The sequence below is a fragment of the Aequorivita marisscotiae genome, assembly GCF_029814825.1.
Taxonomy (GTDB): domain Bacteria; phylum Bacteroidota; class Bacteroidia; order Flavobacteriales; family Flavobacteriaceae; genus Aequorivita; species Aequorivita marisscotiae.
Map to the genome: position 1 here is coordinate 2595218 of NZ_CP122379.1, position 57671 is coordinate 2652888.

The 57671-nt window shown below is 36.8% G+C and carries 54 protein-coding genes, 1 other RNA gene and 1 pseudogene (2 of these 56 running past the window's edge); 29 read left to right on the plus strand and 27 right to left on the minus strand.

The annotated features are described in order from the left end of the window. From pyrR to QCQ61_RS11740, 10 genes are all read left to right on the plus strand, one after another. Positions 1–406: the 3' portion of a bifunctional pyr operon transcriptional regulator/uracil phosphoribosyltransferase PyrR gene (pyrR, locus tag QCQ61_RS11695; RefSeq protein ID WP_279450262.1), read on the plus strand. Its footprint begins 134 nt before the window's first position; the window shows 406 of its 540 coding nt (coding positions 135–540); its start codon lies off the left edge, out of view; the stop codon is at positions 404–406. Positions 407–449: 43 nt separating this feature from the next. Beyond that, positions 450–1379, plus strand: a complete 930-nt coding sequence (locus QCQ61_RS11700; protein WP_279447831.1) for an aspartate carbamoyltransferase catalytic subunit — start codon at positions 450–452, stop codon at positions 1377–1379. After that, positions 1379–1714, plus strand: a complete 336-nt coding sequence (locus tag QCQ61_RS11705) for a ribonuclease Z (protein ID WP_279447832.1) — start codon at positions 1379–1381, stop codon at positions 1712–1714. The genes QCQ61_RS11700 and QCQ61_RS11705 overlap by 1 nt, the downstream gene beginning before the upstream one ends. A 49-nt stretch (positions 1715–1763) precedes the next feature. Continuing rightward, positions 1764–2669, plus strand: a complete 906-nt coding sequence (locus tag QCQ61_RS11710; protein ID WP_279447833.1) for a ribonuclease Z — start codon at positions 1764–1766, stop codon at positions 2667–2669. Positions 2670–2720: 51 nt separating this feature from the next. Further along, positions 2721–3848 (plus strand): T9SS type A sorting domain-containing protein, encoded by a 1128-nt coding sequence (locus QCQ61_RS11715; RefSeq protein WP_279447834.1) that lies wholly within the window; start codon positions 2721–2723, stop codon positions 3846–3848. Positions 3849–3953: 105 nt separating this feature from the next. Continuing rightward, positions 3954–4598, plus strand: coding sequence for a pyridoxamine 5'-phosphate oxidase (gene pdxH, locus QCQ61_RS11720; protein ID WP_279447835.1), 645 nt, complete (start codon positions 3954–3956; stop codon positions 4596–4598). A 66-nt stretch (positions 4599–4664) separates the two neighbouring features. Continuing rightward, a complete protein-coding gene (locus tag QCQ61_RS11725; protein WP_279447836.1) occupies positions 4665–5150 on the plus strand; it encodes a SixA phosphatase family protein in 486 nt (161 codons plus the stop codon). Then, the gene (ppk1, locus tag QCQ61_RS11730; RefSeq protein WP_279447837.1) at positions 5150–7246 is read left to right on the plus strand and encodes a polyphosphate kinase 1; all 2097 of its coding nucleotides are present in this window, start codon (positions 5150–5152) and stop codon (positions 7244–7246) included. The genes QCQ61_RS11725 and ppk1 overlap by 1 nt, the downstream gene beginning before the upstream one ends. A gap of 1 nt (position 7247) precedes the next feature. Then, the gene (locus QCQ61_RS11735; protein ID WP_279447838.1) at positions 7248–8162 is read left to right on the plus strand and encodes a Ppx/GppA phosphatase family protein; all 915 of its coding nucleotides are present in this window, start codon (positions 7248–7250) and stop codon (positions 8160–8162) included. A gap of 345 nt (positions 8163–8507) precedes the next feature. Beyond that, a complete protein-coding gene (locus tag QCQ61_RS11740) occupies positions 8508–10115 on the plus strand; it encodes an FMN-binding glutamate synthase family protein (RefSeq protein ID WP_279447839.1) in 1608 nt (535 codons plus the stop codon). Between the two features lie 30 nt (positions 10116–10145). Here the strand turns inward: QCQ61_RS11740 and QCQ61_RS11745 are convergent, their stop codons facing one another. The 7 genes from QCQ61_RS11745 to QCQ61_RS11775 form a co-directional block, all read right to left on the minus strand. Further along, on the minus strand, positions 10146–10616 hold the full coding sequence (locus QCQ61_RS11745) for a tRNA (cytidine(34)-2'-O)-methyltransferase (protein ID WP_279447840.1): 471 nt from the start codon (positions 10614–10616) through the stop codon (positions 10146–10148). 471 nt (positions 10617–11087) lie between these two features. Further along, positions 11088–11363 (minus strand): hypothetical protein, encoded by a 276-nt coding sequence (locus QCQ61_RS11750; RefSeq protein ID WP_279447841.1) that lies wholly within the window; start codon positions 11361–11363, stop codon positions 11088–11090. Positions 11364–11491: 128 nt separating this feature from the next. Continuing rightward, positions 11492–12097 carry a class I SAM-dependent methyltransferase gene (locus QCQ61_RS11755; protein ID WP_279447842.1) on the minus strand — a complete coding sequence of 202 codons (606 nt, stop codon included), beginning with the start codon at positions 12095–12097 and terminating at the stop codon, positions 11492–11494. An 88-nt stretch (positions 12098–12185) separates the two neighbouring features. Next, on the minus strand, positions 12186–13481 hold the full coding sequence (locus QCQ61_RS11760) for a chloride channel protein (RefSeq protein ID WP_279447843.1): 1296 nt from the start codon (positions 13479–13481) through the stop codon (positions 12186–12188). Between the two features lie 85 nt (positions 13482–13566). Beyond that, on the minus strand, positions 13567–15324 hold the full coding sequence (locus QCQ61_RS11765; RefSeq protein ID WP_279447844.1) for an SLC13 family permease: 1758 nt from the start codon (positions 15322–15324) through the stop codon (positions 13567–13569). 81 nt (positions 15325–15405) lie between these two features. Continuing rightward, complete coding sequence (locus QCQ61_RS11770) at positions 15406–15987, minus strand: MiaE family protein (protein ID WP_279447845.1); 582 nt, start codon at positions 15985–15987, stop codon at positions 15406–15408. Positions 15988–16078: 91 nt separating this feature from the next. Beyond that, a complete protein-coding gene (locus QCQ61_RS11775; protein WP_279447846.1) occupies positions 16079–17932 on the minus strand; it encodes a DNA polymerase III subunit gamma/tau in 1854 nt (617 codons plus the stop codon). Positions 17933–18070: 138 nt separating this feature from the next. Between QCQ61_RS11775 and rnpB the strand changes: the two genes are divergently transcribed. Further along, an RNA gene (gene rnpB, locus QCQ61_RS11780) (RNase P RNA component class A) lies at positions 18071–18420 on the plus strand. A 394-nt stretch (positions 18421–18814) separates the two neighbouring features. On the opposite strand, the gene QCQ61_RS11785 is transcribed toward rnpB, so the two are convergent. The 3 genes from QCQ61_RS11785 to QCQ61_RS11795 are packed head-to-tail and all read right to left on the minus strand — an operon-like array spanning position 18815 to position 20809. Continuing rightward, on the minus strand, positions 18815–19348 hold the full coding sequence (locus tag QCQ61_RS11785) for an RsmD family RNA methyltransferase (protein ID WP_279447847.1): 534 nt from the start codon (positions 19346–19348) through the stop codon (positions 18815–18817). Positions 19349–19350: 2 nt separating this feature from the next. Then, positions 19351–20166 (minus strand): DUF3822 family protein, encoded by an 816-nt coding sequence (locus tag QCQ61_RS11790; RefSeq protein WP_279447848.1) that lies wholly within the window; start codon positions 20164–20166, stop codon positions 19351–19353. Beyond that, on the minus strand, positions 20147–20809 hold the full coding sequence (locus QCQ61_RS11795) for a hypothetical protein (protein WP_279447849.1): 663 nt from the start codon (positions 20807–20809) through the stop codon (positions 20147–20149). Before QCQ61_RS11795 ends, QCQ61_RS11790 begins: the two co-directional genes overlap by 20 nt. Positions 20810–20937: 128 nt before the next feature. Here QCQ61_RS11795 and QCQ61_RS11800 point away from each other — a divergent pair, with 128 nt between their 5' ends. The 6 genes and pseudogenes from QCQ61_RS11800 to QCQ61_RS11825 all read left to right on the plus strand — a co-directional run bounded on the left by QCQ61_RS11800 (position 20938) and on the right by QCQ61_RS11825 (position 26600). Beyond that, positions 20938–22359 carry an ATP-dependent DNA helicase gene (locus tag QCQ61_RS11800; RefSeq protein WP_279447850.1) on the plus strand — a complete coding sequence of 474 codons (1422 nt, stop codon included), beginning with the start codon at positions 20938–20940 and terminating at the stop codon, positions 22357–22359. A gap of 67 nt (positions 22360–22426) precedes the next feature. Beyond that, positions 22427–23005, plus strand: coding sequence for a DUF4126 domain-containing protein (locus QCQ61_RS11805; protein WP_279447851.1), 579 nt, complete (start codon positions 22427–22429; stop codon positions 23003–23005). Between the two features lie 51 nt (positions 23006–23056). Continuing rightward, positions 23057–23767 (plus strand): annotated as a pseudogene (gene kdsB / locus QCQ61_RS11810) (3-deoxy-manno-octulosonate cytidylyltransferase); the annotation flags it as partial. A 45-nt stretch (positions 23768–23812) separates the two neighbouring features. Next, on the plus strand, positions 23813–24871 hold the full coding sequence (locus tag QCQ61_RS11815; RefSeq protein ID WP_279450263.1) for an iron-containing alcohol dehydrogenase family protein: 1059 nt from the start codon (positions 23813–23815) through the stop codon (positions 24869–24871). A 13-nt stretch (positions 24872–24884) separates the two neighbouring features. Continuing rightward, on the plus strand, positions 24885–25445 hold the full coding sequence (locus QCQ61_RS11820) for a 1-acyl-sn-glycerol-3-phosphate acyltransferase (RefSeq protein ID WP_279447852.1): 561 nt from the start codon (positions 24885–24887) through the stop codon (positions 25443–25445). A 123-nt stretch (positions 25446–25568) separates the two neighbouring features. Next, the gene (locus tag QCQ61_RS11825; RefSeq protein ID WP_279447853.1) at positions 25569–26600 is read left to right on the plus strand and encodes a hypothetical protein; all 1032 of its coding nucleotides are present in this window, start codon (positions 25569–25571) and stop codon (positions 26598–26600) included. 174 nt (positions 26601–26774) lie between these two features. On the opposite strand, the gene QCQ61_RS11830 is transcribed toward QCQ61_RS11825, so the two are convergent. The 5 genes from QCQ61_RS11830 to gcvT all read right to left on the minus strand — a co-directional run bounded on the left by QCQ61_RS11830 (position 26775) and on the right by gcvT (position 30848). Continuing rightward, positions 26775–27500 (minus strand): YebC/PmpR family DNA-binding transcriptional regulator, encoded by a 726-nt coding sequence (locus QCQ61_RS11830; protein ID WP_279447854.1) that lies wholly within the window; start codon positions 27498–27500, stop codon positions 26775–26777. 149 nt (positions 27501–27649) lie between these two features. Next, positions 27650–27931, minus strand: coding sequence for a 4a-hydroxytetrahydrobiopterin dehydratase (locus tag QCQ61_RS11835; protein ID WP_279447855.1), 282 nt, complete (start codon positions 27929–27931; stop codon positions 27650–27652). Positions 27932–27972: 41 nt separating this feature from the next. Continuing rightward, positions 27973–28830 (minus strand): sugar nucleotide-binding protein, encoded by an 858-nt coding sequence (locus tag QCQ61_RS11840; protein WP_279447856.1) that lies wholly within the window; start codon positions 28828–28830, stop codon positions 27973–27975. A gap of 21 nt (positions 28831–28851) precedes the next feature. Next, positions 28852–29766: a glutaminase gene (locus QCQ61_RS11845; RefSeq protein ID WP_279447857.1), complete on the minus strand. Its 915-nt coding sequence runs from the start codon at positions 29764–29766 to the stop codon at positions 28852–28854. After that, positions 29766–30848: a glycine cleavage system aminomethyltransferase GcvT gene (gcvT, locus tag QCQ61_RS11850; RefSeq protein ID WP_279447858.1), complete on the minus strand. Its 1083-nt coding sequence runs from the start codon at positions 30846–30848 to the stop codon at positions 29766–29768. Before gcvT ends, QCQ61_RS11845 begins: the two co-directional genes overlap by 1 nt. 221 nt (positions 30849–31069) lie before the next feature. Here gcvT and QCQ61_RS11855 point away from each other — a divergent pair, with 221 nt between their 5' ends. Then, a complete protein-coding gene (locus QCQ61_RS11855) occupies positions 31070–32431 on the plus strand; it encodes an NAD-dependent succinate-semialdehyde dehydrogenase (RefSeq protein WP_279447859.1) in 1362 nt (453 codons plus the stop codon). A gap of 48 nt (positions 32432–32479) precedes the next feature. Here QCQ61_RS11855 and QCQ61_RS11860 read toward each other — a convergent pair whose 3' ends face one another. Continuing rightward, positions 32480–35572 (minus strand): WD40/YVTN/BNR-like repeat-containing protein, encoded by a 3093-nt coding sequence (locus QCQ61_RS11860; protein WP_279447860.1) that lies wholly within the window; start codon positions 35570–35572, stop codon positions 32480–32482. Positions 35573–35665: 93 nt separating this feature from the next. Next, a complete protein-coding gene (locus QCQ61_RS11865) occupies positions 35666–36424 on the minus strand; it encodes an outer membrane lipoprotein-sorting protein (protein ID WP_279447861.1) in 759 nt (252 codons plus the stop codon). 198 nt (positions 36425–36622) lie between these two features. On the opposite strand from QCQ61_RS11865, the gene QCQ61_RS11870 reads away from it, so the two are divergent. Next, the gene (locus QCQ61_RS11870) at positions 36623–37012 is read left to right on the plus strand and encodes an acyl-CoA thioesterase (RefSeq protein WP_279447862.1); all 390 of its coding nucleotides are present in this window, start codon (positions 36623–36625) and stop codon (positions 37010–37012) included. Positions 37013–37015: 3 nt separating this feature from the next. On the opposite strand, the gene QCQ61_RS11875 is transcribed toward QCQ61_RS11870, so the two are convergent. Both QCQ61_RS11875 and QCQ61_RS11880 read right to left on the minus strand, forming a co-directional pair. Beyond that, positions 37016–38278 carry a mechanosensitive ion channel family protein gene (locus tag QCQ61_RS11875; RefSeq protein ID WP_279447863.1) on the minus strand — a complete coding sequence of 421 codons (1263 nt, stop codon included), beginning with the start codon at positions 38276–38278 and terminating at the stop codon, positions 37016–37018. Then, positions 38278–38556 (minus strand): DUF3817 domain-containing protein, encoded by a 279-nt coding sequence (locus QCQ61_RS11880; RefSeq protein WP_279447864.1) that lies wholly within the window; start codon positions 38554–38556, stop codon positions 38278–38280. The genes QCQ61_RS11875 and QCQ61_RS11880 overlap by 1 nt, the downstream gene beginning before the upstream one ends. 338 nt (positions 38557–38894) lie before the next feature. On the opposite strand from QCQ61_RS11880, the gene QCQ61_RS11885 reads away from it, so the two are divergent. Further along, positions 38895–39818 carry a mechanosensitive ion channel family protein gene (locus tag QCQ61_RS11885; RefSeq protein ID WP_279447865.1) on the plus strand — a complete coding sequence of 308 codons (924 nt, stop codon included), beginning with the start codon at positions 38895–38897 and terminating at the stop codon, positions 39816–39818. 48 nt (positions 39819–39866) lie between these two features. Here QCQ61_RS11885 and QCQ61_RS11890 read toward each other — a convergent pair whose 3' ends face one another. Continuing rightward, positions 39867–40484: a M15 family metallopeptidase gene (locus QCQ61_RS11890; protein ID WP_279447866.1), complete on the minus strand. Its 618-nt coding sequence runs from the start codon at positions 40482–40484 to the stop codon at positions 39867–39869. Between the two features lie 70 nt (positions 40485–40554). Between QCQ61_RS11890 and QCQ61_RS11895 the strand changes: the two genes are divergently transcribed. After that, a complete protein-coding gene (locus QCQ61_RS11895) occupies positions 40555–41280 on the plus strand; it encodes an SDR family oxidoreductase (RefSeq protein WP_279447867.1) in 726 nt (241 codons plus the stop codon). An 81-nt stretch (positions 41281–41361) separates the two neighbouring features. On the opposite strand, the gene QCQ61_RS11900 is transcribed toward QCQ61_RS11895, so the two are convergent. From QCQ61_RS11900 to QCQ61_RS11920, 5 genes are all read right to left on the minus strand, one after another. Next, positions 41362–42204: an OmpA/MotB family protein gene (locus QCQ61_RS11900; protein ID WP_279447868.1), complete on the minus strand. Its 843-nt coding sequence runs from the start codon at positions 42202–42204 to the stop codon at positions 41362–41364. 90 nt (positions 42205–42294) lie between these two features. Beyond that, on the minus strand, positions 42295–42435 hold the full coding sequence (locus QCQ61_RS11905; RefSeq protein WP_279447869.1) for a hypothetical protein: 141 nt from the start codon (positions 42433–42435) through the stop codon (positions 42295–42297). Positions 42436–42461: 26 nt separating this feature from the next. Beyond that, entirely contained in the window at positions 42462–43388 is a 927-nt protein-coding gene (locus tag QCQ61_RS11910) for a mechanosensitive ion channel family protein (RefSeq protein WP_279447870.1), read from the minus strand. A gap of 9 nt (positions 43389–43397) precedes the next feature. After that, positions 43398–45218 (minus strand): sodium:proton antiporter, encoded by a 1821-nt coding sequence (locus tag QCQ61_RS11915; protein WP_279447871.1) that lies wholly within the window; start codon positions 45216–45218, stop codon positions 43398–43400. A 95-nt stretch (positions 45219–45313) separates the two neighbouring features. Next, positions 45314–46180 (minus strand): sigma-70 family RNA polymerase sigma factor, encoded by an 867-nt coding sequence (locus tag QCQ61_RS11920; RefSeq protein ID WP_279447872.1) that lies wholly within the window; start codon positions 46178–46180, stop codon positions 45314–45316. A 124-nt stretch (positions 46181–46304) separates the two neighbouring features. Here QCQ61_RS11920 and QCQ61_RS11925 point away from each other — a divergent pair, with 124 nt between their 5' ends. The 6 genes from QCQ61_RS11925 (at position 46305) to QCQ61_RS11950 (ending at position 50911) form a co-directional block, all read left to right on the plus strand. Next, positions 46305–46514 (plus strand): hypothetical protein, encoded by a 210-nt coding sequence (locus tag QCQ61_RS11925; protein ID WP_279447873.1) that lies wholly within the window; start codon positions 46305–46307, stop codon positions 46512–46514. A gap of 84 nt (positions 46515–46598) precedes the next feature. Further along, the gene (locus QCQ61_RS11930) at positions 46599–47249 is read left to right on the plus strand and encodes a hypothetical protein (protein WP_279447874.1); all 651 of its coding nucleotides are present in this window, start codon (positions 46599–46601) and stop codon (positions 47247–47249) included. Between the two features lie 194 nt (positions 47250–47443). Beyond that, positions 47444–47902, plus strand: a complete 459-nt coding sequence (locus QCQ61_RS11935; protein WP_279447875.1) for a universal stress protein — start codon at positions 47444–47446, stop codon at positions 47900–47902. Positions 47903–47964: 62 nt separating this feature from the next. Next, complete coding sequence (locus QCQ61_RS11940) at positions 47965–48270, plus strand: DUF1456 family protein (RefSeq protein ID WP_279447876.1); 306 nt, start codon at positions 47965–47967, stop codon at positions 48268–48270. 689 nt (positions 48271–48959) lie between these two features. Next, positions 48960–49574, plus strand: a complete 615-nt coding sequence (locus QCQ61_RS11945; protein ID WP_279447877.1) for a YqaA family protein — start codon at positions 48960–48962, stop codon at positions 49572–49574. A 71-nt stretch (positions 49575–49645) separates the two neighbouring features. Next, the gene (locus QCQ61_RS11950; RefSeq protein ID WP_279447878.1) at positions 49646–50911 is read left to right on the plus strand and encodes an MFS transporter; all 1266 of its coding nucleotides are present in this window, start codon (positions 49646–49648) and stop codon (positions 50909–50911) included. A gap of 97 nt (positions 50912–51008) precedes the next feature. Here the strand turns inward: QCQ61_RS11950 and QCQ61_RS11955 are convergent, their stop codons facing one another. Then, positions 51009–51743 carry a YoaK family protein gene (locus QCQ61_RS11955; RefSeq protein ID WP_279447879.1) on the minus strand — a complete coding sequence of 245 codons (735 nt, stop codon included), beginning with the start codon at positions 51741–51743 and terminating at the stop codon, positions 51009–51011. Between the two features lie 252 nt (positions 51744–51995). Between QCQ61_RS11955 and QCQ61_RS11960 the strand changes: the two genes are divergently transcribed. Continuing rightward, a complete protein-coding gene (locus QCQ61_RS11960; protein WP_279447880.1) occupies positions 51996–52610 on the plus strand; it encodes a Crp/Fnr family transcriptional regulator in 615 nt (204 codons plus the stop codon). An 87-nt stretch (positions 52611–52697) separates the two neighbouring features. On the opposite strand, the gene QCQ61_RS11965 is transcribed toward QCQ61_RS11960, so the two are convergent. Further along, the gene (locus tag QCQ61_RS11965; protein ID WP_279447881.1) at positions 52698–53573 is read right to left on the minus strand and encodes a pirin family protein; all 876 of its coding nucleotides are present in this window, start codon (positions 53571–53573) and stop codon (positions 52698–52700) included. Between the two features lie 244 nt (positions 53574–53817). On the opposite strand from QCQ61_RS11965, the gene QCQ61_RS11970 reads away from it, so the two are divergent. Then, positions 53818–57671: the 5' portion of a translocation/assembly module TamB domain-containing protein gene (locus QCQ61_RS11970; RefSeq protein ID WP_279447882.1), read on the plus strand. It continues 1237 nt past the right edge of the window; only the first 3854 of its 5091 coding nucleotides appear in the window; it begins with the start codon at positions 53818–53820; its stop codon lies off the right edge, out of view.

Sequence of the window (57671 nt, forward strand, 5' to 3'; positions counted from 1 at the left end):
AGCTGAAAGATTAAAAACCTTGCTCGAATCTGAATACAAAATCAAGGATATAAAACTCGGGTATTTAGATATTACTTTTTTTCGAGACGATTTCCGAAGAGGCCAAAAGCCCTTGGAAGCAAACAAAACCAAAATAAATTTTATTGTTGAAGATAAAAATGTTGTTTTTATAGACGATGTTTTATTTACAGGAAGAAGCATACGCTCTGCGTTGACCGCAGTACAATCCTTTGGAAGACCGTTGGAAATTGAGCTGCTAACATTGATAGACCGTCGCTTTAGCCGGCACTTACCCATACAGCCCGATTACCGCGGCAGACAGGTAGATGCAATTAATGGAGAAAAGGTAAAAGTATGCTGGAAAGAAAATGACGGAGAAGATGCTGTTTACCTCGTAAAAAATTAAAATAGAAATTGAGAACAGACAACCGATAACTGATAATAGAAAAATGAGCGAACTAAGTGTAAACCACTTACTGGGAATTAAATACATCACCGAAGCCGATATCCAACTTATCTTTGAAACGGCAGACCATTTTAAGGAAGTTATAAATAGGCCCATCAAAAAAGTACCCTCACTTCGCGATATTACTATTGCCAACCTTTTTTTCGAAAACAGTACCCGTACCAAACTTTCTTTTGAACTTGCAGAAAAAAGACTTTCCGCAGATGTTATAAACTTTGCCTCATCGAGCTCTTCGGTTACCAAAGGCGAAACATTGATAGACACTGTAAACAACATACTTTCTATGAAAGTAGATATGGTAGTTATGCGCCACCCAAACCCGGGCGCGGGCGTATTTCTTTCTAAACACGTAAATGCAAGTATAATTAATGCAGGCGATGGAGCCCACGAGCATCCCACCCAGGCTTTGTTAGATACGTATTCCATTCGTGAAAAACTTGGTGATGTTTCGGGTAAAAAAGTTGTAATTGTTGGTGACATTCTTCATTCACGGGTTGCACTTTCAAATATATTCGCACTTCAAAAACTTGGAGCGACAGTTAAGGTATGTGGTCCTAAAACTTTAATTCCTAAATACATAGAAAAACTTAATGTGGGGGTTGAAACAAATCTTCGTAAAGCGTTGGAATGGTGCGATGTGGCCAATATGCTTCGTGTGCAAAACGAACGGATGGACATTAGTTATTTTCCTACTACGCGAGAATATACCCAGCAATTTGGTCTTTCTAAAGCAATCTTAGATTCTTTAAATAAAGAAATAGTGGTTATGCATCCAGGTCCCATAAATCGCGGAGTTGAAATAACCAGCGACGTGGCAGATAGCAAGCAATCAATTATTTTGGAACAAGTTCAAAATGGCGTTGCCGTGCGTATGGCTGTTATATATTTATTGGCTTCAAAAATAAAATCGTAATGAAAATTGACAATCATCCTAATTATGTGGTCCTTGAAGATGAAAAGGACGATATTGTAGATTTTGCATCGTTTATTGAATCGCAAATTCCTACAAAATACAAAGGTCAAAACGTAGTGTTAAATCTTTTAAAATACAATTCGTTAGAGTTGGTGCAATTATTAAGGTTTCTTAAAACCTCCAATCTACACCGAAAAACAAAACACTCTTTTGTTATCGTAAACGATGCTATTGATATTGACGATGTACCTTTTGAAATGGTAGTTGTTCCAACGCTGCAAGAAGCACGTGATATTATTGAAATGGAGGAAATTGAAAGAGACTTAGGGTTTTAATGCTGCAATAATTTTGTTGTAACCCTAGCTCAAAAACGGCCATTTAATTATGAAGCTTACTATCTTAGGATGTCATTCTGCAACACCAACAGCCAAAGCGCACCCAACGGCGCAGGTTTTGGAAATGAAGGGACACTTATTTTTAATTGATTGCGGCGAAGGTACGCAAATGCAGCTTCGAAAATATAGAGTAAAGTTTTCGCGAATTCGACATATCTTTATTTCCCATTTGCACGGCGACCATTTTTTTGGATTGCCGGGGCTTATTTCCACTTTTCTACTATTGGGAAGAGAGGCAGAGTTGCACATATACGGCCCAAAGGGAATAAAGCAAGCTATATTATTATTGCTAAAACTGGGTAAAGCATATACTAATTATCCGCTCTATTTTCACGAATTGGAGGAAACCACACCACAACTCATTTTTGAGGATGACAAAGTATCCGTTGAGACCATTCCGTTAGATCATCGCGTTTATACCAATGGATTTCTTTTTAAAGAAAAACCAGATGACAGAAAATTAGATGTTGAAAAGGCTCGAAAACTCAATATCGATTTAAGTTATTACAATAAAATTAAACAAGGTTTTGATGTTGAGAATAGGGAGGGCAAACTAATTTCTAATAAAGAAATTACTTTTGACCCGCCACCTTCAAAAAGCTATGCTTATTGCAGCGACACAGCTTATTATCCACAGATAGTGCCGCAAATTGAAGGCGCCACTGTTTTATACCACGAATCTACTTTTCTGGAAGAACACCACCATCTTTGCGATAAAACCAAACACAGTACTGCAAAAGAAGCTGGAGTGATTGCCAGAAAGGCAAAGGTTGAAACTTTAATACTCGGTCACTATTCTGGGCGTTATGGCGATTTGGAGCTTTTCCGAAAAGAAGCGCAGGAAGTTTTTGAAAATGTGGAATTGGCGGAGGATGGGAGAGTATTTGAGTTCTGAATAATTTATTTGTATTTTTATTGAAACCATCGCCCTGTTATTTAGAGAAACATGAAAAAATCAATACTCTTTTTCTTATTCCTGGCCACAACAATGGTTTGTTATCCTCAATATACAGCGGTGCCCGACCCCAACTTTGAAGATTTTTTAGAAGCCAACGGCATGGGTGATGGTGTACCGGGAAATGGGCAGGTGCTTACTGCAAATATTGAAAACGTAATTACCTTAGATCTTGATTCTCAAATTGGGGTTACAGATTTAACTGGAATAGAGGATTTTATAGCACTCGAATGGTTGGATATTAGTTATAATTTGGTGGAACAGGTAGATCTTTCACAAAATTCAATGCTTAAAACGCTGGGCTGCACATTTAATCCATTGACCAGTTTGGATTTGTCGAGCAATACACATTTGGAGTGGCTTAGCTGTCAAGGCAGTCAATTAACTAGTTTACTGTTAAATAGTCAAATGTTAGTGGTAGTGGAGTGTTTTGAAAATTATTTAACATCACTGGATTTATCCAATGTGCCATCTTTGATTGAAATCGATTGTAGCCAAAATCAAATTTCAGCATTGGATCTTTCTCAGAATCTTTTTTTAGAAGTACTTTCTTGTTCTTCAAACAATATTGCCTCTTTAGACACCTCTAATAATCCGGAGCTTTTTTATTTGGTTTGCGGTAGAAACGATATAGAGAGTTTGGATCTAACTCAAAATCCTGCCCTAACACTCTTATTGGCTCCATTTATGCCCCCATTAAATCATCTAGACCTACGCAACGGCAATAATGAAAATATAGGCTCCTTCAATGTATATGGCACAGACAACTTACAATGTATCTTTGTGGACGACGCCAGTGCTACCTATCTTGACGATTGGTACAAAGATCCGTTTACCACTTTTGTGAACAACGAGGCGGAGTGTGATGCGTTGGGAAATCAAGAATTTGTTATGGCACCATTCAAGATTTTTCCCAATCCGGCAAAAACTTATTTTAATATTTCATCGAAAGTGGAAGGTGAGTACTCATTGATTTCCGTGCAGGGTAAAATAGTGCGTTCGGGCACTCTGAATGTCGGGCTATCCAGAATTCCGGTTGAAGGATTTTTAAGTGGGCTTTATTTTTTAAGAGTTTCAACCGTCAATGGCACGACAACCGAAAAAATAGTTGTGCAATAGTCTTTCAATTTCGATTTCTTTTTCATCGGTAATTTTAATACAGATTTAATAAGCCACTGTTTTATAGCTTCGTTAAAACTCTTAACTTGCGTTAAAACTCAAACAATGGCCGAAAAACTTCACGATTACCGAAAATCTTACGAAAAAGGCGAACTTTCTGAAACGTCCGTTGACGTAAACCCGATGCAGCAATTCCGTACTTGGTTTTTTGAGGTGAAGGATAGTGGCGGTGTAGATGAAGTAAATGCGATGACAATTTCCACAATCGGTACTGATGGTTTTCCAAAGGGGCGCGTAGTGCTGTTGAAAAAATACGACGAATACGGTTTCTATTTTTACACCAATTACAACAGCGAAAAAGGCAAATCAATTACAAATAATCACAAAGTTTCGCTTTCTTTCTTTTGGCCAAATATGGAACGGCAAATAATTATAAAAGGAATTGCTGAAAAAACTTCGGAAGCAGATTCAACCAACTATTTTCATTCCCGGCCAAAGGGAAGTCAGTTGGGAGCTGCTGTTTCACACCAAAGCGAAGTTGTAGCTTCTCGAGAAGTTATAGAAAAAAACTTAGCCGAACTCGAAAAAAAATACGAAAATAAAGAAGTGCCAAAACCCGACGATTGGGGTGGGTTTTTAGTAAAACCTTTTTCAATTGAATTCTGGCAAGGCAGACCAAACAGGTTACACGATAGAATTCGATATACTTTAAAAAATAATGACTGGCTAATTGAAAGACTGGCTCCTTAACAATTTACAGTTTTAAATTGCTGATTTTCAACTTAACACATTTACGAATCCCCAATTAACAAAACAATGAAAACACTATACTTAGTCCGCCACGCAAAATCTTCCTGGAAACACGATGTAGACGATCATAAGCGTCCGTTAAAAGGAAGGGGAGAACGCGATGGTAAACTGGTTTCGGCCAAGGTTGCCAAAACCATTGATCCGCCTCAAAAAATTATTAGCAGTGATGCCACACGTGCCTTAGCTACCGCACATTTTTTTAAAACTGCCCTCAAAATAGACGATGCAGATTTCGAGACAAACCACGATCTTTATGACTTTAGTGGCCAGAATGTGATGCGCATTATAAAATCGTTGCCGGACGGTTTGGATAAAGTTATGATTGTGGGCCATAATCATGCTTTTACTTCGGTAGTAAATATGTTGGGTAATCGCTATATTGATAATGTTCCAACCTGCGGCTTTATTATTTTGGCCTTCGATGAAAAAAGTTGGAGCGATATAACTACAGGTAAAACTGTTAAAACCATCTTCCCACGGGATCTTAAATAATGATCGAAAAAATAGACCCACATACTCAAGTTCGCAATATTTACACCAACCGAGAGTTAAGCTGGTTGCAGTTTAACGCCCGTGTGCTGCAGGAAGCGAATGATAAAAAACTGCCCTTAATTGAAAGACTTCGATTTTTGGGTATTTTCTCAAATAATTTAGATGAATTTTTTAAAGTGCGTTACGCTACCATAAAACGGATTGTTGAAGCCGGAAAGTTAGGTCGTAGTTTTCTGGGCGGTATTTCGGCTAAGGATTTATTGGAAGAAATTACACAGACCGTAATTGCGCAACAAGCACACAGTTTAAATATTTTGAGCGATATCCAAAAAGAATTGCGCAAGGAAAACATTTTTATAATTAACGAAACTGAAATAACGCCCGATCAAAGCAAGTTTATTTCAGAATATTTTATCAGAAATGTTAGTCCCGCCATGATGACTATTATGATTGGCGAATTGGAAGAATTTCCCAGTTTAAGAGATAGTGCCGCATACCTTGCAGTAACCATGGTGATGAGCAAAGACGACGATACGTTTGAAGCAAAACACAATTATGCACTTATAGAAATACCGCGAACTATAGATAGATTTGTGGTGCTTCCGCCGCAAGGGAACAAACAATACGTAATTATTCTGGACGATTTAATTCGCCATTGTTTGCACAATATATTTAGCATTTTTAAATATGAAACCATTTCGGCACATATGATTAAAATTACACGCGATGCCGAATTGGATATAGATAGCGACTTAAGTCGAAGCTTTATAGATAAAATTTCAAAAAGCGTTAAAAACCGAAGTACGGGTGATCCGGTGCGTTTTGTTTACGATAAAAGCATAGATAAAAAAACCCTGCAATTTTTGTTAGACAAAATGGGGATTGATAAAACCGACAGTATTATACCGGGCGGGCGTTACCATAACAGACGCGATTATATGGATTTCCCTAGACTGGGACGGCCCGATTTACAATATGAAAAAATAGAACCCTTGCCTATTCCAGGCTTGAGCTTACAAGGCAATCTATTCGATAAAATAGTAGAAAAAGATTATCTGCTGCATGCACCCTACCAAACATTTATGTATGTGGTTAAGTTTTTACGCGAAGCAGCATTAGACCCCAAGGTAAAATCTATTAAAATAACTATTTATCGCCTGGCCGAAGTTTCGCATATTGCCAGTTCGCTTATCAATGCGAAAAAAAACGGAAAAGACGTAACAGTGCAAATAGAACTGCAAGCCCGTTTTGACGAGGAGGCAAATATTAAATACGCCGAAATATTACAAAGTGAAGACATACGCTTAATTTTTGGCGTAAAAGGTTTAAAAGTGCACTGTAAAGCGTGCCTTATTGAACGAGTAGAAAGCAAAAAAACCGTTAGATACGGAATTTTAAGTACCGGAAATTTTAATGAATCTACAGCGCGACTTTACACAGATTACACCCTATTTACCGCCAACCAAAAAATCTGTAAGGAAATTAAAAAGGTTTTTGAATTTTTTGAAGTGAATTATTTAGTGCGAAAATATCGCCATTTAATTGTTTCGCCACATTATACCCGCAAAGCAATTTACCATTTAATAGATACCGAAATAAAAAATAAAAAAGCCGGTCTGCCAAGCGGCATTAAACTTAAGCTCAACAGTCTTTCAGATTATAAAATGATCGATAAACTTTATGAAGCCAGTCGTGCCGGGGTAAAGATAAAAATGATTGTTAGAGGTATTTGCTGTTTAATTCCGGGAGTAAAGGGTATGAGCGAAAATATTGAAGCCATAAGTATTGTCGGAAAATTTTTGGAACATCCGCGGTTGTTTATCTTTGAAAATGGAGGCGACCCAAAAGTATATATTTCATCTGCAGATTTTATGGGACGAAACTTGGACAATAGAGTTGAAATATCGTGCCCCATCTACGATGAAGATATAAAGAAGGAAATATTGGAAAACTTTGAAATAGGCTGGAGCGATAATGTAAAGGCACGTGTAATAAGCATTAAAAATGATAATGCGTATCTAAAAAATCACAAGCCACCGGTGCGTTCCCAGTTTAAAATGTATGATTATTATTTAAATAAACTTGAAGTAAACTGATTTGTTAAATATTGAAAAATACGGCGCCATAGATATTGGCAGTAATGCTATTAGACTATTAATTGTATCTGTAATAGAGCGGAAGGAGCAACCTACTTTGTTTAAAAAAACTTCCTTGGTACGAGTACCAATTAGGTTAGGAGCCGAAGTTTTTCTCGATGGAAAAATTTCGGAGGCTAGTGCCCATAGAATGGTAGATGCTATTCAAGCTTTTAAGCTTTTAATGAAAACCCACAATATAAAACGTTTTAAAGCTTGTGCTACATCAGCTATGCGCGAAGCCTCCAATGGCCCACAAATTGCTAAATCAATTAAAGAACAAAGTGGCATAGCCATTAATATAATTGATGGTAAAGACGAAGCAAAAATCATAGCTTCTACAGATTTAAAAAACTTAATTCAGGCCGATAAAGTGTTTCTGTATGTAGATGTTGGTGGCGGAAGTACAGAACTTACAGTTTTTGCCAATGGCGAAAATATTAGCTCGCAGAGTTTTAAACTTGGCACCGTTAGACTTTTGGAAGGACTGGTTGATGAAAATGTGTGGACAGACATGGAAACTTGGATTAAAAGGGAAACGAAAGATTTCAGAAAAATCTCACTAATAGGTAGTGGCGGTAATATTAACACCATCTTTAAAAAGAGTGGAAAAAAACTGGGAAAACCACTTAGCTATTTTTATCTCTCTTCGTATTACGAGTTAATAAAATCGCTTTCATATGAAGAGCGCATTACAGAACTGGATATGAATCCAGACCGGGCAGATGTTGTTATACCCGCTACGCGCATTTATCTCTCTGCCATGAAATGGAGCAAAGCAAAGAATGTGTTTGTGCCAAAAATCGGGCTGAGCGACGGTATTGTTCGTAGTCTTTATAATGAAAAAGTTGCAGCCCATACGCAAATTAAAGATTAATAAGCATCCCCACATTATAAAGATAATTCTTCGTCTTTAAATTTTTAGTAGCCTTAAAAACACTCTTGATAAGACAAAATTCAACGCGGTAATATTGGCCACTTGCTGTAAAATATATATAAATTTTATATTTTCAACATAAGTAAAAACGCTTGCATAAAGTTGTGTTGATAGTACCGAATGACTTAAATATTCTTTAATTTTGTTGGGAATATGTTTCGGAAAGAAGCTGAATTTTCAACTTCACTTTTAATAGTGCCGACTAGTCACTTTCAGTATAAAATTTTAAAATAGGCGATTTCATTCTTTTTGAAATTTCGCCTAAAACTTTAATATTTTTCAATTATGAGAATGCAGTTTTTTGTTATCTCGGCCGCATCGTTAATTATAACATTTGCATTGGCCTATTTTTTAAGTTCCAATTGGTATGTGCTGTTTGGCATCGTTTTAATACTAACCATTGTTGGTTATTACGATGTTTTTCAGACCCGGCATACCATCATGCGAAATTATCCGTTGCTCGGCAGGCTGCGCTTTGTACTTGAAGAATTACGCCCTAAAATGTATCAATATTTTATTGAATCGGATATTGATGGACGCCCCTATAACAGAGTAGATAGATCTACCGTATATCAACGAGCTAAAGGCGTTCGCGATACCATTCCCTTTGGTACCCAATTAGATCTTTACTCCGAAGGCTACGAATGGATCTGTCATTCAATTGCACCTAAACCGTTTAATACATTAAATCATGATCCTCGTATATTAATTGGCAATAAGGATTGTAAACTGCCATATTCTGCCAGTATTCTGAATATTTCGGCCATGAGCTTTGGAGCCATTAGTGCCAATGCCGTAAAAGCCTTAAATGCAGGTGCCAAAATTGGCAATTTTGCCCATAATACGGGAGAAGGGGGATTAAGCGATCATCATTTATCGGAAGGTGGCGATTTAATTTGGCAAATTGGAACTGCATATTTTGGATGTCGTACTGAAGATGGAAAATTTAATCCTGAACTGTATGCTGAAAAATCCAAGCACCCGAACGTAAAAATGATTGAGCTTAAAATTTCCCAAGGCGCTAAACCCGGTCACGGAGGTATTTTGCCCGCAGAGAAAAACTCTGAAGAAATTGCGAAAATCAGACATATTAAACCGTTTACTAAAGTAGAATCGCCACCGTATCACTCAGCATTCGATACGCCATTGGAGATGGTAAAATTCATTAAAAAATTAAGAGACCTTTCCGGAGGTAAACCTATTGGTTTTAAATTATGTATAGGATATAAAAGTGAATTTATATCAATTTGCCAAGCAATGGTAGAATTAGATATCTATCCCGATTACATTGCTGTTGACGGAGGTGAAGGAGGTACGGGAGCGGCGCCGCCTGAGTTTAGTAATTACGTTGGCGCACCGCTTATTGACGGTCTTGACTTTGTACATAACATTCTTAGAGGAATGGGCATTCGCCAACATATTAAAATAATTGCTTCAGGAAAAATTAGTTCTGCCTTTCATATAGCGCGTGCCGTGGCATTGGGAGCTGATGGATGCTACCAAGCCCGTGCCATGATGTTGTCCTTAGGATGTATTCAAGCCCTGCTGTGTAACACCAATAAATGTCCGGTGGGTATTACAACTCAAGATCCTAAATTAACGGTAGGTTTGGTTCCGGAAGATAAAAAAGTTCGAGTGGCTAATTATCACGAAAAAACAATTAAAAATTTTGTTGAACTTTTGGGCGCAACAGGTCTAGACGAAACAAAAAATTTAACCCGTTCGCATATTTATCGCCGTATTTCGCTTAACGATATGATTACTTATGAAGAACTTTTCCCTTCTATTAAACCTGGGTCTATGCGCAATGGGGAAATTCCAAAGAAATATGAATTAGATTTTGCATTTGCCGATAAAACACGTTGGGGAATTAATCCGGAAGTTGAATTTTAAAGTGAAGTCCTAAACGTAATAAGGTGAAGGTTATAGAGTTTGGTTTTTAAAACTTAGATTTCTAATTCCTTCATAAACTACGATACTTACTGCATTTGCTAAATTTAGGCTACGAATGTGCGAACTAAAGATAGGAATGGTATAAACTGAATTTAAATTTGCCGAAACGATATTTTTAGGCAAACCAACCGATTCTTTTCCGAAGATTAAAAACATATCGTCTGTATAATCAATAGCAGTGTATAGCTGATTTCCGTGACTGGAAAGATAGACGAATTGCTTTCCTTTATTTTTTGAATAAAAATCGTCCAGGTTTTCATAAATAAAAAGAGAAACATGTTTCCAATAATCTAAACCAGCTCTTTTTACGCGTTTGTCATTTAATTCAAAACCGAAGGGTTTTACTAGGTGTAAATTAGACCCTGACGCCAAACTTAACCTGCCAATGTTTCCAGTGTTGGTGGGTATTTCCGGCTCGATTAATACAATGTTGAATGCCATATTTTAAATTGATTTATGAATATATAAAATGTTTTAAAAAAGTACTGAAATCCTTTTACTAAAAGTATTAATTGTGCAGAGCTAAATTAGCAATGACAGCAAAAATAAACTATGTTTCTTTTTGTAGAAAATAGAAAACTACACCGCCGATAAAATAACAAAAAACATCCCAAATATCTGCAGTATAACGATAGGATTGCTTCGGAAGATAATATTCAAAAAAAACGGCAAACACAATCACTAAACTTAAAATGGTAAACTTATTTAGGCGAATTGTCTTATCTTTTTTTATAAACCATACCCCGTGTAAACCTATTATAGCCACCAACGGAATAGTTAAAAAATCGTTTAAATAATGGTAAATCCAATTAGCCTGAATGCCTGAAGTTACTTTCGAACATTGCACACATAAAAATGTTATAAAAGACAAAAGTGCATACAGATGCAATACTTTTAATGGAAGATGGCGCATCAAATAAATAGAAGTGAAATTAACCAAGCAATAAAACCGCCAATGAGCATTACAATCATCCAAACAGAGCGCAACACGTTAAAAATTCCTCTAAGTAGCCAAAACCTACTATTTTCCCATCGATAAAAAAATGAGCTATTTTCTACTACTTCAGATTTAACGGTTAATTTTTGTTCGGACTTTTTTTCGATGAACTTTCTTTTCGATGACGATTTTTGAGCCTCAATATAGGAACGTTTGTATTTAAGGCTTTCATCGTCTTTTCGCTGGGTCATAATTATAAAATTCAACTGGCAAAAATACAATATATTAGGGTTATAAAGAACTATACCCTCGCTTTACCACGCCATTTACAATTTCTAAATAGTAGCGAAATTGTAGGCAGGAAATGGCCTGCGCAGTATTATTTTCTTTTAAAACTGCAAAACAAAAAATTCTGAAATGTATTAAATGGGGTTTTGTGATCTTCGGTTAAACAGCTAATTTTTTTAAACGTGTCCTTAAATTCAGCTACTAAATTCTCATGGCTGTACCTTGTTATTTCGAGCCCACTGCATTTTAACGGACCTTTTTCAGAAAATGTTCCAATAACCAAATAATTTTTTACTGCTGTGTTTATTGTTTTCTTGTATTTTTCAATCTGCTGTGGATTGGTTAAAAAATGAAAGGCAGCGCGGTCGTGCCAAAGATCGTAAACCGTTTCCGGTTCAAAAGCGGTAATATCGCTTACAATCCAACATACTTTTTTTGCCTTTTCACCCAATCTATCTTGGGCTTTTTTCAATGCTTTAGCAGAAATATCAAGAACGGTAATATTTTCAAAACCTTCATCTAGCAAATAATCTACAAGTTTACTATCGCCGCCACCTACATCTATAATTTTTGCAGTTTTATCTAATTTAAACGATTTAATAAAATTCAATGAAGTTTCCGGAATAGCTTGTGTCCAACTTACTTGATCCGGACTTTTTGTTTCATAGACGGTATCCCAATGTGTTTTTTTATTCATTTGTATTTTTTATTTGTGGCATAAAAATAAATGTCAAGTATAAGCAATACCCCGAAGTATTTTCTTAAAAGTTCTATTTTTAAATATTCTACTTATTTTTCTGAACTTGTTTTAGTTCTTCCTCTTTCATTTGTGCGCCAATAAACGGAATTTTGGGTGCTAAAAAATAGCCTGTTAAACTTGCGAAGAGTATGGGTATAAAATAAGTGAAACCCGTAAGTGTTGCCAAAAGAATAGTGGTGCTCATTGGTGTGCGCGTTACGCAGGCATTAATTGCCGCCATACAACTTACAATTGTTAGGGATAAACTGATGGAAGGAAATACAGTGTGAAGAAGCAAACCCAGCGCCGTACCGCAGAAAAATAACGGAATTATAAATCCACCGCGCCAACCCGATGTTACTGTAATAGCAATGGCAATAATTTTAAAGATTAAAACACCAATTAAAAATTGAACAGTGCCGTTTTCCTGTAATAATTCGTTGATTTCAAAATGGCTGAAATACCTTGTAAGTGGAATATAAAAAGCGATGGTTCCCAGTAAAATTCCACCAATTAGTGTTTTAACGTAAATAGGGGTTTTTAGTTTTCCGAAAATATTTTTAAAAAATTTAGTGCAGAAAATAAATCCCCAACCAACTACAGTTGCAATTACCGCGAAAAAGAAAGCCCATCCAAAATCGAAAAAAGTTTCCATTTGGTAGGCAGGAAGATTCCACATAGGACCCCAGCCCAGTTGAACTATAATAGCAAAAACAATATAACTAAATCCACTAGCTACCAATGCCGGAATAATGGCTTGATAATATTCTACAGCGTGTTTGTGGTGAAGTATTTCCAAAGAAAAAAGGCTGCCTCCCAGAGGTGCGCCAAACAAAGCGGTAAAACCCGAGGCCATCCCAGCAATACTTAGCGAACGTAATTCTTCTCCTTTTAATCTTAAAATTTTTCCCAACCAACTACCTGTAGAACCTGTAACTTGTACCAAGGGCGATTCTGGCCCTAAACTTCCGCCGGATGCTACACAGAGCAGGGAAGAAAGGATCATAGATGGATTGTTTTTTGGGTCTAGTTTTCCCTTATTGAAACGAATGTTGTTTACAATTAGCTGCATTTCGCCCGGATCGCCAATAAAATATATAATTAAACCAGCAAGCAATCCGCATATAGCCATTACGGGAATTACGAGCCACCCTTCGTACCCTCCAAGAAATTCGGTTAAAAACATCAGTACAATCCAATAAGCTCCCGAAATTAACCCGCCAATTAACCCCAATAAGGCCCAAAGAATAAACATTCTACTAAATACAAACGGATTAAACCGAATTGGTTGATCCAGAATGTCGGTGTATTTAACGAGTTTTCTTCTTCGTTTTAATTTCATTGTTAACTACTTATAGCTCAAAAATCCGTGATTAGTTATTGTACCATTTAGAAGGCTTAAAAGAAAATGTTAAATTGAACAAATTTTAATTTAAAGGCCAAAATATAGGGACAAAAAACATAAGCAAAATAAATAAAATTAAAGTTAAGGGCAGACCCACTTTTAAGAAATCTGCAAACTTATATTTTCCGGGACCAAATACTAAAATACACGAAGGTTCAAACGGGGCAATTAGCGAAACCGAGGCTCCCAGCATTATGGCAATAGCGAAGGTTCGCGGATCTGAATTCATCATCACAGCGGTGTCTATTGCTACTGGCAGCACAACTAATGCCGCTGCCGCATTGCTCATGGGTTGGGTAAGTAGAATTACTAAAATTACAAAGCCTCCCATAACGTAAAGAGGCCCTAAGTGACCCAATAGGTTTAAAATGTTCTCTGCTAAAAATTGAGATGCACCCGAATTTTCCATGGCGGTTCCGAATGCTGTCATTCCTCCGATGAGTATTAAGAGTTTCCAATTAATAACTTGGTAAACCCTATCTATATTAATTGCGCCCGAAAGTACGGTTAGCAAGGCCGCTCCTAAAAATGTAATTGATAATGGAGCCCATTCTAAAGTACCTACAATTACGGCTACTAGAAATATTACAGCAGCAAACACCCCTTTTTTCTCTTTGAACATATTTACACGGAAATCGCCAATTATAGAAAAATCGTTAGAATTTCTATTTTTATCTATATCTTCTTGCGTGCCTTGAACTAAAAGGGTATCGCCAATTTTTAAATGAATTCCGCCTATTTTTTGTGAAACAGTGTCGCCAAAACGTTGGATGGCTAAAACTACCAAGTCATAATTTTGGCGAAATCGCGCTTCTTTTAACGACCTATTAATTAGTTGGGAACCTGGGAGAATGAGTAGTTCTGCGAGAATTATTTTTTCGTTTTCTATTTCTTTATCACCAATTGTATCGGCTAGGACATCTAATTCCGGAGTTTCCTTAATTTTAATTAAGTTCTCCACGCTACATTCAACTATTAAAATATCATTCGCCTGAATTCGGGTAAAGCGATGGGGGATAAAATCTTCTTTATTGCGAATAATTTTTAGAATACGTACTTCCTGTTTTGCCAGATCTGAAAAAAATACTGGCTGCCCGATTAAAGTAGATTTCTCCGAAACCACAATTTCAGATAAATACTGAGCAATTTCATAACGCTCATTATAACTTTCTTCTTTGTAATCGGGTAACAATTTTCTGTAAAATAGCACGATGAAAATAATACCCGTAACTAGAAAAATGAGGCCTATAAAGGATATTTCAAAAAAACCTAAAGGTTCTATCCCAGCTTGAACAATGTAACCACTCACCGCAATATTTGTTGATGTGCCAATTAGGGTGCAAGTACCGCCCAGAATAGAGGCGAACGCTACGGGAATTAATACTTTTGACGGACTTATCTTTAATTTTCTGCACATTCCTATTACGGGTCCAGTAACCAAGGCGGTGACGCTGGTATTGTTCATAAATGCAGATAGCGCCCCCGTAATAAACATAATGTAGCCCACAAATAAGGTTTTGCTTTTTACTACTTTTATTAACTGCGATCCAACTTTATCTAACAAACCTGTTTCTGCCAGCGCGCCCGAAATAACGAAGATAGATGCTAGAATAATAATAAAATCGCTACTGAATCCTTCAAAAGCTTCTTGAGGTGAAATGATTCCTGAAAGCGCTAAAACCAAAAGCATACCAAGGGTTACAATATCCACGGAAAACTTTTCGGTTGCGAATAGAACTATTGCTATTACGAGCAAACATATAACAATGGCAATTTCCATACTGAAATTTTTGAAAGGCCATTAAAGATATGTAAAACAAGTAAATGAAAAGTAGGTGTTAAAAAATAAATAGCAGAACAACTAGCCGTGAATAGACTGGTGTTTGCCCAAATCTTTCATTACTTCGGCTTCAAAAGAAAGCAGGTCGTGCCATTTTTGATCCACTTCCTTTCTATCGCCATATTGGCGTGCAAAACCGAGAAACATTGTGTAGTGATTTGCTTCGCTTACCATCAGTTTTCGGTAGAATTCTGCCAGTTCTTTGTCTTCAAGTTCTTCGCTTAACAAGCGGAAACGTTCGCAACTGCGGGCTTCAATTAAAGCGGCGTACAGCAATCTATGAACCAATTGTGTAGTTCTGCTGCCGCCTTTCGGGAAAAAATTTACAATTTTTAAAACATATTCGTCTTTTCTATCGCGTCCCAAAACCCAGCCATTTTCCAAAATTTTGTCGTGTACCATTTTAAAATGGCTTATTTCTTCTTTTACCAAAGCAACCATTTCCTGAATAAGCTCAGTGTATTCTGGAAAGCTCACAATAAGCGAAACTGCGGTGGAAGCAGCTTTTTGCTCGCACCACGCATGGTCGGTTAGAATGTCTTCTATGTTTTTTTCTACAATATTAACCCATCGTGGGTCTGTGGGAAGTTTTAAGCCTAACATAATTATTAACGATTGCTGATTAACGATTTTTGATTTTTTGTACCTTGATATTTATGATATATTATTCCCCGTTTGGGGGCTAGGGGACATTTTACACGTCCAAATCAAATTCCTTGCGAAGCTTTTCGATCGCTGGATTCATTTCTTTTAATTTTTCAAATTTTTCGCGCGTAGTGTAAGCGTATTTTTTTTCGACTGTTTCGTTTACGGTTATGTCTAAATCTATTTCGTAATTCTGCAGTTTATCGCGTAAAAATCCGAGTAATTCATATTTGGCGCGCTCTACTTCGGTTTTAATGGTTTGGTTCGGGAATTCAAGATGTATAATGGAACCATCCAATTTTGGAACCCCCATTGTTAAGTGCGATAACAGATTGTATTTTCCATCGCTTTCTACGTGTGCTGTGTATTCGGTCCATACCGCTTGCATTTCTTCTTCTGAAAAATCGTTGACGGGTAGATTTTCTGCATCCGGTTGGTTTGCGACTATTTCCTGTTGTATTTCCTGCTTTTTTTGAATGCTTTTTAGTGATAGAGCAGATACTTTTTTAGCGTTTCTCTCTGCTAAAATTTGAGGCCTTTCAATTACTTTTTCTGATTCTCCGCTGGTTGTAGATGGTGTGGAGCTGGGTTGGTTGGGTTGATTGTTTTCTGGGGCGTCTACTTCTGAAGGTTCGTTTACTTCATTTTTAATTTGGTTGTTCGTGGCATTAATCGCAGTTTCGGGTTCAGCCTTTCTTATTGAGTTTGAAGCTGCGCTACCTGCAGAGGTTATTTTTTCTGATGTAAATTCTTCACTTTTAAAATGGGAGGGAGGAATAACAAAATGGGTGGCGCCTTTGCTGGTGCCGATTTCACCTACGCGGGAATTAGGCTTTTTTTTTTCGCCCTGAAAAGTCAAGGAAGCAAGTTGCATTAAAGTTAATTCAACCAATAGCCGCTGGTTTTGGCTGTTTTTATATTTTAAGTCGCAGGTATTAGCAATGTCTATTCCTTCAATTAAAAATTGTTGGGTGGTTTTTTGCGACTGTTCAAAATACATGGTTTTAACTTGCTCGCCAACTTCTAATAAACTAATTGTTTCTTGGTTTTTGCAGACCATTAAATCGCGGAAATGGGAAGCGAGGCCCATTATAAAATGATGGCCATCAAAACCTTTGGAAAGGATTGTATTATATGATACCAATACTTGCGGGATATTGTTTTCCAACAGTAAATCTGTAATTTGAAAATACCAAGTGTAATCCAATACATTTAGATTTTCGGTAACAGCTTCGCGCGTAAGGTTTTTTCCAGCAAAGCTAACCACCCTATCAAAAATTGAAAGCGCATCGCGCAAGGCACCATCGGCTTTTTGTGCAATAATGTGCAGAGCGTCGTCTTCGGCTTCTATATTTTCTGCCTTTGCAACTTCGGCTAAATGTTCTTTTATATCGCGAACGCCAATTCGTCTAAAATCGAAAATTTGGCAACGTGAAAGAATAGTTGGTATTATTTTGTGCTTTTCGGTTGTAGCCAGTATAAATATTGCGTGCTTTGGCGGTTCTTCCAAAGTTTTTAAAAACGCGTTAAAGGCATTTGCAGATAGCATATGTACTTCATCAATAATATATACTTTGTATTTACCAACTTGGGGTGGAATACGAACTTGGTCTATTAAATTACGGATGTCGTCCACAGAGTTGTTGGAGGCTGCATCTAATTCAAAAATATTAAAGGCGAAATCTTCATCTACTTTCTCAGTGCCATCTTCATTAATTTTTTTGGCGAGAATACGCGCGCAGGTTGTTTTGCCTACGCCACGGGGGCCTGTAAAAAGCAATGCTTGGGCAAGATGGTTATTTTCTATGGCGTTCTCCAAAGTATTGGTAATGGCCTGTTGCCCAACCACGTCTTTAAAAACGGCTGGCCGGTATTTTCTGGCAGATACAATGAAGTGTTCCATCTTTTTGTTACAGAATTTGGTAATTGGTTACTCAATCATTCCATAGTGAGTAGAGAGCAAATATAAAGATGTGCAATGGGTTTTAAAAAAATAGCTGTTTGTATTTTACCATATTTATTAACATTGATGTACTTTTGCCGCGCAGGCCGCCTTATCGCCGAGATCCTCGCTTTTGCGGGGGTGTGGGAGGAAAGTCCGGACACCAAAGGGAAGCATAGCGGCTAACAGCCGTCGGGAACTCTGCTTTTGCTGAGTTTTCAGGACAAGTGCAGCAGAAAGGATGTACAGGTAATGCTGTAGTGAAATCAGGTAAACTCTATGCGGTGAAATGCCACGTAAACCTGCGCTCCGATATTAATCGGGAAAGGGTGCCCGCCCAATGCAGGAGGGTAGGCAGATTGAGCGTGTGGGTAACTGCACGTCTAGATAAATGATAAGGCCCCAATGCATATTGGGGACAGAACCCGGCTTATAGGCCTGCTTTTTTTTCTTTTAAGGTATTTGTTTGTTCTAACATCCAAACCTTTGCGGCACTTAACTTTTGGAATGTTTGAAATGGAACCGTGATAAAGAAACTTTCAAAATTTGCAATTTGCAAAGATCGTTCAGATTTATAAACAATCGCAAATGCTACTAAGCGAGGAATTTGTCGGGTATATGATTTTGGCGATAAATTTCTGGAATAATCGTTAACCCTATTAGAAATATAACCGAAAGATTTTTCGCCATAGAAACGCGATGCCAACTGCTGAATTTTAGAAACATAAGCTTCATCTAACACTATGGCGTCCGCGGGCGTTGCAATCATGAAATTTTCGTAGAATTCAATTTTTACAAAATCTAATTCTATCAGTTCTACGGGAAGTTGAAACATATTACAATTTACGCAAAAAAACTGAAAACATTTCCACCGTATTTTCTGGCTTCAGCAAAACCGGGTAATGCGTCGAGGGTATTTTGTTTTGAATGTTCTATTACTAAAATCCCATCTTCCTTTAAGAGTTTTTTTTCTGCAACTGCCAAAACAATATTCTCTAATTGTGAAGCATTAAAATCATAGGGCGGATCGGCAAAAATAATATCGTAATTTCCCGAAGCCTTTTCCAGGTATTTGGCAACGTCAGATTTTATGGCATTTATAGGAAAGGAAAATTCTTCCGAAACTTTATTTATGTACTGCACACAGCCTAAATGAGCATCTACGGCGGTTATATTGGGAACACCGCGGGAGGCAAATTCAAAACTTATATTTCCAGTACCTGCAAAAAGATCTAATACAGTAAGTTCATCAAAAAAATATCGAACCCGTAAAATATTAAAGAGCCCTTCCTTTGCAAAATCGGTTGTGGGACGGACAGGCAAGTTTTTTGGAGCGGTTAATCTTCTTCCTTTGTATGTGCCTGAAATTATTCGCATTACTAAGCGTTTTTTAAAATGAAATGATTGTGGGATTCGTCATTGCCCAAACTTTTAGTATTGTACATCTTTGCATCTAAAAATGTGAGATTACGTATATAAGTGTAGGCAATTTTAAAATTTTCGTCGTTTTTTTCAATAGCACCCAAAAGTACAACGGGAGTATTTTCTGGGTTTAATTGAAGCTGCTCCATACAGAAGAGCGTATAATAGATAAAATCTTCAGGGGTTTTATAGTGGTAACTATTGCAGAGTTGCAGTTGGCCATTTTTTAAAACGATACAATCGAAATTATTTTTTTGAAAATGTAAAAACATTTTTGGAAGCGAATATATTTCGCGTTCAAGAATTGAATTCAATAGTACGGTCATCGCGTGGTAATAATTGAAGGATCCATACTTTTCAAAGAAAAAATTATTGATGTTCATAAACGGAACATACACTACCACGATGTTATGGTTTTCAACAACATCGTGCGCCATATAATCGTTTGCTAAGATTTTGGAGTTAAACTTTAAATATTCGCTCGCTTTAGTTTCGTTAAAAAGCGGAGCTGGCACCAAGCTGTAAACTGGAGTAGCATATACTACGGTTACATCGCTAAAGCTAGTGTTTAAAATTTCATTGTTACTAACAATAGTTTCAATATCCATCAAAAGTTCCTCGGGGGTTGTACTGTGGTCTAAGTTTTTTTCCACAAACAAGACGGGTTCTTCACTTTCGGGATTAGTCACCAAAAAAGAAAGCCCGTTCAAAGAAACTTGAACGGACAGTCTGTTATGTAATGTATTTTTTATGTTATTCTTCTTTTGCGGCATCGTAAATTTTTGGCCAGTTTCCAGAAGTGTTTACTTCTTCTAAAGAGCCTACTCTAATATCTGGACCGTTAACCCCATCTACAGACTGTACTTGAAGTTCTTGTGTAACTAGGTCTGAATCTTGATCTGCCAAGATTACCTTTTTTGAAACCTTTGCTTCAAAAACTGAATAGGTGGCGTCGTTTTTTTCAATTTTACCAGATTTTAGTTCAAACTTGGCGTCAACACCTTCTACAGGCACATTCATCATTGTTTTATATCTATCGGTGCCGCCAAAGAGTGAATCTCTAACTGGGGTAAATCCTAAGGTATCAATTAATGATTTTTCAATAAAATATCCTTCGTCTATACCGAAAGCTTTATTCTTGGCTACATCGGCATAACTGGTATCGCGACGTTGTGTACGTGCAAATTTGGCCGTATCAATAAATTTAACCAAACTGTCCCAGTCTCCTGTAAATTTACCTGTAATTTCTTTGTGTGCAAGCTCTGCGGCCTGAATATCCTTCAAATTCTTAATTACTTTGGCATAGCGTGCCTCTTTTACTTTGTTGAATTCAACTGGGCCCATTACCGAGTTATATAGCTTCCAACCCAGGAAGATTATTACAATCCAAAGAACAATCTGAATTACTAATTTCATTATTGATTTTATTTAAGTGTTGATTTTACTAAAAGGTCTATCGCAAATCTACAATTTTTTTTTGTTCACAAAAGTATATTGCGAAAAAATCATACCTATCTTTAAACCCTCATTGATAGCAGCAAATAATGAATGTATCAGAATTTTACAGTTTTTTAAAAAATGATTTTCCACATAATACTACCCCAAAACAGGATATAGCGCTTCAACTGTTGGCTAAATTTGTGTTGAGTCCAAACAAAAATGAGACGTTTTTGTTGAAAGGATATGCAGGTACGGGAAAAACCACAATTGTGGGTGCGCTGGTAAAGAATTTGGCCAAAATAAAAAAGCGATCTGTACTTCTTGCCCCTACGGGCAGGGCGGCGAAGGTAATTAGTAATTATTCAAGCAAACAGGCTTTTACCATTCATAAAAAAATCTATTTCCCCAAGCGAGAAAAGGGAGCTGTTTTCTTTTCATTACAGCAAAACAAGCATCGTGACACTATATTTATCGTAGATGAAGCATCCATGATTCCCGATATAAACCAAGACTCAAAACTATTTGAAAACGGTTCGCTACTCGATGATTTAATGCAATACGTTTATAGTGGTAACAATTGCAAACTTTTGCTAATTGGCGATTCTGCGCAGCTTCCACCCGTACATTTAGATATTAGTCCCGCCTTGGATGCCTCCTTGCTTGAAAACCAATACAATCGTGAAGTTATAAAACTGGAGCTCGATGAAGTGGTGCGGCAACAACAGGATAGTGGTATTTTAGAAAACGCAACGCGAATCAGGGAGTGTTTGGACAATGAGCTGTATGAAGCCTTTAAATTTTCGGGTATAAATTTTCCGGATATAGTTCGACCGGTAGATGGGCAGGAAATTATGGATGCAATAAACGGCAGTTATTCAGCCTTGGGAAATGAAGATACCGTAATTGTAGTGCGATCCAACAAAAGAGCAAATCTATATAACCAGAGCATTCGCGAACGTATTCTGTTTCAAGAATCCGAACTTTCGGCGGGCGATTATTTAATGGTGGTAAAGAATAATTACTTTTGGGTAGATAATACGAGCGAAGCTGGCTTTATTGCCAATGGCGATATAGTAGAGGTTTTGGAAATTTTTGCCTTTAAAGAACTCTATGGGTTTCGTTTTGCTGAAGTAAAATTACGAATGGTAGATTATCCTACAATGAAACCTTTGGAAACCGTGTTACTTTTAGACACTTTAACATCCGAAACTCCATCACTAACCTATGATGAATCGAACAAATTATATCAAGAAGTAATGAAAGACTACGAGTCGGAAAAATCTAAGTACAAGAAATTTTTGGCAGTAAAAAACAACAAATTTTTTAATGCGCTCCAAGTAAAATTTAGCTACGCCATAACCTGTCATAAATCGCAGGGAGGCCAGTGGAATACCGTTTTTGTTGAGCAACCGTATCTTCCCAATGGAATAGATAAGGAGTACTTGCGTTGGCTTTATACAGCTATTACGCGGGCGCAGGAAAAATTGTATTTAATAGGTTTTAAAGATGAATTTTTTGTAACGTGATATTAATTAAAATTAAACTTTTGTGTAGGGCAATCAACGCTTTGCACGACCTAAATTAGAAATACCCATGGAAACTTTTAATTTAATACTAAGTATTTTTTTAGGTATCGGTTTAGCTGCAGCCGTAGGTTTCCGAGTATTTTTACCATTATTGATTATGAGCCTGGCGGGTTATTTTGATGTAATTCCAATAAACGAAAATTGGCAGTGGATTGGCAGCCTTACCGCAGTAATAATAATGGCCGTGGCAACGGTTGTTGAAATTTTTGGTTACTATATTCCTTGGTTTGATAATTTGCTAGACACCATTGCCCTCCCATTAGCCACCTTGGCAGGCACAGCGGTTATGGTAGCAACGGTTACCGATTTAAGCCCTGTTATTACATGGACGCTGGCAATAATAGCGGGCGGTGGTACAGCCGCAGCAATAAAGGGCAATACTTTGGCGGCAAGACTTACTTCCAGTACAACCACCGGAGGGATTGCAAATCCGATTTTGACCACAGCAGAAACGGGCACTTCAATAGTTATGGCTGTGGCTGCCATCTTTGTACCTGTTGTTGCTTTTGTCTTGGTTCTCTTTCTTTTTTATGTAATATTCAAATTTTATAAAAAGCTTCGTAAAAAAGGGACGCCGAGAACATAATCTTCTTATTTTTGAATTCAATTTAAAAACTTCGACTTGAAAATAATAGCCATGATTCCCGCGCGTTACGGTGCGTCGCGTTTTCCCGGAAAATTGATGCAGGATTTAGCAGGAAAACCTGTAATAGTTAGAACATACGAAGCTGCAAAAGCCACCAATCTTTTTGATGAAGTTTATGTTGTTACAGATAGCGATGTAATTTTTAAAGAAATTGAAGCCAACGGCGGCAAAGCAATTATGAGCCAAAAGGAACATGATTGCGGTAGCGATCGTATAGCCGAAGCCGTAGAAAACCTAGATGTAGATATTGTCGTAAACGTGCAGGGCGACGAGCCATTTACGAGCCGTGAAGGCTTAGAAAAGGTTTTGGCGGTATTTAACGAACCCGATGCAGATAAAATTGACTTAGCTTCGTTAATGACCGAAATACATGATTGGAAAGAAATAAGCGACCCAAACTGCGTAAAAGTAATAGTTGATAAAGATAACTTTGCGCTCTATTTTTCACGTTCGCCAATACCGTATCCGCGCGATAAAAATGTGGCACTTCAATACTACAAACACAAAGGTATCTACGCTTTTAGAAAACAAGCGATAATGGATTTTTATCGCTTACCAATGCGTTCTTTGGAAGCTGTAGAAAAAATAGAATGTATTCGTTATTTAGAATACGGGAAGAACATAAAAATGGCAGTGTCTAACACTACTGGGGTTGAAATAGACACTCCAGAAGACCTTGCGCGCGCAAATAAATTGCTAAAAGAAAAGGAAAAGGATACCATAAACAATAAATTTAGAAATTTCCCAATGGTGCCCAAAGTGGTTTTTGGCGAAGGTTGTTTTGATCAGCTCAGTTCAATATTATCTTCTAAAAAGAAGGAAAAAGCACCGTTTATTTATTTGGTTGACAACGTTTTTGAAGAAGACACTAAATTTTTAGATAGAATTAATCTTCGGTTCAATGACAAATTAATTTTTGTTTCGGCAGAAGAGGAACCAAAAACGAGCCAAGTAGATACCCTTGTAAAAAATATAAAATCTGAATTTACCTACCTACCATCGGGCATTATCGGCATTGGTGGCGGAACGGTCATGGATTTGGCCAAGGCGGTGTCCATTATGCTCAATAATAAAGGAAGTGCTGCAGATTATCAGGGTTGGGATTTAGTGTCCAAAAAGGCGGTTTATCATGTAGGCATCCCAACGATTTCGGGAACCGGTGCCGAAGTTTCCCGTACAACCGTATTAACGGGTCCTGTTCGCAAACTGGGGATTAATAGCGATTTTACTCCCTTTGATCAAGTAGTGCTCGATCCGGAACTAACCAAAGGCGTTTCAAAAAACCAATGGTTCTTTACCGGAATGGATTGTTTTATACATTGCGTAGAATCTCTAAACGGAACGTTTTTAAACGCATTTAGCCAAAGTTATGGCGAAAAGGCCTACGATCTTTGTTTGGAGATATTTCTTGGCGATACACTTTCCGAAAAAGAATCGCGGGCTAAACTTATGATGGCGTCGTGGCATGGAGGAATGAGCATAGCGTATTCACAAGTTGGGGTAGCGCACGCAATGAGCTACGGTTTAGGCTATGTTTTAGGAACAAAACACGGGGTGGGTAATTGTATTGTTTTTCAATATTTAAGTGAATTTTACCCCAAAGACGTGGCTTTATTTAAACAGATGGTTGCCAAACACGGCGTAACTATTCCGCAAGGAATTTGCCAAAACCTTACGGAAGCGCAGTTAAATACAATGATTACTGTAGCATTGGGTATGGTTCCACTGTGGGAAAATGCCCTTGGCGCAGATTGGGAAAAGGTTATAACACCAGAAAAACTGAGGGAGCTTTACTTAAAGATGTAACCGCGCTGAATATATGGGATTCACAAAATTTATTTTTGAAAAAGTAATGGGTTGGAAAATTGAAGGAACTTTTGATCCTTTGGTTAAAAAAGCTGTTATAATTGTGGTGCCACATACCAGTTGGCACGATTTCTATCTCGGGCTGTTTACGCGAAGATTGACCAAGGTTAAAATTAATTATATCGCTAAAAAGGAACTATTCGTGTGGCCAATAGGCTGGTACTTTCGTTGGACGGGAGGTACAAAACTAGACAGAACCCCGGGCCAAAAAAAAGTAGAAGCAATTGCTGAATTATTTCATAAAAAAGAAGAATTTCGTCTGGCGCTTTCACCGGAAGGCACACGTAAAAAAGTAGATACGTGGAAAACGGGTTATTATTTTATGGCACTGGCAGCAAATGTGCCAATTATTTGTGTTGCTTTTGATTATGGCAGAAAACGAATAGTTATTGACAAACCCTTCTATCCAACAGGAAATATAGAAGCAGATACGCCAAAATTACGTTCTTTTTTTAAAGGTGTGATTGGTAAAAATAAAGACTACTCTTTCGATATAGGGCTCGATAAAGAATAATCTTATCTTCAATTACATCAAACTAACAACCATTAATTTGATGTTAAAAGTTAGTTAAGCATTCCAAAAAAAATTCGCTAGTTCAAAATCTTAGTATTAATTATGCATAAAAAATATAAAACTATGAAACGAAGTAAATATTTAATTCCAATTTTTGTTTTTGCAATGGCACTAGTTTCGTGCAGTAGCGACGATGAAACCGGTGGTGGAGGCGATCCAACCCCTGTAGCTATTTTAGCAAACTTGTACGCTACCAGTAATACAAGTACCGCAATTCAATCGTATGATTTTACGCCTAATGGTATAGCTCTGCGCTTATTGCTTACCAGTTCGGAAAATAATGAAGGAGTTTACTACGATGAAGATTCCAGCGAACTCGTTGTTTCCTCAAGATCGCAAAGAGCAATAAACACGTATTCAAATATAGATAACGTTGAAAGCGGCAATAATTTAAGTCTTTTTCTTTCAAGCGATACTGTTTTAGAGAGTCCGCGCGATTTGGCTGTAAAAGACGATTATTACATTATTTCAGATAATGCCGATCTTGATAACAATCCCGACACTGATGAGGGTAGGTTTTTTATCTTTAAACGCGATGATGATGGTTATACATTGCGAAATATCGTAACCGTAAATTATGCAGTTTGGGGTATTGAACTTATAGGAAACGATCTGTATTCTGTAGTTGATAAAACGAGCGATGTTGCCGTACTAAAAAACTTTATTTCTACTTATACTACAGATGTTACTGCTACGCCAGATAAGCAAATAACAATTGAAGGAATAACCAGAACGCACGGAATAACCGAAGACGGTGGTTTTGTGATATTAACAGATATTGGTGATGCCGCAAATGACGGCGACGGTGCATTTCATTTTATAAATGGTTTTGTATCTAAATTTGAAGCTACTGCAAACGGTGGAACGTTAAGTTTTGCAGGAAATCAAGTTCGCGTTTCGGGTAGATTAACAGAACTGGGCAACCCTGTAGCTGTTGAATACGATAGTGCGAGCCAGACGGTGTTTATTGCAGAGCGTGCCAATGAAGGTGGTAAAATTTTGTTTTTCAGTGAAATAGGAGCCGGTGGAAATTTAGTTCCGAATTTAAGCTCACCCTTTGCTGGAGCTTCATCTTTGTATTTTATCGATAGATAAAAAAAGGGATATTTTTTGAAAAATAAAAAAGGCTCTCTAAAAAGTATAATTCAGTAAGTTTGTTTGGTCCCGCAGCAAGTATAATCTGCGTGTTGAAGTTTTCAACTTTGCTCAAACCGACAGTGAATCTAACTTTTTAGAGGCCTTTTTTTATTGCTTGATTGTAAGGTTAATTTACTCTTCTTCGGACGTTTCCTGCATTGTGTGATACACATTTTGAACATCGTCGTCTTCTTCTATTTTTTCCAAAAGTTTTTCAACGTCGGCGGCTTCTTCTGCCGATAGCGTTTTTGTAACTTGTGGAATTCGATCAAAACCGGAAGAAAGAATTTCAATATTATTTCCTTCAAGATACGACTGAATGGCGCCAAAACTTTCAAATGGGCCATAGATTAAAATTCCGTCTTCATCTTCAAAAATTTCGTCCATTCCGTGGTCTATTAGTTCAAGTTCTAATTCTTCAATATCTAAACCTTCTGGATTTATTCTGAAATTACAGGTATGATCAAACATAAACGAAACAGATCCGGACGTACCCAAACTGCCATCGCATTTATTAAAATAACTGCGAATATTGGCAACCGTTCGGGTGTTGTTATCGGTAGCGGTTTCAATTAAAATTGCAATTCCGTGCGGTGCATAACCTTCAAAGAGAACTTCTTTATAATCGCCAAGACTTTTGTCGCTTGCACGTTTTATGGCGCGCTCCACATTGTCTTTGGGCATATTTACAGCCTTTGCGTTCTGGATTACGGCGCGGAGTCTTGAATTGGCATCCGGGTCGGGACCGCCTTCTTTTACTGCCATAACAATGTCTTTGCCAATACGTGTAAACGCTTTAGACATTGCAGACCAACGCTTCATTTTTCTTGCTTTTCTGAATTCAAAAGCTCTTCCCATAAATTATTGTATTACTTGATTTATTAGTTATTCCGTGAAAAGAAAGTTCAAATATAAAAAATTCCAAAAACCAAATGCTAAAAGAACAAAGCCTTTCATAAGTATAAATTTTGCACAGCTAGAATACTATGGTTTTGGAATTGTATATACTACCCAATGAGATCATCAATTATCTTTGCCAACTCAAAATCCTTTTCAGTAACACCGTCGGCATCGTGGGTTGAAAGATAGATTTCTAACGAATTGTAAACGTTGCTCCACTCCGGATGATGATTTAGTTTTTCGGCTTCAAAGGCTATTCGCGTCATAGCTGAAAAAGCTTCTTTAAAATCCTCAAATTCAAAAATAGTATGTAGGGCACCTTCGTGAAAATCCCACCCTTCATATTCCTTTAATTTATCTTCAATCTGTTTATCTGTTAATGCTTTCATGATTATTGTTTTTTTAATTTTAGACACCAGGCCTAGTATCTCTATTTAATTGATATAATTTCTTCGTTTAAAACACAGTCTTCAATCACTTGTGCAACAGTAATTTGATGAGGATTTGGCAATCTGTTTTCTTTTGGAAGTATTGCCGCATATCGATCTTCATTACTGCTAAAAACACTTTTAAAGATAGGCATTTTATCGCCAATTTTTGAAGATATTTCGTTGAAAAGGTCTTCGTGATGTACCATATCGTTACTCGCCAAATGATAAATGCCGCGGAGCGATTGGTTAATTATATAATGAATTTGTTGGCAGATTTTATTGATGGTGGTAGTGGTGATTACCAAATTCGGAAAAACTTCAAAAGCGGCGCGATGCCTGATACACTGCCTTAAATGAAGAATCTGTGGCGAGTTTATGCCCAGCACCATCGGCAACCGTAAAATAGTTGTTTGAGAAGGAATGACTTCCAACAACAACTTTTCTATTGAAATTTTAAATTTTCCCGAAACTGATTCAGATAATGTTAAGTCGTTTTCAAATGAGGGATGACTAAACTTTCCATCGAAAACTTCGGAAGAAGAAATATAAATCACAGAACAATTTGAATGTAGCAGGGCGTAATTCGCAATTTGCTGATGAGCTTCAAACTGACTTTTATAGTCGCCTTTAAATGCTGAAATTATTACAGTGGGTTGAATTTTATGCAACAATAAAAATAAAGAATCTTCGGCAACACAGTATTTATGAAAAACATGATTTTCGGAAAATGCACCACTTTGCCGACAATAGGTACAATGAACGTCAAAATAGGAAAGAAGCTCTTTGTAGATGGCGTTGCCAATAAAACCGCTTCCTCCTAAAATTAAAATCCGTTCCTTTTCCAGTTTCGTGTTCATGTAAATTTTTAGAAATGCTGTTTAAAATATAGATAATTGAGTTTTAGTTGTAAACTGTTCTAACGCCTGCATTCCCAAATACGAATTGCCCTGCGGGTTTAAACCCGGAGCCCAAGTGGCAATTGTGAAACACTGTGGCAACAGTGCTACAATACCTCCACCAACGCCGCTTTTGCCAGGTAATCCAACTTCGAATGCAAACTCTCCTGCTTCGTCATAAAATCCGCAGGTAAGCATTATTGCATTAATACGTTTTACTTGGCTTGCAGTTAAATGCTGTCTGTTTTTTAAACATTTACCTTTATTGGCGTAAACAAAAAAAGCATTTGTAAGTTGTTTACAATCCATTGCTATGGAGCATTGGTGAAAATAAAAATCCAAAACATCTTCCACGTTATTGTATAAATTGCCGTACGATTTTAAAAGGTTTGCAGCAGCGTAGTTGTTGTAACCCGTTAATCGTTCCGATTCGGCCACCTTGTTGTTAAAACATATTGTATGATCGTGCGAAATTTCTCTTACAAAGTTTAAAAAATCTTCTTTCGGATTCTTTAAATGTGTGAGTAAAATATCGGCAACTACAATGGCGCCAGAATTAATTAGCGGGTTTCTCGGTATTCCGTTTTCAAGTTCTAAAAGTGAAAGGTGGTTAAATGGGTTCCCCGAAGGTTCAACGTCCATTCTGTCCCACAGTTTATTTCCAACCAATTGAAATGCCTTTGTAAGCGAAAGTACTTTTGAAATACTTTGAATAGACAGTTTTTCCGCAGAATCGCCAACTGAATAATTTTCGCCCGTTATAAGCTGCAAGTTTATTCCAAACTTATCTTTCGGAACATTGGCAAGTTCGGGAATGTAAGCAGCAACTTCACCTTTATTTTCAACGTTTGTTACCGATTCGTAAATTTCTTCTAATATTGCTTGATAATCTAGCATTAGCCCTTATAAAACGGTGTTTTCACTACAGTTGCCGCAACAGGTTTATTTCTAATTTGTATAAATATTTCTGTGCCCGGAGTACTGTTTTCTACCGTTACGTACCCTAAACCAATAGCTTTGTTTAATGACGGTGCCATAGTTCCGCTGGTTACAATTCCAATTGTATTTCCGTCCTTATCTGCAATCTCATAATCGTGCCTTGGAATACCGCGTTCGTTTAATTCAAAGCCAATTAGTTTTCTTTTTACGCCTTCTTCTTTTTGTTTTTTGAGGTTTTCAGAATTTACGAAATCTTTAGTGAATTTTGTAATCCATCCCAATCCAGCTTCCAAAGGCGAAGTTGTATCGCTAATATCGTTGCCGTATAAACAAAACCCCATTTCGAGTCGCAAAGTATCGCGAGCCGCAAGCCCGATAGGCCTAATTCCGAAATCTTTTCCAGCTTCCATTACTTTGTTCCAAACTTGTTCTACCTCGCTATTTTTGCAGTAAATTTCAAAACCGCCACTACCGGTATAGCCCGTTGCGCTAATAATTACATGTTCAATTCCTGCAAAATCGGCTACTTTAAAATGATAAAATTTAATAGCATTTAAGTCTTCCGAGGTTAAAGATTGCATTGCTTCAATAGCTTTTGGCCCTTGTATTGCGAGCAGCGAATAATCGTCTGAAAGGTTGCGCATTTCTGCACCCATAGTGTTATACTTAGAAATCCAAGCCCAATCTTTATCAATGTTTGATGCATTTACAACAAGCAACCATTTTTGGTCTTCAATCCGGTAAATTATTAAATCGTCCACAATACCGCCTGTTTCATTGGTAAGGCAGGTGTATTGGGCTTGGCCCACGGACACTTTTGACGCGTCGTTGCTACAGACTTTTTGAATTAAATTGAGTGCTTCTGGGCCCGAAACTAAAAATTCGCCCATATGCGAAACATCAAAAACGCCAACTGCGTTGCGAACGGTTTGGTGTTCAGTGTTTACGCCTTCGTATGATACGGGCATGTTATAACCTGCAAATGGCACCATTTTGGCACCCAATTGTTCGTGAATATGCGAAAGTGCTACGTTTTTCATAGGTAAAAAGTTTTCGTATTAGACGCTTTGATACCCCTTAGAGTCTAAGATTAGTTATTTTTATTTTGAATAATTTATAGATAAAACATTTTAGCAAATGTATCATAATCGTTCAAAGGTAACGAAAGTTTACAGGGTTTATTTTCAACAATTTCTTCGTTAAAATCATCTTAATCGGAAGCATTATTATCAATGTTTTCAATACTTTTAAAAGAAAAACCATGGCCACAACCACTTCGTACAATCCTTATACAGGTGAAACATTAAATTCATATAAAAATCATACAAAAACTGAAGTTTCTGAAATAATAAACAAAGCCGATAAACGCTTTTATAGTTGGCGTGAAACTTCCTTTTCTACAAGAAAGAAACTAATGCTTTCTGCTGCTGCCGAATTGAAGAAAAACAAAAAGGAATACGCCGAGATGATAACCCAAGAAATGGGAAAACCTATTTCGCAGGCCGTTGCCGAAGTAGAAAAGTGCGCTTTGGCGTGCGAGTACTATGCCGAAAATGCTGAAAAACAACTACAAAATGAAATAATAAAAACCGATGCGTTTAAAAGTTACGTTAGCTACGAGCCAATTGGGGTAGTATTGGCGGTAATGCCGTGGAACTATCCTTTCTGGCAGGTTTTTAGATTCGCAGCGCCGGCGTTAATGGCTGGGAACATAGGTGTTTTAAAGCACGCATCCAACGTATTTGGCTGTGCTTTGAACATTGAAAAGGTTTTTAAACGAGCGGGGTTTCCTGATAATTGTTTTTCAACATTACTTATTAAAAGCGACTCCGTTGAAACTGTGATTGAAAACGACAAAGTAAAAGCCGTTACTCTTACCGGGAGTGGGCCAGCGGGTTCATCGGTGGCTGCCATTGCTGGAAAAAATATTAAAAAATCTGTACTGGAATTAGGCGGAAGCAATGCCTTGGTTGTTCTTAAGGATTGCGATATGGAACAAACAATTAAAACCTGTGTGCAAGCGCGTTTTCAGAATACAGGACAGAGCTGTATTGCCGGAAAAAGACTGATTATAGATGCGTCTATTTCGGAAGAATTTATAGAGAAAATGCTAATTCAGGTTCGTGAATTAAAAAGCGGCGATCCCACCAACGACAAAACTTTTATCGGTGTAATGGCACGCGAAGATTTAGCCAAAGATTTAGAAAAACAAGTAAATGCCTCAATTAAAGCAGGAGCAAATTTACGAATAGGAGGTAAGCGACAAGGAGCTTATTTTGAACCTACTATTTTAACAGGCGTTACGAGTAGCATGCCGGTTTTTAAAGAAGAAACTTTTGGACCAGCACTCGCAGTTACAACATTTAAAACAGTGGAGGAAGCCATTGAGCTTTCTAACCTTTCCAAATTTGGATTGGGGGTTTCCATTTTCACCAAAAATATTGAAGCTGCCGAAAAATTAGCCTTGCAATTTGATGAAGGTGCGGTTTTTATAAATGAATTGGTAAAAAGCGATCCGCGATTACCTTTCGGAGGAATTAAAGAGAGTGGTTATGGTCGCGAATTAAGCGAACACGGTATTCGTGAATTTGTAAATAGAAAAACGGTTTTTATCAATAAATAACTTTAAAACCTAACAGGCTTGTTTAAATCTGTTAGGTTATTTACACAATTATCCTTTCTGCAAAAACTCAGCTTTATTTTGTATTTCAGGTTTTAAAATATTGTTTTTTTCTAAAAATGAATTGAATTTAGCTCCTTCTTTCTCTTTTATCTTTTGATAACGCATTTTTGCTTTATTAAATTCTTCAGAAATTAATTCGAAATTCGCTTTTGAAGCCCCAGAGACCTTATTGTAATTGGAAGCCACATTGCTGTACAAGTCTGCCATTTTTTCGCGTAATTCTGGTTCTGCCGAAGCCACGTAATTATCGCCAGTGGTAATTACCAAGTCCTTTCGTAGGTTCTCCAGCGCTTCGAATAATTTTTCGGCCTCTTTCTTTCCCTTTGGGTTGTTTTCAATTACTTCGGTTGCTTTTAGCTGAGTTGTGTTAATTTCATAAACCATATATGCCAAATCCTCAACCATATTAAAGAGGTCTTGTGTGAGTGATTCTTGCTCTTTTCGTTGCGCCAAAGTAGTAAGAGATTTTTCGTCGTACTTTATTTCAATGTCGTGGCTATATGTTTCTTTGCCTTTTTTAAGTACTACCTTATATTTTCCGGCCGCTACTCTAGGCGCGGTAAAGCCACTAAATGCAAGGGTTTTTGCTTGGGCCATTTTTGGAGCTGTAGTCATAAAATTCCAGCTGACTATATTAATACCTTTCGACTTTCCTGGTGTTAATGTCGTAATTTTGTTTCCTGTCATGTCTTGTATTTCCATCTCCATTTTGCCAAAGGTGTGTCTCTTTTTTAGGTAATACACTATTTGAGCGTCGGTATTTTTATTTTCGCCAACAAATTGTGTTTCTGCGCCAAAACTGCCACTAAAGCCACTATCTTCGGTCATGGTAAATGGTTCCGACTGAAAGAAATGCACCTCTTTATCTAAAATTTCTGAGGTTAGTTGGCGCAAAGGGCTTATATCGTCAATTATAATTACGCCACGACCGTGGGTGCCCATTACCAAATCGTTGGTGCGCTTTTGAAGATCTATAAAATGAACCGCAACAGGTGGCATATTGTTTGTAAATTCAGACCAATTTTTACCACCATCAATTGTAACGTAAAGTCCCAATTCGGTTCCTAAAAATAGCAAATCTTCATTTTTAAAATCTTCTTGAATATTTCTAACAAAGGCTTTGGAATTTATGTCATCCGAAATAATCGATTTCCAAGTTTTTCCGTAATCAGTGGTTTTTAGGGCGTATGGTTTCATATCGCCAGTGGTATGCCCTTCAAAAACTGCATAAGCCGTTCCTTTGCCGTGAACGCTGGCTTCAATGTGGTACACCCAGGTATTTTTTGGAATTCCCACTAAATTTTCGGTAAGGTTTTTCCAAGTTTTTCCGCCATCGGTTGTAAGTTGTACATTCCCATCATCTGTGCCCACCCATATTATATTTTCATCTAATGGCGATTCGGCAATGGTAAAAATAGTAGTGTGTTTTTCTGCGCCACTATTATCTATCGAGAGTCCACCAGATTTGGCCTGATCTTGTTTAGTTTTATCGTTGGTAGTTAAATCTGGCGAAATAATCGTCCAGCTATCGCCCATATCTTCAGAACGATGAAGAAATTGGCTTCCCATATAAAATCTATCCGGAGCAAAGTTGCTCACAGCCATTGGTGCATTCCAGTTAAAGCGAAGCTCTGGATCACCTTTTTTAGGTTGTGGTTGTACAGTAGTGGTACGGTTTCTATTTACATCGTAACGCCAAACATTTGCGGCACCCTGCATTTCAGAATAAATAATATTTTTTGTGGGATGTTTTAAAACTCGAAATCCGTCGCCGTATCCTATACTATTCCAGTCGCGGGCATTTACCCCGCCGGGAGCAGAGGAGGGGCCGTACCAGGAGCCGTTATCTTGCAGACCACCGTAAACGTTGTATGGTTCGGCATCGTCAACACTTATGTGGTAAAATTGGGAAAGTGGCAGATTTTCAACAATTTCAAAAGTTGAACCACCATTCCATGAACGATAAACGCCACCATCGGTTCCTGAATAGAGAATATCACTATTATTTATATCGAAAACAACATCGTGAATATCTGCATGCATATTTCCGAGATTTTTAAAGGTTTTTCCGCCATCGCGGCTTATGGAACCTGTTAAGCCACCTTTTACCACGATGTCGGGGTTTTTTGGGTCGACCGTAATCCGCGAAAAGTAAAAAGGACGAACGGTTAGTCCAAAATCATTGTTTAAATGTTCCCAGGAATTACCGCCATTGTTAGATCTCCAGAGTCCGTTTGTTTCTTTCTCACCGGTTTCAATAACGGCATAAATAATTTTAGTATCGCTCGGAGCCATTGCAATACCAATTCTTCCTAATTTTCCGGTAGGAAGATTACTAGTAAGTTTATTCCAAGTTTTTCCACCGTCGGTAGATTTATGGATTGCACTATTTTCCCCACCCGAATTGAAACCCCATGCGGTTCTTCGAAATTGCCACATAGAGGCAAAAAGTATGTTTGGATTATTTGGATCCATTAATAAATCTGAAACACCCGTAGAATTTCCAGTGTATAAAATCTTGTTCCATGATTTTCCGCCATCGGTGGTTTTGTAAACACCGCGATCCTCGCTATCGCTCCAAAGTGCGCCTAAAACACCAACATAAACTTCATCGGTATTGTTTGGATTGATTACTATTGAAGAAATTCTTTCTGAATTTTCGAATCCTGGAATTTCTGTCCAGTTATTGCCTCCATCAGTAGATTTAAACAAACCATTACCCACGGAAACCGAATTGCGGGTCCAAGTTTCGCCCGTACCCACCCAAATAACTTCATCGGGGTTTTTGGGATCTAAAGTAATTACGCCTATAGATTGCGCGTGCTCATCAAAAATGGGTGCGAAGGTTGCACCACCATCGCTAGATTTCCAAACCCCGCCCCCTGCGGCGCCAGCATAAATAATACGCGCATTTGTGGGATGATTCTCAAGATCGTTTATTCGGCCGCTCATAAGGGCGGGACCAATATGGCGCGCCTTCATATTACCAAATAATTCTTTTCCTTTTAAGGCGGTATCTTGAGCACGGACGAATGTAAAGCAAGACAGTAGTGTTAGCAATGCGAAGATGGAATTTTTCATATTGGTTGTTGGTTTGGTTATTCTGAAAAAAATAAAATTGTATTGAAAAAAAAATCCCCGAATAGACAGGGATTTTTATACTAAAAAGAAGGGTTAATCTTTTTCAACTTCTGCCGGAGAAGTTGCAGGGAAGGCAAACATAGATACTTTAATTTCAGGATTTAGCTCTATATCTTTTAACTGAATAGCTTGCCCGCCCATAGACAGGGCAAAAGGAAAATACAAACCATCTACTTCTTGATAATCGCTCATGGTACTCACATTCATTTGTCCAGCCATTGGGCCTTCTTTAATTTCACTTTCAGCAACAATGGGTACAAAGTTTTCGGTGTCAAAATAATAGTATGATACGTTTGGTTCCTCCACTCCGTTAACCATTACGGGAGTTTGTGTAAGTTTCAATTTAAAAGTTTCGGCACCCTCTTTTGTTTCTTTTCCCATAAGTTCTACTGTAAATCCTTTTTCTTTGTAATTCATAAAAGGACTGGGGAAATCCTTCATTTGTTTCTTCATGTTTTCAGTAGTTTCAGCATCACTTTTTTCGGGTTGCATGGTCATGAAGTTTGTGGTCCACATGGTTTCACCATCAAAAGCGAGTTGGGTAATATCTTGCCCTTGAAAATTAATTTTAATTAATTGTTTGCCGTCTTTGGTTTGGTAAATTTCAACCGGAATCTCCATGCCTTGCGCGTTGGCAGTAGCTGTCATTTTTACGCTTTCTAGATTTTCCCAAGCTGTTTTTCCTCCAGTATTTTCAAAATAATTACTAATTATTTCATCTGCAGTTTGTGCTGTTACGGGTACGATGGCAGTTAATAAAAAGGCGATGGTGAGTGTTTTAAAAATTTTCATACGTGTTTTTTATTTTATTAGTATTTTGAAGTTGGCATGCCCTTTTGCCGTCTTCTTTTTCATTATAATACTTTGATTGGGCAACACTTTTTTGAAATGTTAGTAAATATAAGACTAACCGTTTTATAAAAAGTTACACATTAATATTTTTTTTGAATGTAGGCGTAAGCACTATCTTTACATAAAACAAAAAAAATCATGAATTTTCATACAAGAAAATGGATTAAACCTGAAGATTTAAACCCCAACGGAACACTTTTCGGAGGCAGACTTTTGGAGTGGATTGATGAGGAGGCCGCACTTTACGCAATAATTCAACTTGAAAACCCACGAACCGTTACAAAGTTTATGAGTGAAATAAATTTTAAAAGTTCTGCGAAAAAAGGCGATATAATTGAAATAGGTATAGACACCGTAAAATTTGGTAATAGCTCCTTAACCCTTTGTTGTGAGGTAAGAAATAAGATGACGAGAGAGGTTATAATAAGTATTGAAAAAATAATAATGGTAAGTCTAGGAGAAGATGGCAAACCCCAAAAACACGGCAAAATAGAAAAGGAATTTGTAAAAGATAGATTGGCAAAATAAAGTTTATGCCAACGATTTAAAATCTTTTCCAGTGGGTAATTCAAATACTTCGAGATCAAAGTAAGGCGTTGCAGCCAACAAGTGATCAAAAATGTCTGCTTGGATGTGTTCGTAATTTACCCAACGCTTGTCTTTACTAAAACAGTAAATTTCAATAGGCAATCCTTTTTCGGTAGGTTCCAAATGTCTAACCATCAAAGCCAAATCTTTATTAATAGCGGTATTTTCGTTTAAATATGCATCAATATAATATCTAAACACTCCGAGATTTGTTTGGTTTCTCCCATTAATTTGCACTTCTTTATTTGCTTCGGTTTGGCGGTTAAACTTATCAATATCTCTTTGTCTATGTTCGATATAAGGTTTTATAAGTGCAATTTTTTTTAAACGATCCAAATCTTCATCAGATAGAAATTTAATGGAAGTCTGCTTAATATAAATAGCGCGTTTAATTCTTCTTCCACCGCTATCTTGCATTCCGCGCCAGTTCTGAAAAGAGTCTGCAATTAAGCTATACGTTGGAATGGTTGTAAAAGTGTTGTCCCAATTTTGTACGCGTACGGTAGCGAGGTTAATTTCGGTTACAAAACCGTCTGCACCAAATTTACTGAAGGTAATCCAGTCGCCAATTCGCACAATATCATTTACTGAAACCTGAATACTGGCTACAAATCCGAGGATGGTATCTTTAAAAATCAGTAAAACAACAGCCGAAGCAGCGCCTAAAGTTGCAAGGCTAGTTACTGAATAGCCGGTGAGTAAATTAATTATAAAGAATGCGCCTACACCCCAGGCAAAAATCATTAATACCTGTACGTAACTTTCTAAAGGCTTATCGCCGTAGCGTTCGCTTTCTTCCATAAAATTACGGGTAGTGCGCAATATGCTTCGGAAAATAAGAACGAATAAAACAACGGAGTAAACTTTGGCTACAATTAGTAACAGGCTTATAACCAAAGGCGATTCCATAAAAATAATAGGTATAAGATACCATACTATAATTAATGGCAAAACGTGCGCTATGTACTTTGGAAAATTACTTTTTATTAGATAATCATCAAAAGTAGAGATGGTTTTATTGCTAAATGCTTTAAAAACCTGGATGATTGTTTTCCTAAAAACAATATCAATTATTGAAACGGCCAGCCAAAGTATAATGCAGTTAACCACAACATTAATAAAGACCGCCCAACCATAGGTCATGCCTTCATTTACCAGATAATCCTGAAGTAAGCAGCTATAGGCCTGTATGGCTTCGGTATTCATTATAAATATTTACGTTCTACATAAAAAGGTCCAAATGGCAATACGGAGCACATAACTACAATAAATAAATCTGTAAGAGACCACTTTAATTTTTTATACATATAAAAGGCGCCGGCTACATAAATTACAAATAGCACCCCGTGGGCCATACCCACAATTTGAACCATTTGAGGCAAGTGCCAAATATATTTTAACGGCATTGCAATGCCTAAAAGTACTAGAAATGAAATAGCTTCTAGAGTGCTAATTAATCGGAAGGATTTTACTGATAATATCACTGTGAATAATTTTTTTGCAAAGATACAAGTTGCAAATAGACCCGCTACATTTTTAGGTTAATTTATAGATTATAATCATTGTTGTCCGATAAAAGTAATGACTAACTCTGGAAAACCCCATATTATATGTAGTCCCTACGGGACTAGGAATTGACGGGGCTCTATTTTTTTACCCATATTTAATACCTAACGGCATACTGCTCCAGCTGGGCAAAATATTGGTAATCAAGAGATCGCACCTAAATTAATGTCCCGTAGGGGAAAAACATGATTTTTAATCGGACAATACTGGTTTATAATATTATAATTAGAATTACTATCTTTAAAAGAAAATATACATGCATCTACTGCTACAAACGCCTACGGAAACAATTCACAGATCACTATTAAATTATTACGATGAGTTTTTGAAAATTCTTCCGCGAATAGCATTGGGAGTCTTAGTGATAATCTTGGGAATTTTACTGGCCCAACTGCTTACCAATTTTTACAAAAGACGGTTTCAACAAAAATCTGAAGATCCGTTAATGTCTAAGTTTTTGGCTCAAGCGGTTAAAATTGTTTTAATAATAATTACAATAATGCTGGCCTTAAAGGTTGCTGGCTTAGATGGCATAGCCACCGGCTTATTAACTGCAGTTGGAGGAGGCGCAATTATTTTGGGATTTGCCTTTCAGGATATTGGAAAGAACTTTTTAGCGGGAATTATTCTGGCTTTTAATAGACCGTTTAACATTAACGATACGATTAAGGTAGACAACATTTTCGGAAAGGTGAAAGAATTGAGTTTTAGATATTCGCATATTAAAACTTTTGACGGTCGCGATATTTATATCCCCAATAGCGATGTACTCACAAAACCTGTTGAAAATTATACCGCTGATGGGTTTTATAGAGTAGATTTTACGGTAGGCATAGGATATGAAGATAATATTGAGGCAGCAAAAAAAGTAATACAAGATATTCTGGATGCCAACGATGAACTAATGCGCGACGAGTTCCACGAAAATTTTGTGATAGAAGACGAGTTGGCAGCAAGTACGGTTAACCTGAAAGTTTTCTTTTGGGTAAACACATTGGACTATCGCAGAGCCTCACGGGTTTTGCGAGGTTTGATTATTAGGGAGGTTAAAGAAGCATTATTTAAGCAAGGTTTTAATTTACCTGCAGATATTAAAGAGCTTAAAATTTATGGAACAGAGGATGCAATTCCTATAAAATTTAGAAATAACCCCGAAATTTCGTACGAAGATAAAAAGTAAGCCGTATATAAATTTTAAAATGAGATTATAGTTACTAATTTGGTAAAACTATTGTTCGCAGGGCAACGGTGTATTCAACGTTTTGTAGCTCCAGTTTTTCTGATAACTAAAGTGCCACCATTCGGTGCGAATGGTATTAAAACCAAACTGGCGCATTCCTTCAAAAAGCAACTTTCGATTGGTTAATATCTCTTTTGAAAAATTGTAATTATCAATATGAGCCTCTTTTCCAAAGTAATCGTAATCGCTGCCCATTTCTACATAACACCCGTCTAGGGTTTCCAAAGTAATATCTATAGCCGCTCCTTTATTATGCACAGAGCCATTGCCGTACGGATTGCCCACATAGGTTGCGCGAGGTACTTTTGCCCACATTTTTTTCTGCACATCTAACGGTCTGTAACAATCGTATATTTTTATACGGTATCCCTTTTCACAAAAGTATTGATTGGCTTGTAGTAAAGCTTCGGCTACTTCAGGACGAAGTAAACATTCAGCACAATCGTAAAGCGTTTCACCTATAAAATTATTTGGGGTTGCATACCGAATTTCATAGTTAAACTCTGTTGAAAGATCTTTTAAATTCACCAATGTATCTTGCGAAGTAACTTCGGAAGCCAAACTTAGGAATAGTAAAGTAACAAAGCGTAATAAGGGTAAATTCATATGTCAAATTTAAGTAGAATTTAATAACATTCGCAATCGCTATTTGTAACTTTGAAAAAAACGAAAATATATGAATGATTTAGGAAAAAAATCCGCGCTTATTACAGGCGGTACAAAAGGAATAGGATTCGGAATTGCAGAAGCGCTATTAAAAGAAGGCGTAAATGTTGCCATAACGGGAAGAAATATAAAAACAGCCGAAGCAGCTGCAAAACAATTAAATGCCGACGGAAACGATAGGGCACAAGCAATAGGATTGGAGGCCGATGTGCGTAATTTTGAAAGTCAACAAAATGCGGTAGAACAAACCATTGCAAAATTTGGAAGTGTTGATATTGTAATTGCAAACGCAGGTCTTGGACACTTTGGTTCGGTAGAAGAACTTACTATTGAACAGTGGCAGGAAACAATTGATACAAATCTTACAGGTCCGTTTTATTCTTTAAAAGCGAGTGTGGAGCAGTTAAAAAAATCTAAAGGATATTTTATTAGTATTTCCAGTTTGGCCGGAACTAATTTTTTTAAGGGCGGGAGTGCATATAATGCCAGTAAATTTGGATTAACCGGTTTTACACAAGCTGCAATGTTGGATTTACGAGATCATGGAGTAAAGGTTAGTACTATTATGCCTGGTTCGGTTTCAACACATTTTGCGGGAAATGAACCTGATGCCAAAGATGCGTGGAAAATTCAAAAGGAAGATATAGGTAAACTAGTAGTAGATTTGCTTAAAATGAACGAACGTACCTTGCCAAGTAAGATTGAAGTGCGACCTACCATGCCACCTTCAAAATAAATACTTTAACCGATCCATATTAAAAAGGCGGCTCATTTTATTAAATGAGCCGCCTTTACTTTAAATGTTTACTTGCTATTTTTAATTGGCTGCAAGTAGGGCCAGAAATTTATCCAGATTCGGCAGAATTACAATACGGGTTCTTCTGTTTTTAGCACGCCCTTCTTTGGTATCATTTTCAGTTAATGGGTGAAAACTACTTCTACCTGCTGCTATGAGCTTTTCGGGTGCGACACCATATTTATCCTGCAACGTTCTAATTACGGCTGTGGAGCGTTCTACACTCAATTCCCAGTTGTCTTTAATGTAGGCGCCAGGTTTTACTGTTTGGCTATCTGTATGACCTTCAACCATAACTTCTAGTGCGGGTTCGCTGTTAATTACATTTGCAAGTCGCTCTAATAATGGATTTGCCTTCGGATTTACGCGCGCACTTCCAGAATTAAATAAAAGCTTATCTGAAATGGTAATCATAACCACGGTTTCATCTATATCAATCTTAATATCGTCATCTTCACCTTGACCAGCGAGGCTATTGTCTAGGTTTTTTTTAAGATTGTAAGAAACTATAAGATTCATAGAGTCTTTTAAAGTTTTTGCTTGCGCCAATTCTTGCTGATCTACATTTGCAAGCGCCTGCTTCATTTTTTCTTTATCGTTCTCCGAAATAACAACACCTTCCACTTGCTGTAAACGGCTGTTGTTAGAAGTTGTTAACGACTGGATTTTTGCGTTGTAATTAGAAACGCGTTCTTCAATTTTTGCGTATTTCGCTTCAATCTCTTCTTTTTCAAGTTGGGTTTTAGCTAATGTAGAGCGGGTATCATTATACTGGTTTTCCAGTTCTACATACTTTTTTTTCGATACACAGGAGGTTGCCAAAAGCGTTCCTGCTATCATGGTTAGTGCAATAACTTTTTTCATAATACTAAGTTTTTTAGGTTTATGCTATCTATAACTCGTTGAAGCACCAAAAAATTAGTTAACGGATGCTATTGTTTTGTTAAAATAATTTTAGCTGAACCATTCAAAAACATAGCCCAATACCACATATAAAATAATAAAGACCACAATAGTACCGATACAGCCGCATTTTCCGCCACCAATTTTTTTGGCACCCCATCCGGCTAATAAAATTCGAAGTATTTTTTTCATATTTAATTTAAGGTTGATTAAAGAATTTATTCATTTTCTTCGGAGGTTCCATCCTGTTTTGACTGCTCTTGTTGCGGTTCCATTCGCAATTTATTTTTTCCGAAGTCTAATGTTCTTATTGGGAATGGAATATTAATTCCTGCTTGATCAAAGTTTTTCTTAATAAGCTTTATTGCTTTGTGTTGTGCTTCGTATTTAGGTTTTGGTTTTTGGCAGGTAATCCAAAAGCGCACCATAAAATTAATAGAGCTATCGCCAAATTCGGTAAAGAAAAATTCAACGCCTTCATTTTCGCGTTGTTCAAAATTTTCAGAAATTATTTTTACGACTAAATCTTCTACTTTTTGTAGGTCGTCCTCGTAACCCACGCCGCAACTAACAGATATTCTTGCCCGCTCTGTCCACGAATAATTGGTAAATGGGTTTTCGGCAAAAATTTTATTCGGTACAATAACGTAATCGTTATCTGGTTGTCGGAGCGTTACATTGCGCAGATCAATTTCCTCTACATACCCTATATTGCCTTGGGCATCGATAAAATCGCCAATTCGAACTTTGGGCTGAAATGAAAGCATAAAACCTGAAACTGTATTGCCTAATGTGCCTTGTAAAGCAAACCCGATAGCCAGCCCCATAACACCTGCACCGGCTAGTACCGAAGTTAACACCTTATCTAATTGCATTACTCCAAGAGCAATAAAGAAACCAATCAATAATACAATGGCGTAAATTAATTTTGACAGTACCTGTTTTATTGAATCGTCGCTAACTTTTTTGAAAAGCACCCGATATGAAAACTTTTTTATTCCTTTCGCAATGAAATAACTGATTACCATTATTACAATTGCCAAGGCGAAATTTGGCAATTTTAAAATAATGGCGTCTAGCCATCCATCAAGTTTGTCCCATAATGCTGTAATTGAATCGTGTACTGAAAATTTTTGACCTTCCATATAATTGTATTAAAATAAAGTTGAAAGCATAAATGTACCTAAAACCCATAAAATGAGTGAAAGTATGCCTCCGATTAAAAAAAAGTGTTTGAATTTGTAAAACCCCATACCATAAATTAAGGTATTGGTTTGATAGCCCATTGGGGTAAAGAAACTAAAGTTTGCTCCAAATAATACTGCCAGTATAAAAGGTTTCATAGAGAGATCTAGCCCAACGGCAATGGCTATGGCTATTGGGGTCATAATAATAGCGGTAGCGTTGTTGCTAACTACGCTGCTCAACACCATGGTTATTAAAAAGATTAAACCTATAACAATTAAATTAGATTGCCCGCTGAGTATTTCGAGTAGCTGGTCTGAAATCCAATGGTCTGCGCCAGTATTGTTCATAGCTATTCCCAAAGGAATCATCCCGGCCAGTAAAAAAATTACTTGCCAATTTATGCGATGATATACATCGTTTAGATTTAAGCAGCGCGTAAGTAATAACAGCGAAACGCCTGTAATGGCACTAATAAGGATGCTAAGAATACCGCTAGCCGCCAAACCTATTACCAATAATAAAATAACAGACGATATAGCTCTCTTTTTGCTATTTACAGATTGTGATTTGTGTTCCCTTAAAATAGCTACATTTTCTAAATCGTTAAGCTGGTTTATTTCGTCGGAGGGTATTTCAACTAGTAACCTATCGCCTGGTTTTAATGTAATTTGATCCATATTTCTACGAACGAGACGTTCCTCGGTATTCCGAAAATTCTTTCGTTTTTTTATTGCAATGGGCAAAGCATTGTGAAAAGTTTGCTTGCGCAATTGTTTTAATGATTTGCCTATAAATATTGATCCCGGCAGAATTAATAACTCTACAAAACCATAATTTTCAGAATTTTTTGTTGTACTAGCATCTTCATCAGTAAAAGATTCATTTTTCTTGGAATCGTCCTTGTTTTTATGCACGCTTATACCTTGGGCGTCGTTTAGTTTAGAAAGATTTTCAATATCGCACATTAACAGCAGTTTATCTTTTTCTTTTAAAGTAATGTACTTTCCAGGCGCATTGGTAATTTGCTTGTTCCGGGTGAGTTTGAGAATGGAAATTTCTGGATTGTTATACAGAAATGTGTCTTCTATATGCTTGTCTATTAAGTTTGAATTTTCGTTTATCACCACTGTAGTAACAAAGCTTTCCAGATCGTAAGCATCGTGTAAATTTTCTTTCGAATCTTTTGGGAGCCACCGTGAAGCGATTGTTATTACAAAAATACCAACCACTAAAAAAATGGCGCCGAATAATGAAAATTCAAAGAAGCTAAAACGTTCGGCGCCTAAATCGCGCGCTACAGAATTTACAATTAAATTTGTTGAAGTTCCCATTAACGTACAGCTACCGCCCAAAATTCCCGCAAAAGAAATGGGTAAAAGCAATTTTGCTTGTGGTAGGTTAAAACGTTTGGACAATTCCGAAATAATCTTAATAAATACGATTACTACGGCCGTAGTATTTATAAATGCCGAAATGCCACCTGTAATAAGCATGAGCACAGGTAGTAATAAAAAAAGCGGTAAGACGTGCAGGTTTTTTAAAAAGCGCGCTAGAGAAGCAATTACCCCATTATCTTCCAATGCCAATGCTATAATCATTAAAGAAAGTACGGTAATTGTAGCAGAATTTGAAAATCCGGAAATAGCTTCCTCAGGTTTTACAAGACCAGTTAATGCAAGGGCGGCAATAAGAAGCATTGCAATTTTATCTACTGAAAAAACTTCAAATGCAAATAGAACAATGGTAACTAACAGAATAGAAAAAACGAGTATTATTTCTGGCGTCATTTGGTTGAAAGGTTAGCTTTATAAAGATAACCGCAGAAATAATACTCGTTCCTAAGAAATTCATAAAATATTGAAAAGATCAATATTTTAACATTTTAGCCAAGATATTTTTTAAGGATGTGGCTTTTTGATGTTTGTCGTAATCTTCTAATAGCCTTTTCGCGAATTTGGCGTACACGCTCTCGGCTTAAATCAAAAGTGTCTCCAATTTCCTGAAGCGTCATTGGCGGTTGGCCGCAAAGTCCAAAATTTAATTTTACCACATCGGCCTCGCGTGGAGCTAGTGTATCTAAAGCTCGGTTAATTTCAATGCGAAGCGATTCGTGCATCAAATCCTTATCAGGATTTGGACTTTCGCCAGAACTAAGCACATCGTAGAGGTTATTGTCGTTCTCACCCTCTTGGAATGGCGCGTCCATCGATAAACTTCGAGTTGAATTTTTAAGCGAACTTTTTACTTTAGATTCACTAAAATCGAGCTCTTTGGCAATTTCGGCTGCCGTGGGTACACGTTGAAATTTTTGTTCAAGATGAATGGATGCTTTTTTTATTTTATTTATATCGCCAATTTTGTTTAAAGGCAAACGCACCACACGCGATTGTTCGGCGATGGCTTGTAAAATGGCTTGGCGAATCCACCACACTGCATAGGAAATAAACTTAAAGCCTCGTGTTTCATCAAATCTTTTGGCGGCTTTTACCAAGCCTACATTTCCTTCGTTGATTAAATCGGGGAGGCTCAATCCCTGATTTTGATATTGTTTTGCCACGGAAATCACAAATCTTAAATTTGCTCTGCTTAGCTTGTTCAGCGCTGCCTGATCTCCTTCACGAATGCGTTGAGCCAACTCAACTTCCTCTTCAGCAGTTATTAAATCTATTTTACTAACATCCTGTAAATAACTGTTTAATGATTTTGTTTCGCGGTTGGTTACTTGCTTCGTGATCTTAAGTTGTCTCATATATTCTCCTGTTTTTTATAATAACACGGCATAGTATGACATTTTAGGGTAATTTCCAAATAGTTAACACATATTGTTAAAATTTGTTAGTCCATTTTTTTTATATACTTTCATAAAAAAAAGTATGAACACTATTAAAATATTTTCCACGTCTGTTTTCTTATTGGTTTGTAATGTGCTTTTCGCTCAAAAACCAACCGAAGTTCCCAAACCAAGTGAAGAGCCTATAGATTTAACCAGTACGGCAGATATTATTATATATATTGTGCTGCCAGTGTGCGCGGTTCTATTGTATTTGATTTATAGAAATAGTAGAAAAAAGAAGAAAAAATAATTTTTTCATGAAATATATATTTTACCTCTTCAAATACTACATTTGGTGTAGTTGTTGTTAATTATATTGAAAACATTTTTTAATATGTTGAAACATTTTTTTCTTTTTGGATTGCTATTAACTACCTGCTCTTCCTTTTCACAAATTGAATTGGGAAACAATTCCGTTCGTTTTAATAGTTCAGAATCTAATATAAATAGTTCTTCGGGTTTTGAAATACCCGCAATAAAAGCACCATCGCTTTCCAATACAAAAAACCCCAATACTCCAAATAATTCAGATTTGGGAAAGGAAAAGGAAAAACAGATAGATATGCAAAATGGAGATGGGTTACAAGAATACATAACCAATAAGACTCCAAAATATTTTACGAATGACAAAGAGATAAAACCTGAATACGGGAAAGATCAGTATTTGGGGGATTTTAAAACCACTGCAAAAACGGCTACTTTTATGTATCGTGACCATCAGTTTGTAGATGGCGATATGATTCGAATTTGGGTTAATGGCGAAATTGCGGTTCCCAGAGCGCGGTTAGAGGGCAGTTTTAGAGGGTTTGATGTTCCACTGCAAATAGGTTTCAATAAAATAGATTTTGAAGCCTTAAATCAAGGTTCTTCTGGACCAAATACGGCGCAATTAAATATCTACGACGAAATTGGCAATCTGCTAGCCTCCTATGAATGGAATCTTCTTACGGGCAATAAAGCTACCGCTATTCTTGTGAAAGAGTAATTGGTAATTATTTAAAATTTTTTGGAATTTTTTGCCCAACGGGTTGCAAAACGCTTTCAGATTTAAATAGAAGTTTTATCTTTAAGCAAGTAGAAACTGAAATTAAATGTTATCAAAAAGGCTATTTCACTTTTTAAGAGGAAAAACTGTAAAAAGAAGACTACATTTAATTTTGAATTAAAACCTGTATTCAAATGAAAAAAGTACTAATAACGCTCGACTATAATCCCAACTCCGAAAAAGTAGTAGAAATGGGAAGCCAACTAGCCAAGTTAATGGGAGCGGAAATTTGTTTATTTCATGTTTTGGCAGAAGTTCGGTATTACGGGATGCAATACGAACCATTTATGGGGTACGAAGGATATGCATTTCCTGTAGATTTCAGAATTCAAGAGGAATTTGTAAAAGTGGCAAAGGATTATCTCGAAAAAACCGCAGCTCACTTAGGCGGCGAAAATGTTTCAACCCATTTAGCTGAAGGCGATACCGCTAAAAGTATTCTTGAATATGCCGAATCGTGGAATGCTGATGTAATAGTGATGGGAACACACAGTCACAGTACTTTAGAAAAACTATTTTTAGGCACAGTTGCTTCCAGTGTTTTGGAAAGCACTAAAATTCCTGTTTATATGGTGCCAACTGGGGAAAAATAGGGGATAAGAAGTGTGTTTTTTTATGGTAGATAAATAAAGTTACCTTTACACAAAAATTTTTTATGGCTTTAAGTAATAACGATATAATGAAAAAACTGCGTGTTGCACACAAATTGCGCGACGACGATATTGTAAAAATATGTTCGTTGGTAGATTTTGCAGTAACTAAAAGTGAATTGGGCGCAATTTTTAGACACGAAAGCCACGAGAAATATATGGAATGTGGCGATCAGTTTTTACGTAATTTTTTAAACGGTTTGGTAATTCACTTAAGAGGGCCTATGCCAGAGCGGAAAATTAAAAAACCAGAAGGCAAAAAGCCACGCACGCACAAACCGCGACCGAATAAAGGAAAAGAAAAAAGCTAAATTAAATTTCTTCAATTCAGCTTTGTTTCGGCGTAGGCAATTTTAATAAATGTATCTGCATGTTTTTCTTATTGTGGGATCTTCAAATACGCGTTGGTTTGCGCTTAAGTATTGCAAGGTATGCAGTTTTTGCGATCCGCATTTGATTCTCTTTTGAATGTTTCTCAATGTTTTCATCTTAGCTCTTCTTATAAAAATTACTTGTAGCGTCTTTTCGTATTCCAAAGATATGCTCTGGAATTAGTGGGTCTGTGTTGCTTTTCGTTGCTGTCTAAAGTTCTCATGATTTTTAATTTTAATTAATTTTTGAATTCATTTTTAGTGAAACCTTCTTTTCAGATTCCAAGAATACGATTTTGAAGTTTTCATTTTAGCTGATAATTGATTGTTGTCTAATGTTCTCATAATAAATAAATTTTACTGGGTTATATCTAAAAGACGCACGATTTAATTAATTGTTACAGTACTATGCTATACAAAGTAGTGTTTTAACTAAATATTAACTTTTTTTATGGTTACATTCACAAGAAATCGCCCTAAAATGTTTAACATACTATTAACCGCCAATGAGTTACCAAATTGTTGCAGGGTAGGGGCTTTAGCTTTATATTTGCACCCTATAATATCGGTGCGATTTTAGCACTGATATGTAAAAATGGAAAAGAAATTAGCATTATCCCAAATTAAAAATGAATACGGTAAGAAAATCTGAAACCAATAAGCTTAAGCGCACCCATTTATACTACAAATACACAGGATTTTATTCATTTGTAGGGCAGAGCCTTAAGCAGGCAATTATTCCAATTATTTTGGCTGTGGCCGTTTTAATTGTTTTAGATAGATATGTTGTAGATTTTAGCGATTTATTTACCTATATAACGGTTACCTACGCTCCCATAAACGTATTATTGGTTTTCTTGGCATCAGAATCGTTATTGGGGCTCGTTCCTCCAGAAATTTTTATTGCCTGGAGCGATAAAATGCCGCAACCCATACTTTATTTAACTTTATTGGCAACCCTTTCATACATTGGGGGTATTATTTCCTATTTTATAGGGAAATGGATTTTTACTATTCCGCGTGTGTATGCATATATGGAGGGCAAGATGAAAAAACACCTAAAACACATTCGAAAATGGGGTGGCTTTTTAATTGTAGTTGGCGCTTTATTGCCCATTCCGTTTTCTATGACGAGTATGGCAGCGGGTATGATTCACTATAAATTTAAGAATTACCTATTATTTGGTTTGCTTCGTTTTGTTCGGTTTTATCTATACGCGATTGCTATATTCAGTTTGCTGTAGTACTTTTGTAACTGTTCGAAGACTATTCTTCCGAAAATAAAATACCCATTTTAAATTTCCACTTCTTTTAAATGAAGAAAAACGATCCCTACGCCGCTTTACGATTTCGGGAATTTAATATTTTTCTTCTGGTTCGGTTTGCAATGGTTTTTGCGTGGACTATGCAATTTGTAGTAATAGAATGGGAGGTTTACAGTATTACCAAAAATCCACTTTCCCTTGGAATAATTGGTTTAATGGAAGTAATTCCTGCAGTATCTATGGCACTTTTCGCAGGGCATATTGTAGATCAAAAGGAAAAGCGCGGATTATTAATTAAATGTATTCTCGGTTTTTCGGTAGTTAGTCTGGGTCTTTTCTTAATAACTTGGCCTCGAATAATTGCCAATCTTTCTACAGATGTAATTCTTTATACCGTTTATTTTTTGGTTTTTCTGGGAGGTATTGTTCGCGCATTTCTCGGACCGACAATTTTTTCACTTTTCTCGCTATTGGTTCCTAAAAAGGTATATCCAAATGCTGCAACGTGGAGCAGTTCGGTTTGGCAAATGGGCGCCGTGGTGGGACCAGCATTTGGTGGGTTTTTTATTCATTGGATTGGGGTGCATTGGTCTATGTGTTTTGTTTTTGCTTTTTCACTAATGGCTTTATTATTACTAATTCAAATTCCGAAAAAACCTATTTTAAATCCAAACATTGGGGAACCAATACTAAAAAGTCTTAAAGAAGGAATTAAATTTGTTAGAAATACACGGGTTATTTTAGGAGCGCTTACATTAGATATGTTTGCAGTACTTTTTGGAGGTGCAGTGGCACTGCTGCCAATTTACGCGCAGGATATACTAAAAGTAGGACCCGAAGGGTTTGGTGTTTTACGCGCTGCGCCAGCTGTGGGTGCATTGCTAATTATGTTTACTTCAGCACATTTTCCCTTAAATAAAAATGCAGGAATGAAACTACTGGCAGCCATTTTCGGGTTTGGTATTTGTATTATTGTATTTGGAATTTCCACTTGGTTTTGGGTTTCGGTAATTGCACTTTTTCTCAGTGGTGCAACAGACGGCATTTCTATGGTAATTCGCCAAACTATTCTTCAACTGCGAACTCCAGATGCAATGCGTGGCCGCGTGGCTTCGGTGAATTCTATGTTTGTGGGATCTTCAAATGAGTTGGGAGCTTTTGAAAGCGGCCTTACCGCGCGATTGATGGGTACGGTAACAGCGGTGGTATTTGGTGGTGGAATGACTATACTTACTGTAATCGGTACCGGAATTTTATTCCCAAAATTGCGAAAATTAGACTTGCAAAAGGATTTGGAAGAACATCAAAAAGAGTAAGGACTATTTCTTATTAGGATTGTTCCAAAACTAGTTTTTTAAATTTTTTGTGTTTCGCAGTGGTAAATACAGTATTATCTGTTGGTATCATAATTAATTACCATTCTTGAATCTTTCTTCGTTTTGCCTTGATCCATCCAAATCTCACATCGTCATAGATTAAACTCGCCAGTAAGATAAAAGCTCCTAAAAGTAATGTATTTAACTTTAAGTTGAATGTTGAATAACATAAACCACCCGTTATTCCGCCAATAAAGAAAAAGGCAATTATGTAAAGTCGCAATCTAATAGTTGCTCTAATTTTTTTTCTATTTGGATGCGTTTTGGGAAAAAACAATTGGGAAAGTTCTATACCCAAATCTGTGAAAAGCCCAGTTAAATGCGTAGTTCTCACAATAGCATTCGAAATTTCGGTAACGTATGAGTTCTGCATTCCCATTGCGAAAAGTAGAAAACAGGCAATTATATGCGGAAATTCAATTGCAGTAAAATTGCTATTTACAGCTATGATTATTAATATGAGTGATTCAATTAAAATTGGGGTTGCAAAAATATTGAGCTTTTTGTTTTCCTTAAATATTTCAATCAGAAAACTAGAAGAAAAAGAACCAAGAAGAAACGAAAAAATATACAAAACATAAATGGTGCCTTGCCAGAATTGAAAATTCTCAACGTCGTACATAAATTGTGCGAAGTGCCCCGTTACATTTGTAGTGAGTTGGTGAATAGACAGAAAACCAGTAACATTTACAATTCCGGCCACAAAAGATAAAACAGTGGCAATTTGCAGATTGTGTCTTAAAGTCCTACTGCGGCCTTGGTGTCTTAGCATTAAATTGTAGTTTGTAATTTATTATAAAACAGTATTGTACCCTGACGCAACTGTTTATATCGTTGCCCGCAAATTTAGCAATTTTGGAGTATAATTGATTTAATATGATATTTTCCTTTTGTGTTATTATAGAATTTTTTACAACTATTTTTTCTTTTAACTGCCAATGTTCGAAATTTATAATTAAATAGAATTGATGAGCCGTGTGAGAAGAAATTAGTAATTTTAAAATGTTATATAACTTACCGATTAATGATTTCAGAAAATAATAAAATAGAATTTCCATTTGATGCATATTTGGTTGAAACCGCGGGTATGACATTAGATGAAGCGCTACATATTACGGCAGACTTAAAGCGAATTAAATATAAAAAAGGAAATATTGTTTTGAGAAAAGGCGATTTGTGCAACCATTCTTTCTTTGTAGAAAAAGGTTTGCTACGCTCATATATGCTCGAAGATGATGGAAAGGAACGCGTAATTCAATTCGCGCCCGAAAATTGGTTTATCGTAGATAGAAGCAGTGTTTATTTTAATGATACTTCCGAAAGTTTTATTGAAGCAGTTGAAGATTCTGAGGTGGTTTTACTAAGTGAAAATTTTATATGCAAAGCCAATGAAAATAATTCATCTTTCAGCAAATTCAATGATAAATTATTGCACAACCACATTAGGCAATTGCAAAAAAGAATTAATTTATTACTCGGAGCCACCGCCGAAAATCGATACTTAAGTTTTATAGAAACATATCCAGATTTGTTGTTACGCGTACCGCAATGGATGATTGCTTCGTATTTGGGAATAACCCCCGAAAGCCTTAGTCGTGTACGCAAAGAACTGGCACATAAAAATTTTAAACCAAATTGAAGGTAACCTAAGCACCCGCGAAAGCATATGTTTGGTTCAATAAACAATTACGAAACTCACTACTGCAGTCTTTAAGTGTAAAACACATTATTCTAAATATCCAAATTTACCCATATTAAAGTCATTCATAGCTTGCATTATTTCGGCGCGGGTATTCATTACAAAGGGACCTTGGGCCACAATGGGTTCGTTGAGGGGTTTACCACTTAAAACCAGAACTACAGCGGGATTGGTCGCTTCAATCGTAAATTTTTCACCGTCATTTTTAAACAATCCTAAGCAGTCTGTTTTTATTTCATGTTCGTTGTTTACTTTTATATTTCCTTCTACAACTAAAACAACGGTATTGTAATTTTCTGGAAAATTAAAACTTGCTTTTCCCGCCGTTTTCAACTTTGCGTTAAACAGATGAACGGGAGTAAAAGTACTTGCAGGGCCTTTTATACCGGAATATTCGCCAGCAATTACTTCAACAAAACCAGCATCATCGGGGAGTTCCACCTTTTTTATTTCAGCATTTGCAATACCTTGGTATTTTGGTGGACTTGACTTGTATTTTGCGGGAAGATTTACCCATAGCTGCACCATTTGGAAATCCCCTCCAGTTTTGCTAAAATTCTCCTCGTGATATTCCTTATGAAGAATTCCAGAAGCAGCCGTCATCCATTGCACATCGCCTTCATTAATTACTCCGCTATAGCCAGTGCTGTCGTGGTGCGCAACGCTTCCTTTATAAGCAATAGTTACCGTTTCAAAACCTTTATGCGGATGCACACCCACGCCCCGAGGTTGGTCTGTGGGCGGAAAGTAAAACTTACTATTGTAATCCATCATTATAAATGGATCCATTCTTTCAAAACCTTCTCCCAATCCGGAAGGAATATATTGATGTACCCTAAAACCATCGCCAACCATATGCGGACGGGGAGGTGTTAGAATGCGTTCTATATTGCGTGTTTTCATCTTGGTTTCTTTAAGTTGAAAGTAAAATTACTGTGTATAATACGTAAATACATTGATGTATGATAAGTAATACGAATGTTATCTGAAATACTTTCGACGGCGCCATTTTTTATTTTGAACTAAATTTTGAAAATTTTAAAAATAAATTTTAACAGAAGTTTATGCCAAAACACACTTAGTTAGCGGGATTGAGTGTATAATTGAGCTAGATTTTTTATATTTTTGAGAATACCCAAAAAGTACTTTGGAAAAGAAAAAAGAAAAAAAAAGCAAGCCAAAATATTACAGGTTTTTAAGATTTCTCGGAAAATTTATCGTGGGTCTTATTATCCTGTTTTTCCTGTTAGTGCTTTTTATCCGAAGTCCTTGGGGGCAAAATATTATAGTACAGCGCGCCGTAAAATACGTGTCTGACAAAACGAATACGTCAGTTGAAATAGAAAAACTGTTTGTTACGTTTAGCGGTAATATTGTGCTCAATGGGCTATATCTTGAAGATAAAAAGGGCGATACTCTTATCTATTCAAAATCGTTAGAGGCAGATGTGCCTCTATTGCCCATTATTCGGGGCAATACCATAGCAATTAATTATATAAACTGGGAGGGGTTGCGCGCCAATATTGTTCGAAAAGATTCCATAAATGGATATAATTTTCAGTTTTTATTGGATGCTTTTGCTGTGGCAGATACTACTACCGTTACGCCCGATAGCACTTCAGCTCCATTAGATATAGTTTTGGGCGATTTACTTTTAAAAGATTTCAATATAGTTTATAATGATGCCGTACTGGGAATTGACAGTAAATTTATCGTAGGTTCCTTGGCGCTCAATATGAAGAAAACCGATTTATCCAAAATGGATTTTCGCGCATCGGAAGCTAAAATTGCCAACGCTAACATAACCTATATTCAATCGCCGGTGCCGCCCTCAACTACCGAAGCCCCGCCATTGCCGTATTTAGCTTTAAATAAATTATTGCTTAATAATGTTCGTGTAGATTATCAATCATTCGGAGATAGAATTGCAGCAAATCTGGAATTTTCAGATTTATTTCTTGAACTCCCAAAAGCCGATTTAACGACAAACGACATTGAAATTGGAGATTTCAGTCTAAAAAATTCTATTGTCACCATTTATACTAAAACTGAAAATAATGGCATAACTCAAAAAGTTGATGAAGTAACTACCGATATAAAGGAAGACATCGAAAAATTTGAGTGGCCAGATTTTACAATTTCACTTTCTGAAATAAATTTGGAGGGAAATAACATAAGCTACTTTGTCGGTAAAAATAAAGGAGCACCAAATGTTTTTAATCCCAATGCTATTGCGTTGGAAAATGTTTCTTTAAAAGCGAATTCTATTTATCTAAAAGACAAACGGGCTGGTATAAATTTAGACGCTTTAAGTTTTCGAGAAGCATCGGGATTTAATCTTCATAAACTTGCATTAAACCTAGAAGCAACAGATTCGTACTTGAACGTAAACGCTCTAAATTTAGCGCTTAACAACAATAAGTTAAACGGTAAATTGCGGTTGGATTTTAATACATTGGCCAGTTTGTTTGAAGCGCCCGAACAATCAAAAATTGCATTGGATTTTCCTGTTTTTCAAGTTGATTTAAAGGAGGTCTTTAAATTTCAACCAGAACTTAAAGGCAATGAATATTTAAAAACGCTCAGCCAAAAACTACTTTTTGGCCAAGTAAAGGCTTCGGGTTATATTTCGGCAATTCAAATTCCTACTGTAAATCTGCGCTGGGGAAACACTACGCGTATCGCTGCCAACGCCTTTATTGAAAATGCAACAGTGCCTGAAAATTTAAAATTTAATATTCCTCAATTTTCAGCCCAAACCAGGCGCAGCGATTTAATTCAGTTTGTAAGCGAGCAGGAGCTAGGTATTAAATTACCGGAAGATGTTGCCCTTAAAGGAAACGCCAAGGGAAACACGAAAGATATTTATGCAAATGCTATACTTACAACCTCACAAGGTATGGCAAAAATTGACGGTCATTTTACAAACGATTCGCAGATTGCATTTAATGCAGATATTGAAATAACAGAATACCAACTTAATGAATTGCTTCAAAATGAACAGCTGGGACCAATTAGTTTACAGCTAAATACAACAGGTTCTGGCAACGATATTAACTCGCTAGACGCAACTTTGGAAGCTAATGTATCTAAATTTCAATTTAACGATTACGCAATAAAAAACTTAGGAATAATTGGTAATATAAAAAATGGAAAGGGTGAAGTAATATCAAATTATAAAGACCAAAATTTAAATGTAAACTTAAACGCAGACGTTGTTTTAGACTCCGTTACACCCAGAGCGAGTGCGCATCTAAACATAATAGGCGCAAATCTTCAATCGCTTGGAATTATGACTCGCGATGTGCGAACTGCTTTTAAATTAGATGCCGATTTTGAAGGCAATACAGACGGGTTTGATGTAATTTCTACTGTTGGCGACGGGGTAGTGGTTTACGACAACAGAACCTATTTGTTGGGAGATTTGCTTGCAACGGCCCACGTGCGAAGCGATACAACTTCTATTTGGCTGGATAATAAAATGATAGATTTGAGCCTTGAAAGCAATACAGATCCTGCCACTTTTAGTCGTTCGGTACAACGGCACATTAGCAGTTATTTTTTCAAAAAAACGGCTTTTGCAGATACGATACAAAATCCAGTTAAACTCGACGTAAAAGGCAAAATTGTGGAGGCACCGGTTTTAAACGAAGTGTTTTTAGTAAATGTTAAGGATTTAGATACCGTGAAAATTGATGTGGCATTTGATGAAGCAGCCCGAAAATTAAAAGCTGCCATAAATGCGCCACATATAAACTACGGTGGCAACGAGCTGGACAGCCTCGCTTTTACGATGGATACCGACAAAGAGAAATTTGTTTTTAACCTCGGTTTTGGCAGTATAAAGGGAGGTCCGTTAGAAATTCCGAAAACACAAATTAGCGGCAATCAGCTTGATGGGCAAATGAATTTAAATTTTCACGCAGTTCATAAAGATAGTACGCTAATCAATATACAATCGCAAATAACAGGAACTTCAGACAAATTGCGGTTTCACGTAGTACCGCAAGATTTAATTCTAGATAGAAAACCTTGGAAAACACCCGCGAATAACGAAGTTTTAATTTTTAAAAACAATGTGGAATTTAATGATTTTCGCTTCACAAAAAATAACGAAACGGTTGCATTAACCCATAATCTGTCAGGCGTTTTGCAACAGCACGCTGCCATTACTTTTGAAAACTTTAAACTAAGTGAAATTTTAAATTATTTAAATCCTTCCGAAGAGCTTGCCAAAGGTAACCTCAACGGTAGCTTGGCGATTGTTGAGCCCTTTGGAAACGCGGGGCTTTTTGCCGATTTGTTAATTGATGAACTTAATCTTCTAAACGTAGATTTGGGAAAATTAACAGTAGATGCAAAATCGAAAGGCGGAAATAGCTACGACTTTAATCTAGCCGTAAAGGAGGGTGAGGTAAAATTAGATTTAACCGGAGATTACATTGCAACGGAAACTGACGCAAAATTGAATTTAGATTTAAATATCATCGACTTCAAAATGAGTGCTTTAGAAGGTTTCACTTTAGGTGAAGTAAAGAATGCGGATGGTAGCTTTTCGGGAAAATTTAACTTTACGGGTAGTACTACCGCTCCAAAATACGAAGGTAGCTTGAATTTTGACAACGCCGATTTTACAATTTCAAAATTAAACGCGCCTTTTACATTGGTTAATGAATCCTTGCGAATTGACAATAACGGTGTGTATTTGGAAGGATTTACGATCTTGGACGAAAACCAAAACAAACTCAATATAACAGGAAAAATTGGCCCGGAAAGCTATATAAATCCAACATTCAATTTAAACTTAAACGCGCAGAATTTCCAAGTTTTAAATGCCACCGAAGACGATAACGATATGGTTTACGGACAGGCTTCGTTTAATGCCGATGCCAAATTAACGGGCGATTTGCAAATTCCAAAACTAGATGCACAAATTACCGTAAATAAAGATACTAATGTCACATATATATTACCTTCCTCCAGTGTTGCTATTGAAGAGCG

What these genes read in the sequence shown, in the direction of transcription:
- QCQ61_RS11700 (WP_279447831.1), top strand. Translation starts at nt 450, where the DNA reads ATGAGCGAACTAAGTGTAAACCACTTACTGGGAATTAAATACATCACC.
- QCQ61_RS11705 (WP_279447832.1), top strand. Translation starts at nt 1,379, where the DNA reads ATGAAAATTGACAATCATCCTAATTATGTGGTCCTTGAAGATGAAAAG.
- QCQ61_RS11710 (WP_279447833.1), top strand. Translation starts at nt 1,764, where the DNA reads ATGAAGCTTACTATCTTAGGATGTCATTCTGCAACACCAACAGCCAAA.
- QCQ61_RS11715 (WP_279447834.1), top strand. Translation starts at nt 2,721, where the DNA reads ATGAAAAAATCAATACTCTTTTTCTTATTCCTGGCCACAACAATGGTT.
- pdxH (WP_279447835.1), top strand. Translation starts at nt 3,954, where the DNA reads ATGGCCGAAAAACTTCACGATTACCGAAAATCTTACGAAAAAGGCGAA.
- QCQ61_RS11725 (WP_279447836.1), top strand. Translation starts at nt 4,665, where the DNA reads ATGAAAACACTATACTTAGTCCGCCACGCAAAATCTTCCTGGAAACAC.
- ppk1 (WP_279447837.1), top strand. Translation starts at nt 5,150, where the DNA reads ATGATCGAAAAAATAGACCCACATACTCAAGTTCGCAATATTTACACC.
- QCQ61_RS11740 (WP_279447839.1), top strand. Translation starts at nt 8,508, where the DNA reads ATGAGAATGCAGTTTTTTGTTATCTCGGCCGCATCGTTAATTATAACA.
- QCQ61_RS11745 (WP_279447840.1), bottom strand. Translation starts at nt 10,616, where the DNA reads ATGGCATTCAACATTGTATTAATCGAGCCGGAAATACCCACCAACACT.
- QCQ61_RS11750 (WP_279447841.1), bottom strand. Translation starts at nt 11,363, where the DNA reads ATGACCCAGCGAAAAGACGATGAAAGCCTTAAATACAAACGTTCCTAT.
- QCQ61_RS11755 (WP_279447842.1), bottom strand. Translation starts at nt 12,097, where the DNA reads ATGAATAAAAAAACACATTGGGATACCGTCTATGAAACAAAAAGTCCG.
- QCQ61_RS11760 (WP_279447843.1), bottom strand. Translation starts at nt 13,481, where the DNA reads ATGAAATTAAAACGAAGAAGAAAACTCGTTAAATACACCGACATTCTG.
- QCQ61_RS11765 (WP_279447844.1), bottom strand. Translation starts at nt 15,324, where the DNA reads ATGGAAATTGCCATTGTTATATGTTTGCTCGTAATAGCAATAGTTCTA.
- QCQ61_RS11770 (WP_279447845.1), bottom strand. Translation starts at nt 15,987, where the DNA reads ATGTTAGGCTTAAAACTTCCCACAGACCCACGATGGGTTAATATTGTA.
- QCQ61_RS11775 (WP_279447846.1), bottom strand. Translation starts at nt 17,932, where the DNA reads ATGGAACACTTCATTGTATCTGCCAGAAAATACCGGCCAGCCGTTTTT.
- QCQ61_RS11785 (WP_279447847.1), bottom strand. Translation starts at nt 19,348, where the DNA reads ATGCGAATAATTTCAGGCACATACAAAGGAAGAAGATTAACCGCTCCA.
- QCQ61_RS11790 (WP_279447848.1), bottom strand. Translation starts at nt 20,166, where the DNA reads ATGCCGCAAAAGAAGAATAACATAAAAAATACATTACATAACAGACTG.
- QCQ61_RS11795 (WP_279447849.1), bottom strand. Translation starts at nt 20,809, where the DNA reads ATGAAATTAGTAATTCAGATTGTTCTTTGGATTGTAATAATCTTCCTG.
- QCQ61_RS11800 (WP_279447850.1), top strand. Translation starts at nt 20,938, where the DNA reads ATGAATGTATCAGAATTTTACAGTTTTTTAAAAAATGATTTTCCACAT.
- QCQ61_RS11805 (WP_279447851.1), top strand. Translation starts at nt 22,427, where the DNA reads ATGGAAACTTTTAATTTAATACTAAGTATTTTTTTAGGTATCGGTTTA.
- QCQ61_RS11815 (WP_279450263.1), top strand. Translation starts at nt 23,813, where the DNA reads ATGGTGCCCAAAGTGGTTTTTGGCGAAGGTTGTTTTGATCAGCTCAGT.
- QCQ61_RS11820 (WP_279447852.1), top strand. Translation starts at nt 24,885, where the DNA reads ATGGGATTCACAAAATTTATTTTTGAAAAAGTAATGGGTTGGAAAATT.
- QCQ61_RS11825 (WP_279447853.1), top strand. Translation starts at nt 25,569, where the DNA reads ATGAAACGAAGTAAATATTTAATTCCAATTTTTGTTTTTGCAATGGCA.
- QCQ61_RS11830 (WP_279447854.1), bottom strand. Translation starts at nt 27,500, where the DNA reads ATGGGAAGAGCTTTTGAATTCAGAAAAGCAAGAAAAATGAAGCGTTGG.
- QCQ61_RS11835 (WP_279447855.1), bottom strand. Translation starts at nt 27,931, where the DNA reads ATGAAAGCATTAACAGATAAACAGATTGAAGATAAATTAAAGGAATAT.
- QCQ61_RS11840 (WP_279447856.1), bottom strand. Translation starts at nt 28,830, where the DNA reads ATGAACACGAAACTGGAAAAGGAACGGATTTTAATTTTAGGAGGAAGC.
- QCQ61_RS11845 (WP_279447857.1), bottom strand. Translation starts at nt 29,766, where the DNA reads ATGCTAGATTATCAAGCAATATTAGAAGAAATTTACGAATCGGTAACA.
- gcvT (WP_279447858.1), bottom strand. Translation starts at nt 30,848, where the DNA reads ATGAAAAACGTAGCACTTTCGCATATTCACGAACAATTGGGTGCCAAA.
- QCQ61_RS11855 (WP_279447859.1), top strand. Translation starts at nt 31,070, where the DNA reads ATGGCCACAACCACTTCGTACAATCCTTATACAGGTGAAACATTAAAT.
- QCQ61_RS11860 (WP_279447860.1), bottom strand. Translation starts at nt 35,572, where the DNA reads ATGAAAAATTCCATCTTCGCATTGCTAACACTACTGTCTTGCTTTACA.
- QCQ61_RS11865 (WP_279447861.1), bottom strand. Translation starts at nt 36,424, where the DNA reads ATGAAAATTTTTAAAACACTCACCATCGCCTTTTTATTAACTGCCATC.
- QCQ61_RS11870 (WP_279447862.1), top strand. Translation starts at nt 36,623, where the DNA reads ATGAATTTTCATACAAGAAAATGGATTAAACCTGAAGATTTAAACCCC.
- QCQ61_RS11875 (WP_279447863.1), bottom strand. Translation starts at nt 38,278, where the DNA reads ATGAATACCGAAGCCATACAGGCCTATAGCTGCTTACTTCAGGATTAT.
- QCQ61_RS11885 (WP_279447865.1), top strand. Translation starts at nt 38,895, where the DNA reads ATGCATCTACTGCTACAAACGCCTACGGAAACAATTCACAGATCACTA.
- QCQ61_RS11890 (WP_279447866.1), bottom strand. Translation starts at nt 40,484, where the DNA reads ATGAATTTACCCTTATTACGCTTTGTTACTTTACTATTCCTAAGTTTG.
- QCQ61_RS11895 (WP_279447867.1), top strand. Translation starts at nt 40,555, where the DNA reads ATGAATGATTTAGGAAAAAAATCCGCGCTTATTACAGGCGGTACAAAA.
- QCQ61_RS11900 (WP_279447868.1), bottom strand. Translation starts at nt 42,204, where the DNA reads ATGAAAAAAGTTATTGCACTAACCATGATAGCAGGAACGCTTTTGGCA.
- QCQ61_RS11905 (WP_279447869.1), bottom strand. Translation starts at nt 42,435, where the DNA reads ATGAAAAAAATACTTCGAATTTTATTAGCCGGATGGGGTGCCAAAAAA.
- QCQ61_RS11910 (WP_279447870.1), bottom strand. Translation starts at nt 43,388, where the DNA reads ATGGAAGGTCAAAAATTTTCAGTACACGATTCAATTACAGCATTATGG.
- QCQ61_RS11915 (WP_279447871.1), bottom strand. Translation starts at nt 45,218, where the DNA reads ATGACGCCAGAAATAATACTCGTTTTTTCTATTCTGTTAGTTACCATT.
- QCQ61_RS11920 (WP_279447872.1), bottom strand. Translation starts at nt 46,180, where the DNA reads ATGAGACAACTTAAGATCACGAAGCAAGTAACCAACCGCGAAACAAAA.
- QCQ61_RS11925 (WP_279447873.1), top strand. Translation starts at nt 46,305, where the DNA reads ATGAACACTATTAAAATATTTTCCACGTCTGTTTTCTTATTGGTTTGT.
- QCQ61_RS11930 (WP_279447874.1), top strand. Translation starts at nt 46,599, where the DNA reads ATGTTGAAACATTTTTTTCTTTTTGGATTGCTATTAACTACCTGCTCT.
- QCQ61_RS11935 (WP_279447875.1), top strand. Translation starts at nt 47,444, where the DNA reads ATGAAAAAAGTACTAATAACGCTCGACTATAATCCCAACTCCGAAAAA.
- QCQ61_RS11940 (WP_279447876.1), top strand. Translation starts at nt 47,965, where the DNA reads ATGGCTTTAAGTAATAACGATATAATGAAAAAACTGCGTGTTGCACAC.
- QCQ61_RS11945 (WP_279447877.1), top strand. Translation starts at nt 48,960, where the DNA reads ATGAATACGGTAAGAAAATCTGAAACCAATAAGCTTAAGCGCACCCAT.
- QCQ61_RS11950 (WP_279447878.1), top strand. Translation starts at nt 49,646, where the DNA reads ATGAAGAAAAACGATCCCTACGCCGCTTTACGATTTCGGGAATTTAAT.
- QCQ61_RS11955 (WP_279447879.1), bottom strand. Translation starts at nt 51,743, where the DNA reads ATGCTAAGACACCAAGGCCGCAGTAGGACTTTAAGACACAATCTGCAA.
- QCQ61_RS11960 (WP_279447880.1), top strand. Translation starts at nt 51,996, where the DNA reads ATGATTTCAGAAAATAATAAAATAGAATTTCCATTTGATGCATATTTG.
- QCQ61_RS11965 (WP_279447881.1), bottom strand. Translation starts at nt 53,573, where the DNA reads ATGAAAACACGCAATATAGAACGCATTCTAACACCTCCCCGTCCGCAT.